The following is a 49,135-nucleotide window of genomic DNA, read 5'->3' as shown; positions in this document are numbered from 1 at the left end:
CCACGCAGATGAAGTGCACGTCACCGAAGTCGGCGGTCTCGGCGATGTCGGTGCTGAACCGCAGCCGGCCGGCGGCGAGGTTGCGCCGTAGCAGTTCGTCGAGGCCGGGCTCGTGGATCGGCACCTCACCGGCGTTCAGCTTGGCGAGCTTGGTGACGTCGACGTCGTACCCGAGCACCTCGTAGCCGAGTTCGGCGTAGCAGATGGCGTACGTCGCGCCGAGATAACCGGTGCCGAGGAAGGTCACCCGAGGGCGTGGAGCAGTGGTCATCGTCGACATCTGCATCTCCAACAAATGCGAAAGCGATTCGGTGCACGGCGGCGCCGCGACTTACTTATATCTGCAAAATCTAAGATTATTTGGCATATTCAATTTCATCCTTGCGTACCCGGTGGCCTGGTCGTACCTGAACAGCCTTGTGCTAGACGCAGCCGCGTTCGCTGAACGATCACGCCGGACGGCGTAACCCACGGATCAGGCCTTCCCGCCATTCCCTGGCCCGGGGACCCGGCGCGGTCAGTGCGTGTTGATCGACGCGGGCCGACGTCTCAGGCGATCGCCTGCCACCAGCCGTCGACCGAGGGCGGGTCGTCGACCGTCACCCGCTCACCCGGGCGCGGCACGGCCAGCCGGACGTCGCGCGCCTTGGCCTCGGCCCAGAGCCGGTCCACCGGCTCCGACCAGTCGTGCAGCGCCAGGTTGAAGGTCGCCCAGTGCACCGGTACGAGCAGTCCGCCGCGCAGGTCGACGTGGGCGGCGACCGCCTCCTCCGGGAACATGTGGATGCTCGCCCAGGCGTGGTCGTACGCGCCGATCTGGATGAGCGTCACGTCGAACGGGCCGTACGCCGCGCCGATCTCGGCGTAGCCGGCGAAGTAGCCGGAGTCTCCGGTGTAGTAGACGCGGCGCTGCCGCCCGGCCACCACCCAGGAACTCCAGAGGGTGCCGTTGCGGCGCAGCCCGCGCCCCGAGAAGTGCTGGGCGGCGGCGCAGGTGATCTCCAGTTCGGCCACCCGGTGGGTCTGCGTCCAGTCCAGTTCGATGATCCGGTCGGCCGGCACGCCCCACCGGTCGAGGTGAGCGCCGACGCCCAGCGGCACCAGGAACGGCGCCGACTGCCGGGCCGTCAACTCCCGGACCGTGGCCATGTCGAGGTGGTCGTAGTGGTCGTGGGAGATCAGGATGGCGTCGAGGTGGGGCAGTTCGTCGAGGCGTACCGGCGGCTCGTGCAGCCGGCGCGGGCCGAGCGTGGCCGACGGTGAGCACCGCTCGCTCCACACCGGGTCGAGCAGCACCCGCCGTCCCTCGATCTCGACAAGCGTGGTGGCGTGGCCGTACCAGATGACGTTCAGTTCGCGGGCCGGGTCGACCGGTGTCGCCGCGACCGGGCGGACCAGCGGCACCGGAGCGCTCGGACGGCGTTTCTGCTTACCGAAGAGCAACTCTCGGAGCAGGTTGCGGTCCGGGGCCGGGGCGGTGATCGGGGTGCCCGGTCGGTTGTGGAAGACGCCGTCGCGGAACTGCGGCGACCGGGCCGCCCGGTCCGCCCGGGCCCCGGCGAGCCGACCACCGAGCGCGGCCGGGACGTCCCGGGCCGCCCAGGCCAGACCGGCCAACCCGGCCAGGGCCGCGAGCCCCGCCATCGAGCCGCTGATCCGTCGCCCGGTCACCTTCTTCGACGCACGCATGGTTCCCCCTCCGTCGCGGCCCGGAGTCCACGTTAACCGCCGTCGGCTAGGTCAGCCGCCGTTGCTGGGTCGGTGCGGGTGGGCGCGGTGTCGGGTCCCGCTGCCGCCGACCCGGTCGGTGGCGTCCAGGAACCGCCGCCCCAGCCTGGCCCGGGCCGCCACGGCGGGGTGGGTGGCGCCGTAGTCGTCCGCGCCCGGCTGGCCGTCGGCGAAGAGCGCGTACGTCAGCACCGGCGCCCCGGCGGCGTCGAAGATCACCCCTGCCTCGTGCCGGGCGTCGGCGAACCAGCCCGCCTTGGTGGCGATGCGGGCCCGCTGCGCCGAGGACATCTCGCGACGGATGCCGTCGGTGAACGCCACCGGTGCGCGCAGCAGCCGCAACACGACATCGGTCGAGGACGGTGTGAGCAGGGTGCCGCCGACCAGGGCCCGGAGCAGGTTGTGGGTTTCCCGGGGGGTGCTGGTGCCGAGGAAGAACCGGTTCGGGTTGGCCACCGGCTGCACCTGGGTGTTGGGGAAGCCCTTGGCCTGCAGGATCTGGTTGAGCTCGGCGGCCGGGCAGACCAGCCCGCAGAGCCGTACCGCGGTGTCGTCGGAGACGGTCAGCAGGTTGGCCAGCACGTGTCCCAGGGTCACCTGGCTGGGGTAGGCACCGTCGAGGCTGAAGATGCCATCGCCGCCGGGCACCACGATGGCGGCGCTCACCTCGACCCGCTGGTCGAGGGTGAGCAGACCCCGGTCGACCTTGTCCAGCACGGCGACCGCCACAGCGATCTTGTTGACGCTGTACGCCTCGATCCGGCGGTCCGCCGACTCGGTCACCGCGACCAGCGGGTCACCGCCGGTCGGGCTGGTGAGGCTGACGTACGCCTGCCAGTTCCCACCGGCCCGGCCGGTCTCCCGCCGGTACGCGGCAGCGACGCGCGCCACGGCACTCCTGCGCTCGGCGCTGCCGGTGCCCCCGGCCGGGCCCGGCTGCGCGGCGGTCGTCCCAGCCTGGCCCGGCTCTGCGGAGGTCGTCGCGGCCGGGCCAGGCTCAGCGGCGGCCGGCACGCTGGGGCCGAACACGGTGCCGGCCGTGGCCACGGTGCCCAGGCCGAGCGCGGTCCTGCGGTTCACTCGGATGGTCAATCGTCTCTCCCGTCGGTGCCCGATCGTGTCCTCGGGACACCTTAGGCCGACGCATCGACGCGTGTGTGCCCGTCGATGCGCTCACGGGGCGAGCACGACCTTGACGCAGCCGTCCTCCTTGCGCTGGAACATCTCGTACGCCTGCGGGGCCTGCGCCAGCGGCATCCGGTGGGTACGCAGGTCCGTCACGCCGAGCGGGTCGCTGTCGTCGGCGAGCAGCGGGATGATCTCGTCGGTCCAGCGGCGGACGTGACACTGGCCCATCCGCATCTGGATGCCCCGGTCGAACATCTCCATCAGCGGCAGCGGATCGACCTCGCCGCCGTACACGCCGGAGATGGAGACGGTGCCGCCGCGCCGTACGGCCTTCAACGCGGCCTTGAGCACGACGAGCCGGTCCACCCCGGCCTTGTCGATCATCTGCCCGGCCAGCTTGTCGGGGAGCAGCCCGGCGGCGGTCTGAGCGATCTTGCCCAGTGGCGCGCCGTGCGCCTCCATGCCGACCGCGTCGATCACCGCGTCCGGTCCACGCCCGTCCACCAGGTCGATCAACGTGCCGGGCACGTCGTCGATCTGGCTGACGTCGAGGACCTCGACGCCGTGCCGGCGAGCCATCTCCAGCCGCTCCGGCACCACGTCGAGGCCGATCACCCGTTCCGCGCCGAGGTGCCGACCGACCCGGGCGCAGAACTGACCCACCGGGCCGAGGCCGAAGACGGCCAGGGTGCCGCCGCGCGGGGTGTCGGCGTACTTCACCGCCTGCCAGGCCGTCGGCAGGATGTCGGAGAGGTAGAGCCACTGCTCGTCCGGACCGGTCTCCGGTACCTTGATCGGCCCGAACTCGGCGTGCGGCACCCGCAGGTACTCGGCCTGACCGCCGGGCACCGAGCCGTACAGGGAGGTGTAGCCGAACAGGGCCGCGCCCTTGCCCTCGGAGGTGACCTGGGTGGTCTCGCACTGCGCGTACAACTGGCGGGAGCACATCCAGCAGGAGCCGCAGGCGATGTTGAACGGCACCACCACCCGGTCGCCGGGCTTGAGCCGGGTCACCCCCGCGCCGACCTCCTCGACGATCCCCATCGGCTCGTGCCCGAGCACATCGCCCGGCTTGAGGTACGGCCCGAGAACCTCGTACAGATGCAGGTCCGACCCGCAGATCGCGGTGGAGGTGATCCGTACGATCGCGTCGGTCGGCTCCTCGATCCGCGGGTCCGGCACCTCTTCGACCCGTACGTCCCGCTTGCCCTGCCACGTCAACGCCCGCATACCCGCCTCCTAGTCGTCGATGTAGCTGGCCTGCTACCCGACAAGGCGCCCTTCAACCAACCCCTCTGTGCACGTTGATCAAGAGGTTTGCGTCAGGATTCCGGCGATCGCCGACGCAAACCTCTTGATCAACATCGAAAGGGTGGGGTGGGGGTGCGGAGTTAGGGGGTGTCGGGGCGTTTGGTGGTGGTGGCGGCGAGGTAGTCGCGGTTGAGGCGGCCGATGGTGGTCAGCGGGATGCCCTTGGGGCAGACGGCGGTGCACTCGCCGGCGTTGGTGCAGCCACCGAAGCCGGCCTCGTCGTGGGCGTCGAGCATGCCGATGACCCGGGTGTACCGCTCCGGCTGGCCCTGGGGCAGCAGGCCCAGCTGGGTGACCTTGGCGGCGGTGAACAGCATGCCGGAGCCGTTCGGGCAGGCCGCCACGCAGGCGCCGCAGCCGATGCAGGCGGCCGACTCGAAGGCGGCGTCGGCGTTGGCCTTGGCCACCGGCACCGAGTGCGCCTCCGGCGCGCTGCCGGTCGGCGCGGTGATGTACCCACCAGCCGCGATGATCTTGTCGAACGCGTTGCGGTTGACCACCAGGTCCTTGATGACCGGGAAGGCGCGGGCCCGCCACGGCTCGATGTCGATGGTGTCGCCGTCTTTGAACTGTCGCATGTGCAGCTGGCAGGCGGTGGTGCCGCGCTGCGGCCCGTGTGCGTTGCCGTTGATCATCAGACCGCACATGCCGCAGATGCCCTCACGGCAGTCGTGGTCGAAGGCGACCGGTTCCTCGCCGGCGAGGATGAGCCGCTCGTTGAGCACGTCGAGCATCTCCAGGAACGACATGTCCGGGGAGACGTCCTCGACCTGGTAGGTCACCATCCGACCCTTGTCCGCGGGGCCGGATTGGCGCCAGATGCGCAGGGTCAGGTTCACTTGTAGCTCCGCTGCGTGGGGTGGACGTATTCGAACTTCAGGTCTTCCTTGTGCAGCACCGAGGGCTCACCGGTGGCGGTGAACTCCCAGGCGGCGACGTAGGCGAAGTTGTCGTCGTCGCGCTGCGCCTCGCCGTCGGGGGTCTGGTGCTCGGCCCGGAAGTGGCCGCCGCAGGACTCCTCCCGGTGCAGGGCGTCGATGCACATCAGCTCGGCCAGCTCGAAGAAGTCGGCCACCCGGCCGGCCTTCTCCAACGACTGGTTGAGCCCGTCGGCGTCACCGACGATGCGGACCCGCTGCCAGAACTCCTCGCGCAGCGCGCGGATCTCGTCGATCGCCTTGCGCAGCCCGGCCTCGGACCGCTCCATGCCGCAGTGTTCCCACATGATCTGGCCGAGTTCCCGGTGGAACGAGTCCACCGTGCGGTCGCCGTTGACGGCGAGCAGCCGCTGCAGGCGATCCTCCACGTTGCGGCGGGCCTCGATCGCGGCCGGGTGGCTGCCGTCGATCTTCTCGAACGGGCCGGCGGCCAGGTAGTTGGCGATCGTGTTGGGCAGGACGAAGTAGCCGTCGGCCAACCCCTGCATCAGCGCCGAGGCGCCGAGCCGGTTCGCGCCGTGGTCGGAGAAGTTCGCCTCGCCGATCACGAACAGGCCGGGGATGGTGGACTGCAGGTCGTAGTCGACCCAGAGGCCACCCATCGTGTAGTGCACGGCCGGGTAGATCCGCATCGGGACCTCGTACGGGTCCTCGCCGGTGATCCGCTCGTACATCTCGAACAGGTTGCCGTACTTGGCCTCGATGGCCTTGCGGCCGAGCCGGTCGATGGCGTCGGCGAAGTCCAGGTAGACGCCGAGCTTGGTCGGGCCCACCCCTCGGCCCTCGTCGCAGACGTTCTTCGCGGCCCGGGAGGCGATGTCCCGGGGCACCAGGTTGCCGAAGGACGGGTAGATCCGCTCCAGGTAGTAGTCCCGCTCGTCCTCGGGGATGTCGCGGGGGGCCCGGTCGTCGCCCTTGGCCTTGGGCACCCACACCCGGCCGTCGTTGCGCAGCGACTCGCTCATCAGGGTCAGCTTCGACTGGTGGTCGCCGGAGACCGGGATGCAGGTCGGGTGGATCTGGGTGTAGCAGGGGTTGGCGAAGTACGCGCCCTTGCGGTGGGCCCGCCAGGTGGCGGTGACGTTGCAGCCCTTGGCGTTCGTCGACAGGTAGAACACGTTGCCGTAGCCGCCGGAGGCGAGCACCACCGCGTCGGCGAACTCGCTGGTGATCTCACCGGTGACCAGGTCCCGGACCACGATGCCCCGGGCCTTGCCGTCGACGACGATCAGCTCCAGCATCTCGTGCCGGGCGTTCATCTCCACGTTGCCCAGGCCGATCTGCCGCTCCAGCGCCTGGTACGCCCCGAGCAGCAGCTGCTGGCCCGTCTGGCCCCGGGCGTAGAAGGTGCGCTGCACCTGGGCGCCACCGAACGAGCGGGTGTCGAGCAGGCCGCCGTACTCGCGGGCGAACGGCACACCCTGGGCGACGCACTGGTCGATGATGTTGACCGAGACCTCGGCCAGCCGGTGCACGTTGGACTCGCGGGAGCGGAAGTCGCCACCCTTGACGGTGTCGTAGAAGAGGCGGTGCACCGAGTCGCCGTCGTTGCGGTAGTTCTTGGCGGCGTTGATGCCGCCCTGCGCGGCGATCGAGTGTGCCCGGCGCGGGCTGTCCTGGTAGCAGTACGACTTGACCTGGTAGCCCTGCTCGGCCAGCGTGGCCGCGGCCGAGCCGCCGGCCAGGCCGGTGCCGACCACGATCACCGTCATCTTGCGTCGGTTGGCCGGGTTGACCAGCTTGGCCTCGAACCGGCGGCGTTCCCAGCGGCTCTCGATCGGGCCGTCGGGGGCCCGGGTGTCGGCGACCGGGTCGCCCTCGATGTACAGATCCATGGTCAGGACACCAATCCGGTGAGTACGGCGAACGGGACCACGAGGTAGCCGGCGACGAGCGCGGCGGAGAAAACCAGCGCCACCGCCTTGGCCCGCTGCTCGCCGCGCGGGGTCTGCTGGCCCAGGCTGCGCAGTGCGCTGAAGACACCGTGGCGCAGGTGGAAGCCGAGCGTGACCACCGCCAGGGTGTAGAAGAGCGTGACGTACCACCGTTGCGGCGCGAAGGTGGCGACGACGTTGGCGTACGGCCGGGACGGGTCGCCGACCGGGTTCAGGTGCCCGGTGGTCAGGTCGAGCAGGTGATAGATCACGAAGAACAGGATGATCACGCCGCCCCAGCGCATGGTGCGGGCGGCGTAGCTGCCCTGGACCTTCTTGCGGTGGGCGTAGCGCACCGGGCGGGCGGCACGGGCGCGCAGGGCCAGCACGGTGGCGGCCCAGATGTGCCCGACGGCCGCGACGACGAGGCCGATGCGCATGAACCAGAGGAACCAGACGCCCGGCAGCAGCGGCTTGCCGACCTCGCGCAGCCAGTGCGCGTACCCGTTGAACGAGGAGTCGCCCGAGAAGACCTTCAGGTTGCCCAGCATGTGTGCGATGAGGAAGAACACCAGGAAGATGCCCGTCACCGCCATGACGGCCTTGAGGCCGACGTTGGAGCGGATGGGCGACCGAGTTCGAGTCGTGACTACCACGTGCCCGACGCTAGGAGCACTTCGATCAGTCGTCCAATGCATCGACACCGCAGTCTGGATAGCCATAGGCTATCCAGATGCAGCTCCATCAGCTCAAGTACTTCATTGCAGTAGCCGAAGTACGACATTTCACCCAGGCGGCCGATGTCGTCGGGATAACCCAGCCGTCGCTGAGTAAGCAAATTCACGCCTTGGAGGACACCCTCGGCGCCCCGTTGTTCGAGCGGGTAAGGGGCAACATCACCCTGACCGCGGCCGGTGAGGTGCTGCTGCCCCTGGCCAAGCGGATCCTCGCCGACGTGGAGACCGCCACCCGCGAGGTGCAGGAACTGGTCGGTCTGCGGCGCGGGCGGGTCCGCCTCGGTGCCACCCCGAGCCTGGCCACCTCCCTCGCGCCGCCGGTGCTGCGCCGCTTCCGCGACGTCCACCCCACCGTCGACCTGCGGGTGGAGGAGGGCGGCTCACAGGACCTGGTCCGCCACCTGCTCCGCGGCGACCTCGACCTAGCCTTGATCATCATGCCGGCGCAGGGCATCGACCCGGGGCTGCGCGCCGATCCGATCCTGACCGAGAGCCTGGTGGTCGCCTCGGTCGATCCGCTGCCGACCGCGTACCCCGGAGCCGACCTGCAGATCACCGACCTGCGCGACCAGCCGTTGGTGATGTTCCGCGAGGGCTACGACCTGCGCGACGCCACCCTGCAGGCATGCCGGGCCGCCGGCTTCGAACCGACCCTGTCGGTCGACGGCGGCGAGATGGACGCGGTGCTCAGCTTCGTCGAGGCCGGCCTGGGCATCGCCCTGGTCCCCGGCATCGTGGTGGCCCGCCGGCCCGGCATCCGGGTCACCCGACTGGCCCCGCCCGGGGTACGCCGCACGATCGCGGTGGCCCGCCGCCGCGACGTGGTGCCCACCCACGCCGGCCGCGAACTGCGCCGCATCCTGCTCGACTACGTGCACACCGCCACCGCCGACGACGAGCTTCCGCCCGGGGTCGAGCCGCTGACCTGAGACCGCACGGCATCGAGCACGATCGAAGCAGCCAGGGGTCGTGGCGCGCGCATAGGCTGCCCCGCATGGCAGCCTCCGGTCGCGCCGTCGTCATCGGAGCCAGTCTGGGCGGACTGCTCGCCGCCCGGGCGTTGGCGGAGAGCTTCGCCGAGGTGATCCTGCTGGACCGGGACACCCCGCCGGACGAGCCGGTGCACCGCCGGGGCGTACCGCAGGGCCGTCACGTCCACGTCCTGCTCGACCGGGGCCGCCAAGCCCTGGAGAGTCTCTTCCCCGAACTCGGCGCCGAGCTGTACCGCCTCGGCGCCACTCCGGTCGACCTGCACGGTCAGGTGCACTGGTACAACGACGGGCACCGGATGCTGCCGGCCCGCTCCGACCTGACCGCCTTCGGCATGAGCCGACCGTTGCTCGAACAGGTGGTCAGGCAGCGCACCGTCGCGCTTCCCGGGGTGACCGTGGTGCCCGACTGCGAGGTGACCGGCCTGCTCGCGACCGACGACCACCGCCGGGTCACCGGAGTACGACTCGCTCCGCGCGACGGCCGACCGTCGACCCTGACCGCCGATCTCGTGGTCGACGCCGGTGGCCGGGCCAGCCGCAGCCCGATCTGGCTGACCGAGCTCGGCTACCCGACGGTGGAACAGGAACGGGTCGAGGTCGGGGTCACCTACGTGACCCGCCGATACCGGCGCGAGGCCGGCCAACTGGAGGACAAGCTCGGCGTCCTGTCCAACGCGATGCCGGGCTGTCCCCGCTACGGCGTCGTCGCACCGCAGGAGGGTGGGCGGTTCGCGGTCACCATGGCGGGCATCCTGGGCGAGGAACCCCCGGTCGACGAGGCCGGATTCGTCAGGTACGCGACCTCACTGGCCGCCCCGCAGGTCGGCGAACTGGTCCGGCACGCCCAACCGCTGGACGAGCCGGTGCTGATGCGCTTCCCGGCCAGCGTCCGACGTCGCTACGAACGGCTGCCCCGCTTCCCGGACGGCCACCTGGTCTTCGCCGACGCGCTGTGCAGCCTCAACCCGGTCTACGGGCAGGGCATCACCGTCGCCGCCGTACAGGCGTTGCTGCTACGCCGGCTACTCGCCCGCGGCGGGCGTCACCGGCTGGCCCGGCGCTTCTTCCGGCGGGCGGCGCGTGTGATCGACGCGCCCTGGTCCATCGCCGTCGGCACCGACCTGCGCTTTCCGGGAGTCACCGGGCACCGTACCCGCAAGGTCCGGTTCGTCAACGCCTACCTGGCCCGACTGCACGCGGCGGCCGCGCACGACGTGGCGCTCGGCGCCGCCTTCCTGCGGGTGATAAACCTGATCGATCCGCCGGCCCGGTTGCTCGGCCCGGGGGTGATGCTCCGGGTACTCCTCGGCGCACGTCAGCGCCCTTCGGCGTCGTCCATGGCCCGGTAGATGCGTTGCTCCGAGATCGGGTACGGAGTGCCGAGGGCCTGGGCGAAGACGCTCACCCGCAGTTCCTCGATCATCCAGCGGATCTGCCGTACGGCGACGGAGTCACGTCGGGCCGGCGGGAGTGCGGCGAGCATCTCGTCGTACTCCCGCTGGACCACCGCGATCCGGTCCTGCAACTGCTTGTCCCGGGGCGGATTGCCGGGCAGCCGGTCCAGCCGCCGCTCGATGGCGGTCAGGTAGCGCAGCAGATCGGACAGCCGGGCGTAGCCGACCTCGGTGATGAAACCGGCGTGCACCAGCCCGGTGAGCTGGTTACGGATGTCGGCCAGGGCGGCCACCACGGCCAGGTTCCTCGTCGCGCCGAGCCGCTGCTGCACCGCGTACGCGGCGGCGAGCACCGCCCGGACCCGCTCCATCACCTCCACCACGGTGTCCACCAGATCGGCGCGAACCTTGTCCCGCAGCGCGGTGAAACCCTCGGCGTCCCAGACCGGGCCGCCGGCGTCGCCGATCAGCTTGTCGATCGCCGCGCCGGTGGCGTCCTCGATCAGCGCCTGCACCCCGCCGTGCGGATTGCGCGACAACGCCAGCTTCGCCTCGTTGGAGAGCCGGCCCTGGAGGAACTTGGCCGGTGACGGCACGGTCAGCCGCAGCAGCCGACGGGTACCCGCCCAGTGCGCGGCCTCCTGCTCGCCCGACGAGTCGAAGACCCGTACCCCGACCGTGGCGCCCTCGTCCACCAGCGCCGGGTACGCGGTCACCGCGTACCCCGCCCGGATCTGCTCGATGGTGCGCGGCAGGGTGCCGATCTCCCAGCCGGTCAGCCCGGTACGCGCCACGTCCGGCGCGGCGGCGGCCACCACCTGGCGTACCTCGGCCTTGAGCTGGCGTTGCAGGGCCGGCAGATCCTTGCCCTCGGCGACCGGCTTGTCGTCGTCGCCGAGCACCCGGAAGGTGACCCGCAGGTGTGCCGGCAGCTTGCCGAGATCCCAGGCCTCGCGGGGCACGGTCACCCCGGTCATCCGGCGCAGCTGCCGGGTCAGCGCGTCCAGCAGCGGCTCCTCGCCGGGGGTGATCGCGGTCAGCGCGGCGCGGGCGAAGTCCGGCACCGGTACGAAGTTGCGCCGCACCGGCTTGGGCAGCGAACGGATCAACGCGATGACCAGTTCCTCCCGCAGCCCCGGCACCTGCCAGTCGAAGCTCTCCGCCGGCACCTGGTTGAGCAGCGGCAGCGGGATGTCGACGGTCACCCCGTCGGCCGGGGACCCGGGCTCGAAGGTGTACGTCAACGGCAGCTCGACACCCTCGGTGCGCCACCGGTCGGGGAAGTCCGCCTCGTCCACCCCGCCCCGGCCGGCGTTGACCAGCAGCTCACGGGTGAAGGTGAGCAGGTCGGGCTGCTCCCGGCGGGTCTTCTTCCACCAGGTGTCGAAGTGCCGCCCGGAGACCACGTCGGCGGGGATCCGCTCGTCGTAGAACTGGAAGATCGTCTCGTCGTCGACCAGGATGTCGCGCCGCCGGGCCCGGCTCTCCAGCTCCTCCAACTCGGTACGCAGTCGCTCGTTGTCCCGCCAGAACTGGTGGTGGGTGGACCAGTCGCCCTCGACCAGCGCGTGCCGGATGAACAACTCCCGGCTCAGCACCGGATCGATCCGACCGAAGTTGACCTTGCGAGAGGTGACGAGCGGTACGCCGTACAGCGTCACCTTCTCGTACGCCATCACCGCCGCCTGCTTCTTCTCCCAGTGCGGCTCGCTGTAGCTGCGTTTGACCAGGTGCTGGGCCAGCGGTTCGACCCACTCGGGTTCGATCCGCCCGTTCACCCGACCCCACAACCGGGAGGTCTCCACCAACTCGGCGGCCATCACCCAGCGCGGTGGCTTGCGGAACAGCGCCGAGCCGGGGAACAGCCCGAACTTCGCCCCCCGGGCCCCCAGGTACTCGTTCTTCTGGGCGTCCTTGAGCCCGACGTGCGACAGCAGGCCGGGCAGCAGCGACTGGTGCACCTTCGGGGTGTCGATCTCCTCCGGCAGGTCCGCGCCGGACTGGCGTCGCCCGCCTCCGCGCGGGGCGTCGTCGTCGGCGCCTCGCCGTCCGCGCCCCCGGCCCTCCGAATCGGCGGTACGCAGCACCTGGCGCAACTGGCTGACGATGTCCTGCCACTCGCGTACCCGCAGGTAGTTGAGGTACTCGGCCTTGCACATCCGGCGGAACGCGCTGGAGGACAGGTCCTTCTGCTGCTCGCGCAGATACCGCCACAGGTTCAGAAACGCCACGAAGTCCGACTCTTTGTCGGTGAACCGGGCGTGCGCCTGGTCGGCCTGTGCCTGCTTGTCGGCCGGCCGCTCACGCGGATCCTGGATCGACAACGCCGCGGCGATCACCATCACCTCGGTGGCGCAGCCGTTGCGCTCCCCTTCGAGCACCATCCGCGCGAGCCGGGGATCGACCGGCAGTTGAGCCAGCCGCCGCCCGAGCGCGGTGAGTCGCCGATCCAGGTCGGTCTCGGTCGGGTCCAGGGCACCCAACTCGTGCAGCAGGTTGACCCCGTCGGCGATGTTGCGTCGATCCGGCGGGTCGATGAACGGGAAGGCGGCGATGTCGCCCAGACCGATGGCGGTCATCTGCAGGATGACCGAGGCCAGGTTGGTCCGCAGGATCTCCGGGTCGGTGAACTCGGGCCGCGACAGGAAGTCCTGCTCGTCGTAGAGCCGGATGCAGATACCGTCCGAGGTACGCCCACAGCGGCCCTTACGCTGGTTGGCGCTGGCCTGCGAGACCGGCTCAATGGGCAGCCGCTGCACCTTCAGCCGCTGCGAATAGCGGGAGATCCGGGCGGTACCCGGGTCCACCACGTACTTGATGCCGGGCACGGTCAGCGAGGTCTCCGCGACATTCGTCGCCAGCACCACCCGCCGTCCGCTGTGCGGGGCGAAGACCCGGTGCTGCTCGGCGACGCTCAGCCGGGCGTACAGCGGCAGGATCTCGGTGCCGAGCAGCGACCGCTTGTTCTGCACCAGCTTGCCCAGCGCGTCCGCGGTGTCCCGGATCTCCCGCTCCCCGCTGAGGAAGACCAGGATGTCACCGGGCCCCTCAGCGGCCAGCTCCTCGACCGCATCACCGATGGCCTGGATCTGATCGCGGACGTTCTCCTCGTCCGCCTCCTCCTCGTCGGTGTCCGCCACCTCGACCAGCGGCCGGTAGCGCACCTCGACCGGGTACGTCCTCCCGGACACCTCGACCACCGGCGCCGGTACGCCCTCGGGATGCTCCTCGGTCGGCGGCCCCGCGAAGTGCCGGGCGAACCGGTCGGTCTCGATCGTCGCCGAGGTGATGATCACCTTGAGGTCGGGTCGACGGGGAAGCAGCTGCTTGAGATAGCCCAGAATGAAATCGATGTTGAGACTGCGCTCGTGCGCCTCGTCGATGATCAGCGTGTCGTACTGGCGCAGCATCCGGTCGTTCTGCAACTCGGCCAGCAGAATGCCGTCGGTCATCAACTTGACCAGGCTCTGCTCACTGACCTGGTCGGTGAAGCGCACCTTGTAACCGACCACGTCACCCAGCTCGGTGCCCAACTCCTCGGCGATCCGATCAGCCACCGTACGCGCAGCCAGCCGACGAGGCTGCGTGTGCCCGATCAGCCCGCTGATCCCACGCCCCAACTCCAGGCAGATCTTCGGAAGCTGGGTGGTCTTCCCCGACCCGGTCTCACCGGCCACGATCACCACCTGGTGATCCCGGATGGCGGCGGCGATATCGTCCTTGCGCTCGCTGACCGGCAGCGCCGCCGGATAAGTGATCCTCGGCAGCGCGGCCCGGCGCCGTTCCAGCCGCACCTCCGCCGCAGCCACCTCGGCCGCGATCTCAGCCAGCGCCGACTCCCGCCGCTGCGGGTCGCGCAGCCTGCGTACCCCGTCCAGCCGCCGGCGCAGCTGACGCTGGTCACGGAACATCAACGGGGGAAGGCGACGCTGCAACGCGCGGATCGGATCGGTCGCGGCAGGTGAGACTGGATTCTGCATGTCGTGCCCAAGGATAGGCAGCCCGCCGCCGCCCCGCCTCCGGGTTACCCCCGCGCCTGACCGTCCCGAGCCTGGCCGTCCCGGAGTCGGTCGTCCCGGGCCCAATCGACCCCGGACCTGGCCGCCCGAGCGGTGGCAGGTAGACCGCAGCACCCCTTTGCTCTGCTTCAACCGGCGCAACGGATGTCGTCGCCAATCGGTGCGTGGGGTGAAGCAGAGCAAAGGGCGCTGACGTGACACGGCCTCGTCCACCAACCGCAGTGCACTGTTGGGTGCGGGGGTACGGGGGTGCGGGGGTGCGGGGCTGGCGGGGGTGGCGGGGGTGGCGGGGGTGGCGGTCTATCGTTGTGCGTCGAGCGGGGGACGGAACACGGGGAAGCCGATGACGATGCGTGACACCGATCGGGCCTTGGTGCAGGCCGCCAGCGCGGTGGCGAAGCTGCGCTGCCGCAGCGCAGCCCACACTCTCGCCACGGCGGCCCGTACCGCCGATGGTCGGGTCGTCTCCGCCGTGAACGTGGTGCACGCGACCGGCGGAGCCTGCCCCGAGGTCGTTGCGATCGGTACCGCAGTGACCCAGGGCGTGGGCGAACTGGAAACCATCGTCACGGTCGGCGACCGCGGCCGGTCCCTGGTCACCCCATGCGACGCCTGCCGCCAACTCCTGGGCGACCTCTTCCCATCGCTGCGCGTGATCATCGGCCCCCTCGACACCCCCCGGGTCGTACCGATCACCGACCTCCCCCCAACCACCCCCCACTGACCTTCCGACGACCCCACTGCACCCCACCACCCGGCCCCGCCGCCTGCCCGCCGCAGTCAAGGTGGTGTGCAACTTCGGGGAAGATGTCGCCTCGGCGCGTGCGGAGGCAGCATTTTCCCCGAAGTTGCGGGTGCGGGTGCGGGTGCAGGTGCGGGTGCGGGTGCGGGGCGGTCGCGCAGGTGCAGGGCGGTGGAGGCGGGCGGGGAGGTGATGGGCCGGTGCAGGAGCAGGGGGGTGGGGCGGGTGGGTTAGCGGGTGCGGGTGTGGATTGCTTGGCGGAGTTCGGTGAGGAAGCCGTCGAAGTCTTCGCGGAGGCGTCGGGCTGTCACGTGCAAGACGATCCAGTCCTCGCCGAGCAGGCGGTTGAGACGGCGGCGGTCGCGGTGCAACTGCTCCGGGTCGTCGTGCCAGAGGCCGTCGTATTCGACCGCGATCCGCAGGTGCGGCCAGGCGAGGTCGACTCGGGCGATGAATCGACCGTCTCGCTGTACTACGAACTGAGTGACCGGCTGTGGGACGCCGGCCAGCACGATCCGCACCCGAAGCCGTGACTCCTGTGCCGACTCCGCGCCGGCATCGGCCAGCTCCGCTACCCGCAGCATGCGTTTCCAGCCTCGGGCGCCGCGACGGTTGTGCGCCAGGTCCCGCAGCTGTTCGCAGCGCACCAGCCGACGGTTGAGCAGTCGGTCCACCACGACCACGGCTTCTTCCAGATCGAGCCACTGGGCCAGATCCCAGCAGGTCCGCAGCGGTGTGGTGACCGACATCCCGTCGTGCGACAGCACCTCGAACCGGTCGACCTCAGCTGTGTGCACGGCGAGACCGGCCACCGGCCCGAAGCGTTGCCCGGCGGGCAGCAGCACGTCGAGCGGCTCGGCGTCAGCGACGATTCCGGCACCGAACAGTGCCGCGGCGCTGCGCCCGGCGATCGCCGCACCGGGTGGAAGCAACCACCGCGCCGCGGCCCGACAACGGGTGCGGTGCGAGACCGTGAGCTGAGCGTCGGCGTACACGTCTCGGAAGATCGCCCGCCATGCCTTGCTGCGCAGCTCACCCCGGGTCAGCAACCCCCGGGCCACGGCACGGGACCCTCGGAAGACGCGCCCGCGCAACTGCGGCGGACGCCGAGCGGATATGGCCATGAAATCCACTCTGGACGAGTAAACCCACTCTCGACACCCCCTGTGGATAACCCCTGACCCGCAACGCCGACGCCGACAAGGCGCAGTGGGTGCAACTTCGGGGAAAGAGTCGCCTCGGCGCGTGTGGAGGCAGCATTTTCCCCGAAGTTGCACGTCGGAGGTGCGGCGGGCATGGAGGAGGGCGGGCAGCGGGGGTGCGGCGGGGAGGTGCGGGGCGGGGGTGTGGGTGGGGTTATGCGGCGGCGGACCAGATGGCGCGGAAGGCGGCGGCTTCGCCGGCGAGCCAGCGTTCGATCTCGTCGGACTTGGCGCTCTCGGGCATCCGGTGGGTTACGCCCCGGCGTACGTCGACCAGGATCGGCTCGGCGTGCGGCAGGACGGCATCCATGTGCCGGGCCATCAGGTGCAGGGTGGCGAGCGCGGCCTCCTCGCTGGGCGGGGTCTCGTCGAAGTACAGCCGGACGGCTTCGGCGCGGCCGTCGCAATGGCGTACGCCGAAATGGGGGTTGATCTTGACGGGTAGGTCGCCGAGCAGGGCGAGGGCGTCACGGGTCTGGGCCAGGTCCACCTCGCGCGGCTCGCCCAGGGAGTGCAGCCAGGCCGTGGCGCCCGGCACCAGTGCCTGGTAGAGGGGGCGCCACCGGGGCTTGACCACGTCGACCACCTGCGCCAGGTGGGTGCCGCCGGTGTGGAAGGCGATGTCGGCCTTGAGCGCCTTGACGAACTGGCCGTGCGGGTTGAAACCCGAGCGGCTGGCCCGCTGTCGACGCAGGCCGCCGACGAAGCTGGCTTTGGTCGGCCCGGTGCGGTCGACGTAGCGGGTGAAGCCGAGGAGGGTGGCGTACGGCGTGAGGGGGGCGGAGATGGGCGCGGTCACGAGCATCCTCCCAGGTCAGGAACTCGATTAGTACGTACATTCTAATCGACGGGTCTGACATCGCCCAGGGGAGAAAACGGGCCGGCCGATGCCGGTACGAGCCCTGCCGGACGGGACAGCGCGCCGCTCGAAGATCGATTACAGTCCGGGCTTTCCTCATTCCTCTTTCGGAGCACACATGACATCCCTTACGGCCCGTTGGCCCCGCCTTGCCGTCGGCGCGGCGGTGCTGGCGACGACGGCGCTTCTCGGTCCCGTCCCCGTGGCACACGCCGCGGACGCGCTTCCCGACCTGTCCGTCTCGTTCACCCGAGAGCCGGTCGCGGAGGTCGACAACAGCGGCACCACCGTCGGCATGTACGTGTACAACTACGGCGAGGCGGACGCGAACGCGGTGACCGTCACCATCGACCTGAGCAAGCTCTCCGACGCGGTCGTCGCGACCGTGCCGGACTGGGTCGACAACTGCAAGCTCGCCGACAAGAAGATCACCTGCGACGTCGGCGTGCTCGTCGCTGGGCAGGTCGACACCCTCTACCCGGTGTCGTTGGCCAGCCGTCAGGGTGCCAAGCCCGGCGATGCCGGCTCGGTCACGGTGACCATCGCCAGCACGGAGGGCGACGCGAATCCCGACGACGACATCACGACCTTCCCGGTCACGGTGGTCGCTTCCGGGCCCGATCTGGTGGCCGCCGCCGCGGACCTCAACGACAAGTCCGACCGGGTCGGCCCCGGTGACACGGTGCCGCTCTACAGTGGCGTGTTCAACGAGGGCGACACTGCCGCCACGGACTTCACGTTCACCGTCAGCCTGACCACCGGCGCCACCTTCGTCGAGCGCTACAGCGACTGCACGTACGCCGACTACTACCCCGACGATGTCGGGGCGCCCTATGTGTACGGACCCAGCGAGGTCACCTGCGTCCTGCCGCTGACCCTCGAACCGGGTGAGGGGCTGCTGCTGTTCGACGACGAGACCGGCGAGTCGGTCTTCAACATCACCTTCGGTCGCAACCTGCCCGGTCCCGGCGAGCACTACGGTTTCGTCAGCGTCGCCCTGGCGGGGGAGTCGCGAGCGGCGAAGAAGGTCGCGGGCAGCAAGGGTACGGGCCCGTCCTTCGCCGACGCCGTCAAGGCCCTGCAGGTCAAGGCTGCGGATGCCACGGTCGCCCGCCAGTCCAGCACCAAGTGGGAGCTCGACGAGTCGGACAACTACGCGGACTTCCGGTTCTGGAGCAAGAAGAACACCATCGACGTCGCTGTCACCGCCCCGGCCGTCAAGGGCGCCGTGGGTGAGACGGTCGACCTCACCTACGAGGTCGTCAACCACGGTCCCTCCGACGGGGGTGGCCCGGGCGTGCTCATCACCGCGCCGAGCGGCACGGTGCTGCTGCCCGCCGAGTGGTGCTACACCGACGGCGAGCCGGGCGGGACGCTGCCCGAGTCGAAGAAGCTGCGCTGCAACTTCGAGAGCGAGTTCCCGAGCACCGCGTCCGGCTATGGTCGGATCAAGGCGACCGTCCAGCTGAAGATCAAGTCAACGCCGGGTACGGACGGCACGATCGTGGTCGACGGTGCCGGGTACTCCACCGAGTCGAAGCCGGAGAACAACACCGCCCGCATCGTCATCGACACCGGTGACGGCGACGGCGGTTCCGGCGGTGGCCTGCCGGTGACCGGCGCTCCGGCCGCCGCCGTGGCCGGCGTGGGTGCCGCCGTGGTGGCGCTCGGCGTGGTCCTCTTCGTGATGTTCCGTCGTCGCCGCCTGGCATTCCAGGCCCCACGCGACTGACCGACGCCTGTCGACCGCAGGGGTGGGCCGGTCCTCCGCTCCCACCCCTGCGGCATCGGTGACGCACGGTTGATCAAGAGGTTTGCGTCGGCGATCGCCGGATCCTGACGCAAACCTCTTGGTCAACAAGCCGTGCCGGCCGAGACACGCGGCCGGTTGCTTGGGTGGGTCAGAGTTGGCCGACGTTGGTGATGCGGATGATCGCCGTGCCGGCTTCGTCGGAGGCGGCGAGGTCGACCTCGGCGCTGATGCCCCAGTCGTGGTCGCCGTCGGGGTCGTCGAGGATCTGCCGTACGGTCCAGCGTTCGCGACCTTGTTCGATCATGAGCAGCGCCGGGCCGCGGGCGTTCGGGCCGGTGCCGATCTCGTCGTACGTGTCGAAGTAGGGCTCCAGCGCGTCGGCCCAGGCGTCGGCGTCCCAGCCGGCGGAGGCGTCCAGTTCGCCGAGGGCGTCCCAGTGGCGTAGCGCCGCCAGCTCGACCCGGCGGAACAGGGCGTTGCGGACGAGGACCCGGAAGGCGCGGGCGTTGCGGGTGACCGCCGTGGGGCGGTCGTCCAGGGCGGCGGCGACGTCCGGCAGGTCGGTGGGGTTGCGCAGCCGCTCCCACTCGTCGATGAGGCTGGAGTCGACCTGGCGGACCAGTTCGCCGAGCCACTCGATCAGGTCGATCAGCTCGTCGGTCTTGGCTTCCTCGGGCACGGTCTGCCGCAGCGTCTTGTACGCGTCGGCCAGGTAGCGCAGCACCAGGCCCTCCGAGCGGGACAGCCCGTAGAACTGCACGAACTCGGTGAAGGTCATCGCCCGCTCGTACATGTCGCGGACCACCGACTTGGGGGAGAGCTGGTGGTCGGCGACCCACGGGTGGCCCTGCCGGTACATCTCGTACGCGTTGTCCAGCAGGTCGGCCAGCGGCTTGGGCCAGGTCACCTCGTCGAGCAGTTCGAGGCGGGCCTCGTACTCGATGCCCTCGGCCTTCATCGCGGCGACCGCCTCGCCGCGCGCCTTGAACTGTTGCGCGGAGAGCACCTGGCGGGGGTCGTCGAGGATCGACTCGATCACGCTCAGCACGTCGAGGGCGTACGAGGGGGACTCGCTGTCCAGCAGTTCGATCGTGGCCAGGGCCAGCGGTGACAGCGGCTGGTTGAGCGCGAAGTCGAGTTGCAGGTCGACGGTGAGCCGGACCCGTCGGCCGGTCTCGTCCGGCTCGGGCAGTTCCTCGACCACCCCACCGGCTTTCAGCGCCCGGTAGATGGCGATGGCTCGGCGGATGTGCCGGCGCTGGGCGGCGGGATCCTCGTGGTTGTCGGTGAGCAGGTGCCGCATGGCGGCGAAGGCGTCACCGGGGCGGCCGATGACGTTGAGCAGCATCGAGTGGCTGACCTGGAAGCTGGAGGTCAGCGGCTCCGGCTCGGCCTCGACCAGCCGCTGGAACGTCGGCTCGCCCCAACCGATCGAGCCCTCCGGCGGCTTCTTCTTCACCACCTTGCGGCGCTTCTTCGGATCGTCACCGGCCTTGGCCAGCGCCTTGACGTTCTCGATGACGTGTTCGGGGGCCTGCACCACGACCCGGCCGAGGGTGTCGAAGCCGGCCCGGCCGGCCCGCCCGGCGATCTGGTGGAACTCGCGGGCCTTGAGCAGCCGGGTACGCACCCCGTCGTACTTGGACAGGCCGGTGAACAACACCGTACGGATCGGCACGTTGATGCCGACGCCGAGGGTGTCCGTACCGCAGATGACCTTGAGTAGTCCGGCCTGGGCGAGGGTCTCCACCAGCCGGCGGTACTTGGGCAGCATGCCGGCGTGGTGCACGCCGATGCCGTGGCGGACCAGCCGGGACAGCGTCTTGCCGAAGCCGGAGGTGAACCGGAAGCTGCCGATCGCCTGGGCGATCATGTCCTTCTCGGCGCGGGTGCAGACGTTGACGCTCATCAGCGCCTGGGCGCGTTCCAGGGCGGCGGCCTGGGTGAAGTGCACGACGTAGATCGGGGCCTGCTTGGTCTCCAGCAGCTCCTCGAGCGTCTCGTGCAGCGGCGTCATCGCGTACGTGAAGATCAGCGGGACCGGCCGCTCGGCCGAGCGGACGACGGCGGTGGAGCGGCCGGTACGCCGGGTCAGATCGTCGACGAACCGGGTGGTGTCGCCCAGCGTGGCGGACATCAGGACGAACTGCGCCTGGGGCAGTTCGATAAGCGGTACCTGCCAGGCCCAGCCTCGGTCCGGTTCGGCGTAGAAGTGGAACTCGTCCATGATCACCTGGCCGACGTCGGCCCGGGCGCCCTCCCGCAGCGCCAGGTTGGCCAGGATCTCCGCCGTGCAGCAGATGATCGGCGCATCGGCGTTGACGCTCGCGTCGCCGGTGAGCATGCCGACGTTCTCCGCGCCGAAGACCTCGCAGAGCGCGAAGAACTTCTCCGACACCAGGGCCTTGATCGGCGCGGTGTAGAAGGTCGTCCGGTCGTCGGCCAGCGCGGCGAAGTGCGCCGCGATCGCGACCAGGCTCTTGCCCGAGCCGGTCGGCGTATTCATGATCACGTTGGCGCCGGAGACGATCTCGATGACCGCCTCCTCCTGGTGGGGATAGAGGTCGAGGCCGCGCGCGGAGGCCCAGCCGGCGAACGCGTCGTAGAGAGTGTCGGGGTCGGCGGTCTTGGGCAGCGCGGCGGTGAGAGTCATGGCCGGTCCATGGTGCCTGGATCATGCCCTCCGACGCCAACCGGGTGACCGGTTTCGCCGGGCCGGCTGTTAACAAGGGCCCCCTTTACCGCGCGAGGCGTTAAAAAGGGGCCCTTCCTTACCTCTCAGCGGCGGCGGTAGATCAGGTCGGCGATCGGGCGGCCGGCGCGCAGCGCCCGCCGTTCGAACCGGGTCACCGGCCGGTGGGCGGGCCGCGGCGCGTACCCGTCGTGCAGGTTGACCAGGCCCGGGTCGGCGTCCAGGGTGACCCGCATCGCCTCGGCGTACTCCGCCCAGTCGGTGGCGCAGTGCAGCGTGCCGCCGACGGCCAGCCGGGAGCGCAGCAACGCCACGTGTGTCGGCTGGATCAGCCGCCGCTTGTGGTGCCGGGACTTGGGCCACGGGTCCGGGAAGAAGACGTGCACCGCGTCCAGCGAGTCCGCCGGCATCGCCCGCAGCAACTCCACCGCGTCGCCCTCGGCGACGCGGACATTGCGCAGCTCACGCCGGTGTACCAGGTCCAGCAGGTTGGCAATTCCGGGCGTGTGCACCTCGACCGCCAGATAGTCTCGATCCGGGTCGGCGGCGGCCATCTCGACCGTCGTGTCACCCATGCCGGACCCGATCTCCACCACCAGCGGAGCCCGGCGGCCGAAGAGCCCGGCAGCATCGAACGGCACGGCAGCATCGAACGGCACGGCAGGATCGGACGACACGGCATCGCCAACGCGCAGGCCGTACACCGGCCAGAGCTGTTGCAGCGCCGTCGTCTGCCGGTCGCTCATGCGGCCGCGCCGCGGGTGGAAGGTGCGGATCGCCCGCGCCGGATGCGGCGCGGCGCCTGCGGAGATCGGTTCGGTGGAGGTCACAGCGAACCGAGCTTACGCGAGCACGGTGCCGGATCGGATGTGATGTACGACCGGGGGTGAGACCATCATCCCGTACGGCAGACCGGGTGTCCGGCGGCGCCCGGCGACTGCTCCGTCGCGCCGGGAGGGGGCATCGTGTCAGTGACCCGTACTCGCCCAGCGTTGTCGGCCGCCACCTTCGCGGCCCCGGTGCTCACCCTCATCACCGTCGCCCCACTGCTCGCCATGGCCCTGGTCGGGGCCCCGACGCCCGCCCGGGCCGCCGGTCCGGCCGCCGCCCACGTCGTGGGGCAGCCGGTCGCCGCCCCGCAGCCGCCGGGCCCGAACGTGTTCATCGAGGTCAGCCCGAGCACCGTGGAACCGGGACATCTGGTCGGCCTGCGGGCCAGTTGCCAGGACAACTCCGTCGGCGCCATCGCGGTGTCGGACGCCTTCGGCCGGGTCGCCGTGCAGCCGCAACGCGGGCTGCTGACCGGCACCGCCCAGGTGAAGGACCGGGTGCTGCCCGGCAACTACCGGGTCAAGCTGGAGTGCCGGGGCGGGGAGAGCGCCTCGACGATGCTCCAGGTGGTCCGCGCCGTCAAACCCAGCCGGGGACCGGCCACCGGATTCGGTGGCGGGGCCGGGGGCACCTCCGGTCTGCTGCTGCCCGGCGGGCTCGCGTTGACCGTCAGCGGCACGATCCTCTGGGTCGTGGCCGCCCGGCGTCGCCAGACCGGCCGGTGACCCGCCATGGCCGCCGCACGGGCATCCCGCCCCACCAACTCCGCCCGTGGCTCACGGCCGCTGGGCGCGGTGCGAGGCACCGGGAGCGTACGCACCGGCCGCGCGCCGGGTAGCCGGCCGAGCCCCGTACCCCGACCCGAGATGTTCGTGCCGCCCGCCGGCGATCCGGCGCGGCGGTCGACCGGCACCCACCCCGACCTCTTCGTGCCGCAGCCACCGACCCCCGAGCGCCCGGCACCACCGACCCCCGAGCGCCCGGCACCACCGACCCCCGAGCGTCCGGCGCCGGCCGGTCACCCGGCGCGTGGCTCCGCCAGACCGCCCCGGCTGACCGGTTACGCCGGAAAGCCCGCGACCACCAAGCCGGCCCGACGGGACACCCGATCAGGCCGTAGCCCCTGGTCACTGCCGCTGGCCGTGGTGCTCGTCCTGCTCGGTGTCTTCGCCACCGGCGCCGGGCTGGGGCGCAGCGTGGGCGATCCACTGCAGTGGGCGACCGCCGCCGGTGGCGAGACGTCGACCCGGGGCGTGCCCGCCGCGCCCACCGCACCCCGACCGGTGAGCCTCACCGTCGCGGCGGTCGACATCTCCGCCGCGGTGAAGCCGGTCGGCGACGCTCCGGACGGCACCATCGACGTGCCGCCGTTGAGCCGGCACGAGGAGACCGGCTGGTACGACCGGGGACCGGTGCCCGGCGAGCCAGGTCCCGCCGTCATCGTCGGCCACGTCGACACCAAGACCGGCCCGTCGGTCTTCTACGACCTGCACAAGCTGCGCGTCGGCGACACGATCGAGGTGAAGCGGGAGGACGGCTCGGTGGCGGTGTTCACCGTCAACTCCGTCGAACGCTTCCCCAAGGACGAACTGCCGGCCGACCGGATCTACGGCCACGACGGCCCGCCGAGCCTGCGGCTGATCACCTGCGGCGGTCAGTGGGTCGGTGGCCCGACCGGATACGCCGACAACGTCATCGCCTTCGCCACCCACACCACGACCCGCCCCGCCTAGCGTCCGTCTCGGCTCAAGGGACCTGCTGGACGACCTCGAATTCGAGCAGGTTGGCGCCGGTGGCCACCGGCGGGCGCTGCTCGGCGCCGGGCGGGGCGGCGTGCGCGGCCCGAGCGGGCCCGGCGGCCCAGTCCTGATAGGCCTGCTCGCTCTCCCAGCGGGTGTACACGAAGTAGCGGCTCTCCCCGGCGACCGGGCGCAGCAGCTCGAAACCGAGGAAGCCGGGCGAATTCTGCACGGCGTGCGCCCGCGCGGCGAACCGCTTCTCCAACTCCTCGCCGGCCCCCGGCGGTACGTCGATTGCGTTGATCTTCACGACTGCCATGCCCTCACCCTAGACGCGCTCCGCGCCTGCCACTGCGCAGAGCCGTCCTTCGCCCCGGTCAGAACGTCTCGACGCTCGGGGTGGGGCTGGCGTCGACGACGATCGGGGCATGGTCGGAGGGCGACCTGCCCTTGCGGGCCTCCCGGTCCACGTACGCCGAGCTGACCGTACGGGCGAACGGCGCCGAGGCGTACACCAGGTCGATGCGCATGCCCTTGTTCTGGTGGAACATCCCGGCCCGGTAGTCCCAGTAGGTGAACGGGTGCGGCCCCTTCATCGGGGTGGGCACCACGTCGACGAGGCCGAGGTCACGCAACGCCGCCAGGGCGGCCCGTTCGGCCGGCGTGACGTGGGTCGACGTGGCGAACAGCGCCGGGTCCCACACGTCGTCGTCGGTCGGGGCCACGTTGAAGTCGCCGCAGACCGCCAGGGCTCTACCGTCGGTCAGTTCGGCGTCCAGCGCGTCCCGCAGCGCCGCCAGCCAGGCCAGCTTGTAGGCGTAGTGCGGGTCGTCGGGGGTGCGCCCGTTCGGCACGTACACCGACCAGACGCGTACCCCGTCGCAGGTGGCGGCGATGGCTCGGGCCTCGGGCTCGGGGAAGCCGGGCTCGCCGGGAAAGCCGACCGTGACGTCGGACAGGCCGATCCGGGACAGGATGGCCACCCCGTTCCACCGGCCGTCGCTGTGGCTGGCCACGGTGTAGCCCAGGTCGCCCACCTCGGCGACCGGGAAGGCGCCGTCGGGGCACTTGGTCTCCTGAAGGCAGACCACGTCCGGCTCGGTGCCGGCGAGCCAGTCCAGCAGCCGGGGCAGGCGGGCCTTCACCGAGTTCACGTTCCAGGTCGCCAGACGCATAATGCCAGCCTGCCGTATCGGGGGCGGCTCCGCGCGCCGCCACCCTGAGGTTGTTAACAGGGGGCCCCTGCTCTGCACCAGGCGTTAACAAGGGGCCCTTCCTTACACCTCATTCGTTGTTGGGGCGGGTCTGCTCGGCGAGGAAACGCTCCAGTTCGGCGCCGAGCTCCTCCGCGGTGGGCAGGGGACCGTTCTCCGCCGCCAGCAGGTTCTTACCTTCCCGACCCCGGGCGTACGCGTCGTACTGCTCCTCCAGCGCCTGGACCAGGGTGGCCGCCTCCTCGCTCTGTGCCACCTGGCGGTCGATCTCCACCCGGACCGCCTCGGCGGCCGAGCGCAGCCCGTCGCGGGGCAGCAGCAGCCCGGTGCTGCGGGACACCGAGGCGAGCAGCACCTCGGCGGCGGCCGGGTATTCGGCCTGCGCCACGTAGTGCGGCACGTGCGCGGCGAAGCCCAGCGCGTCCCGACCGGCCTCACCGAGGCGGAACTCCAGCAGGTGGCCCACGCTGCCGGGCACCTGGACCCGCTGCAGCCACGGCTCGTAACCGACGATCAGCTCGCGGCGGGTGGCGTGCGCGGTCACTCCGGCGGGCCGGGTGTGCGGCACCGCCATCGGGATCGCGTTGAGCCCGACGGTGAGGCGTACGTCCAGCCGGGTGGCGAGCCCGGCGACGGCGGCCACGAACCGCTCCCACTGCAGGTCCGGCTCCGGCCCGGTGAGCAGCAGGAACGGGGTCTCGTCGTCGTCGTGCAGCAGGTGCAGCTCCAACTCCGGCGTGTCGTAGCTCTCCCAGTGATCCTCCACGAAGGTCATCACCGGGCGGCGGGAACGGTAGTCGAAGAGCTGGTCCAGGTCGAAGCGGGCGATCGGACGGGACTCCAGCGAGGTCAGCAACTGCTCGCGGGCCAGCCGGCTGGCATTGCCGGCGTCGACGAAACCGGTGAGTGCCTGGATCAGGACCGGTTGCCCGAGGTCGGGCAGATCGTCGGTGAGTTCGTAGAGCTCGTGTGGATCGAGCACCGGTGCGGCCTCCCTGGTTGCGCGTAACGGGTCACCTTCGTTCACGGCTCCCCGATCGCCAGAACGTACCCGCCATCCTGGCGCATTCCTGCCGCGCCGGTCCGCGCGGCCCGGATTCGACCCGACCCTGCCCGAATAAGGCGTTGCGGGGCCGGGGTACATATGAGTCGGCACCACGGAAGGGAGAGTCGATGAGCGACCCGGCTGCGGCCGACGGACAGCCCGGTACCCCGGCAACTTCGGGACCCCGGCCCGCCGGCGACGCCCCCGAGACGCCACCGGTCACCCTCTGGGACCGGATGCGCCAGGACCCGCAGTACGCCCCGGAGCATCTCGCGTTGGAGGCGGTGCGCCGGCTCGGCCCGGAGGCCGCCGGTTGGGTCCGGCAGGCCCGTGCCCAGCGGCCCGAGGTCACCGCCGAAGCCCTCGCCGAGCAGGCGGTACGTCGGTTCGTCAACCAGGCCCGGCTCTCCGGTGCCGTCTCGGGCGCCGCCGGGCTGCCCGGCGCGGTGCTCGACGTCGGCGTGCTCGCCTGGACGCAGGCCCGCATGGTGCTGCACATCGCCGCCGCGTACGGCGCCGACCCGGCGCACCCGGACCGTGCCGCCGACCTGCTGGTCCTGCAGAAGGTGCACAAGGTGGCGTCGAGTGCCCGGCTGGCCCTGGGGGTGGCGGCGGGCCGGGAACGGGCCGGGGCGCTGTTCGGCGGTGGCGGCCAGACGACACTCGGCCGGGCGATGCTGCGGCTGGGCGTCCGGCTGGCCCAGATGGCCGGGGTGCGGGCCGCGAAACGGGTCTTCGCCAAGATCGTGCCGGGTGCCGCCATCATCCTGGGCACCTGGGCGAACTCCTCGGCCACCAAGAACCTCGCCGAACGCTCGCGTGTCCACTACCGCCGGCACGGTAACCCGCACATTCCCCAGCCCCGCCGTTCTCCCGAGGACGACGATCAGTCGGCGTAGCCGGAGGACCGCCAGGTCACCTCGGCCAGCCGGGACTGGCCGGCCGTGTTCGGGTGGAAGTAGTCCAACGGGTTGACCAGGTCCAGGTCGAACTTGACCCGGTGCACCGCGCCGCCGTCGTACCGGCAGCGGGAGCCGTAGGCACGGCAGGCGGCCGACAGTTGCCTGTTGTAGGCGGCGACCCGCTCCTTGAACGCCGCCCGGCGGGCCCGGTCGGCCGGTGCCGTCGACGTCGGATCGGCCAGCAGCGCCGGACAGACGCCGCGTCGCCAGGCCCGGGCCGCCCGGGAGTCGTCGTGCCCGACCTCCCAGAGTCGGTACAGGTTGGGGATGCTGACCACCAGCACCCGCGCCTTGGGGCGGCCGTCGCGCAGCACCCGCAGGCCCCGGTCCACCTCGGCCCGGAACTCGGCCACCGGGGTCATCGCCTCGATCGTGCCCCGGCAGGCGTCGTTGGCGCCGATCAGCACCGTCACGTAGTCGGCCCGGTCGCGTACCGCCGCCTCCGCCTGGCCGGCCAGCGCGGCGGCCCGGGCGCCCGGCCGGGCGTGGTTGTACGCCTTGTCACGCAGGCCCGGGTTGCGGTCGAGCAGCCGCCGGTAGTGGCTGTCGACCCGCAGCCCCGAGCCGGTCGACCAGGAGTTGCGTTCGCAGGAGGTGAGCACGAGGCAGGAGCCGAAACCGGTGGTGATGGAGTCACCGAGGGCGGCGACCACCTTGGGGGAGCCGGGCGGGGCGCTGCCGGTCGGCCTTGGTGTCACCTCTGAACCGGCCTCGCAGGCCAAAGCGACCAACGCGAGCAGGCAGACGGCGGCCGTTGTCCAGCGTCCCGGCATGACTTCCCCAGCCTCGTAGCGCGCAGCAATGGCATGGTGACTGTACGCGTGGGGCGGGTGGTGTTCGTGCCGCCTTGTCGGAGATGTGGCAGAGCCCTGTCGCCGGGGCGGTGAGCGTGTTAAGTGGCACCGGATCCGGTGCCGACGGTTAGTTCGGGCGCTGTCGGGTAGGTGGGAGTGATGACGAGATCACAGCCACGGCGTGCCCGCGGCACGGTCGGCCACGCGAACAGTGCGCTCAACCTGCGGCTCGTGCTGGCCAGCTTCGGGCTCGTCACCATGGTCGTCTTCGCGGTGCTGGCGTTCCGCGCCGAACTGGCCTGGCTCGGCGTCGCCTGCGTGATCTTCGCGGTGGTCGCGGTCGTCGACCTGGCCGTCATCCAACGCCGCCGTGCCGCCCGCCGCCGTGAGGAGCCCGGCGCACGGCACTCGCTCTTCGAGTGACGGGAGAAATGCCCTGATGACCATCGCCACCACGAACCCCCTCACCGGCCAGGTGCTCAAGACGTACGAGCCGATGTCGGACGAGCAGCTGCGCGGTGCGATCGAACGGGCCGACCTGGCGTACCAGCAGTTGCGTGGCACCACCATCGAGCAACGCGGGCAGTGGTTGACCGCGGCAGCGGACCTGATGGAGGCGGAACGCGACGACATCGGCCGGCTGATGACCACCGAGATGGGCAAGACGTACGCCGCCGCCAAGGCCGAGGTCAGCAAGTGCGCCGCCGCCTGCCGCTTCTACGCCGCCCGCGCCGCCGAGTTCCTCGCCGACGTCCCGGCCGACGCGGCGGCGGTCTCCGCCACCCGGGCGTTCGTCCGCTACCAGCCGATCGGGCCGGTGCTCGCGGTGATGCCCTGGAACTTTCCGCTCTGGCAGGTGGTGCGCTTCGCCGCGCCGGCGCTGATGGCCGGCAACACCGGGCTGCTCAAGCACGCCTCCAACGTGCCGCAGACCGCGCTGCTGCTGGAGGACATGATCCGCCGCGCCGGCTTCCCCGAGGGCGCCTTCACCACCCTGCTTGTCGGCTCCGACGCGGTCGAGCAGATCCTGGCCGACCCACGGGTACGCGCCGCCACCCTCACCGGAAGCGAGCCCGCCGGCCGCTCCATCGCCCAGATCGCCGGCCGCGAGCTGAAGAAGACGGTGCTGGAACTGGGCGGCAGCGACCCGTTCGTGGTGATGCCCTCGGCCGACGTGGAACTGGCCGCCGAGGTGGCCACCACCGCGCGGTGCCAGAACAACGGCCAGTCCTGCATCGCGGCCAAGCGGTTCATCGTGCACACCGACGTGTACGAGGCCTTCGCCGAGGCGTTCGCGCACCGGATGTCGGCGCTGCGCGTCGGCGACCCGATGGACGCCGACACCGACGTCGGGCCGTTGGCCAGCGAGCGGGGCCGCGACGAGGTCGACGCCCAGGTCCGCGACGCGGTCGACAAGGGCGCCACCGTGCTCTGCGGTGGAGAGAAGCCCACCGGGGAGGGCTGGTTCTACCCGCCGACGGTCGTCACCGACCTGGACCAAAGCATGCGGATGTGGGACGAGGAGGTGTTCGGGCCGGTCGCCGGGTTGTACCGGGTGTCGTCGTACGACGAGGCGATCGAGGTGGCCAACGGCACCGCCTTCGGGCTCGGCGCGAACGCGTGGACCCGGGACCCGCAGGAGCAGGAGCGTTTCGCCACCGATCTGGTGGCCGGGGCCGTCTTCATCAACGGCATGACCACGTCGTACCCCGAACTGCCCTTCGGTGGGGTGAAGAACTCCGGGTACGGCCGGGAGTTGTCCGCTCAGGGCATGCACGAGTTCTGCAACGTCAAGACGGTGTGGATCGGGGAGGGAACAGCCGGCGTCGGTGCCGGTGCCCACGCCGAGTAGCCCGGCTTACTTTCGTGCCTGCCTGGGTAGGGAGGCCGGCATGACGGCGATCGCGTTCCACGCTTCCCACGAGCAGATCCATCCGCGTGCCCTGCTGGAGGCGGTGTGCCACGCCGAGCAGGTCGGCTTCGACGCCGCCATGTGCTCCGACCACTTCGCACCGTGGAGCGAGCGGCAGGGGCACTCGGGGTTCGCCTGGTCGTGGCTCGGTGCCGCGCTACAGGCCACCGGGCTGTCGTTCGGTGTGGTCAACGCGCCGGGCCAGCGGTACCACCCGGCGATCATCGCGCAGGCGATCGGCACCCTGGCCGCGATGTACCCGGGCCGGTTCTGGGCCGCGCTGGGCTCCGGCGAGGCCGCGAACGAGCACGTCACGGGCGATGCCTGGCCGCGCAAGGACGTGCGTAACGCTCGCCTGCGCGAGTGCGTCGAGATCATCCGGGCGCTGCTGGCCGGTGACGAGGTCAGCCACGACGGCCTGGTCCGGGTCGACCGGGCCCGGCTCTGGACCCGCCCCGAGCAGCCGCCGGCGCTGGTCGGGGCCGCGGTCAGCGTCGAGACCGCCCGCTGGTGCGCCGAGTGGGCGGACGGGCTGATCACGGTGAACGCCCCGACCGAACACCTCCGGCGCATGATCGACGCCTACCGGGAGGCCGGCGGTCGCGGCCCGGTGCACCTCCAGGTGCATCTGAGCTGGGCGGGCACGCAGGTCGAGGCCGAGGCCATCGCGTACGACCAGTGGCGCAGCAACGTCTTCGCCCCACCGGTCTGCTGGGACCTGGCCACCCCCGAACACTTCGACGTGGTCTCCGCGCAGGTGCCGATGGCCCGGCTGGCCGAGGTCGTGAACATCTCCGCCGACCTCGGTCGGCACACCGGCTGGCTGGAGGACTACATCGAGCTGGGCTTCGACCAGATCGCCCTGCACCACGTGGGCCAGGACCAACGCCCCTTCCTGGACGCCTTCGGCACCCAGGTCCTCCCCAAACTCGCCCACCCCTGACCCTGGGGTCAGAGGCGGCGGGTGAGGAGTTGGCCGGGCCAGGGGGGTCGGCCGGGACGTTCCACGGTGAAGCCGGTCGTGCGGGTGAAGCCCTGACGTTCGTACCAGCGCACCAGGGCGCCGTCGTCACCGGCGTAACAGTCCACACGGAGCAGCTCGACGCCGCGCTCCCGAGCCAGGTCGGCGGCGTGCGCCAGCAGTCGACCGCCGATGCCGGCACCGGTGTACGCGCGGTCGGTGACCAGCAGGTTCACGTACAGCTCCGGTTCGGTGGCCGGTGGCACGTAGTCATAGGCGCTACCCACCACCAGCGCCCCGACCGGCTGTTCCCCCACCTGCGCCAACCACAGACCGCCCCCCTTGGCCCACCCATCAGCCTGCGCCACACGACGCGGGTCGGCAGAAGCCGGCTCCGTACCCCACTGCCCCGTACGCCCCTGCTCCACCAACCACGCCGTAGCGCCATCAAGCAGCCGCAGCACCGCCTGTGCATCCCCCGGCCCGCCCGCCCGCACCACCGCATCCACCATCCCCCCATCCTCCACCCCACCCCCACCACCCACGAGGGCCCGGTGATCAAGAGGTTCTGGTCGCCTGGATGCGGAATCCAGACCAAAACCTCTTGATCAACCGGGCCCTGGTGGGGTGGTGGTGGGGGAAGACGGGGGTGGGGCCGGGTGGGGTGCCGGTCGCCGACGGCACCCCACCCGGGGATCAGGAGACGGTGCAGGGAGCGCCGTTGACCGTGATCAGGTTGGGGGCGGGGTTGGCGCCCTTGCCGGTGGTGGCGTTGAAGCCGAACATCGCCGTGCCGCCGGGGGCGATCTTGCCGTTGTACGACTCGTTCTTCGCGGTCACCGTGGCACCGGACTGCTTCACGTCGGCCATCCACGCCTCGCGCACCTTGGCGTCACCGGTGAAGGCGAACTTGGCGGTCCAGCCGTTCAGCGTGGTGCTGCCGGTGTTGCGGATGGTCAGCTGGCCGGTGAAGCCGGTGCCGCCCTGCCAGGAGCCGTAGTTGGTGTACGTCACCGAGCAGCTCGGTGCCGGCATCGCCGCCGAGTCGCCCTGGTCGGCGAGGAACGAGGCGATCCAGGACAGCGCCGAGTTCCAGTTGATCGCCACCTCGTTCGTCGAGTAGGAGGCGATGTCGTCGACGTAGCAGAACATCGGGGCGCAGCCGGCGAGCAGTTGCTCCACGAACGGGTCCTGCAGGTCGGCGTTGGGACCACCGGCCAGCGAGCCGGCGGGCGGCTTCGGCATGCTCGGGTCGAGCTGGTAGCCGAAGATGCGGCTGTGCTGGTTCTCCGCGGCGTGCTCGCCCCAACCGGTCACGTACGAGATGTTCAGGGCGTTGCGTCCGAAGATGTAGTCCATCGTCTGCACCGCGCCGTCGCGGTACTTCGCCTGCCCGGTCAGGTCGAAGGCGGTGGCCAGCACGATCGCGTTGTTGATCACGTTGCTGTTGCCGCCCCAGAAGTAGCTGCTGGCCTCACCGGGCATCGGCAGCCCGTACGCCTGCCGGGCGATCTCGGCGAGGTAGCGGTCGGCGGCGTCGGTGACCGACGCCCGGATGCGGGTCACCTCGGCGGTCGGCAGCCCACTGGGCACGGTGGCCAGGTCGAGGCGGCCCAGCGCAGCCACGCTCTGCCAGCCGAAGCCACGGGCGTCGAACACGTCGCCGGTGTGGTGCGGCGAGGCGGTCAGGTCGGCCAGGTAGCTGGTCTCACCGGTGGTCAGGTACAGCTCGGCCGCCGCCCAGTAGAACTCGTCGGTGACGTTGCTGTCGTCGTACGCGCCACCGCCGTTGCCGTCGGTCGGGCTGGCGTACCGGGTCGGGTTGGCCTTCGCCGCGGCGTAGGCGGTCTTCGCCGCGGTGCCGCAGCGCTGCGCGAACGCCGCGTCGTACGGGGCGAACAGTCGGGCGCACTGGGCCGCGACGGCGGCCAGGTTCAGCGTGGCGGCGGTCGACGGCGGGTGCAGCTCGCGCAGCTCCGGGTCGTCCTCGGGCTGCAACGGCAGGCCGGTCCAGTTCTCGTCGTGGATCTTGTGGTGGGCCATCCCGGCCAGCGGCTTTCCGGCCGGCACCTGCATGCGCAGCAGGAACTCCAGCTCCCAGCGGGCCTCGTCGAGGATGTCCGGTACCCCGTTGTCCCGCTCGGGCAGTCGCAGCGTGCCGTCGCCGAGGGCGGCGCCGAATCCGGCGGTGGCCGCGTTCTTGGTCCGCTCGAAGGCGCTCAGCAGCTGGTAGGTGGCGATGCCGCCGTTGACCACGTACTTGCCGTGGTCGCCCGCGTCGTACCAGCCGCCGCGCACGTCGAGCCGGTAGTCGCAGACGCCGGGCTGGCAGGGCACGTCGGTGTCACCCTGGTTGGGGGCGACGCCCAGGTGGCCGGCCGGGCGGGCGTACTCCTCGCCGACCAGGTCACCGTCGATGGCGATGCCGCTGCGCTGGATGTAGAAGAACTGCAGTGCGTCCGAGCGCAGTTGCTCGTAGATCGTGCCGGAGATGTCGAACGGGTGGCTGACCTCGCCGTCCACGGTCAGCGTCACGTCCTGCCCGGGGGTGCGGTACGACGAGAAGTCGACCGAGTGGACGTTCTGGGCCGACGCCGGGTCGACACCGCGCGGGGTGGTGGTGCCGCTGGCCAGCACCGCGCCGGAGGCGGACTTCAGCTGCCAGGGCAGCGCCTCGGTGGCGTCGGTGACCACTGTCGCGTTCTTCGGCCCGTGCGGCAGGTAGCCGACCTGGTTGACGCGGACCCGGGGGCCGGTGTCCGGCTCGTACGGCTCGGGCGGGTTGCCGCCGCGCAGCGAGACGTTGTCCAGGCAGACGGTCTGCTCCTGGGCGGCGCCGCCGACCTGGAAGATCAGCTGGGCGCGGCTGTCGTCGGTCGAGGCGACGAAGGTCCGCTCGACACGCTGCAGGGTGGGCGTGGCGGCCGCGGTGACCGAGTAGTAGCCGGTGTAGGGCGCGCTGCCGAGTTGCAGCACGGCGGTCACCGAGGTGCCCGGGGTGGCGTGCACGTCGAAGCCGAGGGTGTATTCGGCGCCGGCGATCAGCGGGACGCCGTCGTGGCCGATGCCGGCGTCCCAGGTGTTGGCCAGGCCGCCGGCGACGGTGGTGCACAGTTCGCCGTCGACCACGCCGAGCGGGCCGGTGCCATAGGAGAACCAGGGCGACGATCCGTTGCTGAAGTCGCCGTTGTTGATCTGTTCGGGGGCGTCTGCCGGGGGGTCGGCGTACGCGGTGCCGGCGGTGGTGCCGGCCAGCGCCACGGCGGTTGCCGCGGCGAGTACCGCGAGACGACGTCGGGGTGGCGTCACGGGGGATCCTTCCGACGAACGGGGGACGGGCGAATGGTGGCGAAGAAGAAGCTGGGAGCGCTCCCAGGTATCGGGCATGTTTCCAGGCACAGCCGACCGTGTCAATCGATCGCACCCGATCTTCTTCAGGGGCGCTCGCCAGTGAGATTCGCCGCGCCACGCCCGGTCGTCCCGATCTCCTAGAGACAACCGCGCCCTTCGCCTGGCAGGCTGCGTCCCATGACCCTGAAGCTACGTTCTGCCGGAACGAGCGACTGTGGGCTGATCCGCAGCGGTAACCAGGACGCCCTGCACGCCGGTGCCTGGCTGGTCGCGGTCGCCGACGGCATGGGCGGCATGGCCGCTGGCGACCTGGCCAGTTCGATCGCCATCGAGGCGATGGCACCGCTGGACGTGGAGACTCCCGAGCACGCGTTGGTCGCCGCGTTGCAGAGCGGCATCCAGTTGGCCACCAACCGGATCCGCCAGGCGGTCGCCGAGGATCCGCAGCGGCAGGGGATGGGCACCACACTGACCGCGCTGCTGTTCGCGCGTACCGGCAGCTGCCTGGCGTTGGCGCACGTGGGCGACTCCCGGGCCTACCTGTTCCGCGAGGGCGTGCTCAAGCAGATCACCCGGGACGACACCTTCGTGCAGATGCTCGTCGACCAGGGCCTGATCACCCCCGACCAGGCCGGCAGCCACCCCCGCCGGGCCGTGGTCACCCAGGCGTTGCAGGGCGAGGAGGTCTCACCGACGTACGCGACCATGCTGCCCTGGGCCGGCGACCGCTGGCTGCTGTGCAGCGACGGGTTGTCAAACGTCGTGAGCGCCGAGACCCTGGCCGAGGTGCTGGCCGAATATCCGGACCGTCAGCAGTGCGCGCGCCGGCTGATCGACCTCGCGTTGCGGGCCGGTGGACCGGACAACGTCACTGTCGTCGTCGCGGACGTGATCGACGAGGGCTGAGCCGGCCACAGGGCGGTACCGCTTGCGGCATCCCGCCGAACACCGTGAGCGGGCACGGACGGGACGTTGCTCCGAGGGCGCTCGCCGTCACGGCGGTGAGACCTAGTGTTGGGCTGAGGCGGTCTGGTTCTCGACAACCGGCCTGGCCGAGACAGCCGCCGTCTGCGGGATGCGCGCCGGCGAAGGGCGACGGTCGGCGATCCCACCTGCGTGATCCTGATCGACGGGGGACAGGAGGCCTGCATGGCTGTCAAGATCGAAGCGCCGGTACGCACCGAGCAGATCCGGCCGTTCACGGTGCAGATTCCCGAGGCGGAGCTCGACGCGTTGCGCAGGCGCATCGCGGCCACCCGCTGGCCGGAGAAGGAGACCGTCGACGACCAGTCGCAGGGCGTGCCGCTGGCCACCATCCAGGCACTCGCGCGTTACTGGGAGAACGAGTACGACTGGCGCAAGGTCGAGGCGAGACTGAACGACCTGCCGCAGTTCCTGACCGAGATCGACGGCCTGGACATCCACTTCATCCACGTCCGGTCCCGGCACGAGGATGCGCTACCGCTGATCGTCACGCACGGCTGGCCCGGGTCCGTGATCGAGCAGCTGAAGATCATCGGGCCGCTCACCGATCCGACGGCGTACGGCGCATCCGAGTCCGACGCCTTCCACCTGGTGATCCCGTCGTTGCCCGGCCACGGCTTCTCCGGCAAGCCGTCGGTGCCGGGGTGGGGACCCGAGCATGTCGCCCGCGCCTGGACGGAACTGATGAGGCGGCTCGGCTACACCCGGTTCGTCGCCCAGGGCGGCGACTGGGGCGCGATCATCACCGACCTGATGGGGGTGCAGGCGCCGGCGGAGCTGCTCGGCATCCACACCAACATGCCCGGCGCGGTGCCACCGGACCTCGACGCGTTGTTCCAGTCCGACATCTCCGGGGCGACCAACGCGCTCGGCTCTCTGCCGGCCGGTCTCAGTGCCGAGGAGAGGCACGCCAGCGAGCAGTTGGACTTCGTGTGGAAGCACGTCGCGTACGCCCTGATGATGGCGACCCGGCCGCAGACGCTCACCGCGCTGGCGGATTCACCTGTGGGCCTGGCGGCGTTCCTGCTCGACCACGACGCCCGTAGCCTGGATCTGATCTCGCAGGCGTTCGCCGGGCGTCAGGTCGGCCTCACCCGCGACGACGTCCTGGACAACATCACGCTCTACTGGCTGACGAACACGGCGGTCTCCGCGTCGCGCCTGTACGCGGAGAACCCGCTCTCCTTCTTCGCCACCAAGGGGGTCTCCGTACCGGCTGCGGTGAGCGCCTTCCCCGACGAGCTGTACCAGGCCCCGCGCAGCTGGGTCGAGCGTGCGTATCCGAATCTCGTCTACTACCACCGGCTGGACAAGGGCGGGCACTTCGCCGCCTGGGAGCAGCCGGAGGTCTTCGCCGAGGAACTGCGCGCCGGTTTCCGGTCGCTGCGCTAGTGATGTCCTGAGTGTCGGCGGCATCGCGGCGAGAGATCCGTGCGCCGCCCGAGTGAAACGCCGTCGACGTGGCTCACGGTCGACGTCGGACAGCGGCAGTACCCCTCGGTGAGGGCTGCCGCTGTCCGACGTCGGTGTGCGTCTCTCGGCGCGGGCCGGGTCAGCGGCCGTCGGCGTCGTGGAGGCCGCCGACGAAGGCGGTCCAGGCCGACGGTGGGAACGTCAGCACCGGTCCGCCGCGGTCCTTGCTGTCCCGCACCGCGACATGACCGTCGAGTGTGGCGACCTCCACGCAGTTGCCGTTGCCCACACTGCGGGTGCTGGTGCGCCACTTCGCTCGGGACAGGTCGAGCGCGGTCATCGCGATCCCTTCATCGATACTCAGGGTGATCGCGGCGACGCGATCACGTAAAGTAGCGAGAGGCCTCTTTGAGGCGGACCAGGGATGCCGCCGGATCCAGCGCCAGTTGGCGCAGCCTCTCGTGCACAAGGCTATACGAGCGCACCTGCGCAGCCTCCTCCAGTGCCAGGCCTGTCGTGAGATTTTCCAGGTAGACCACGGCGGCGTCGGCGGCGTCGGGGAACGTGAGGATCACGTACGGGGAGTTCAGCGCGGGATGACCACCGGCCTCGAACGGCAGTACCTGGATAGTGACGTTCGGTAACTGAGCGACATCCTCCAAATGAGACAGTTGCCCCGCCATCACGCCTCGATCGCTAACCGGGCGTAACAACACGGACTCGTTCAACACCACCGACAGGTCGACCGGCTGATCGCCGCGCAGCACGTTCTGTCGGCGTAGTCGGGCGGCGACCTTGCGGTCGAGGTCCTCCTCGCCGGCGGTCAGGCGATAGACCTCCCGGGCGTACGCCTCGGTCTGCAGCAGGCCGGGCACCGCCTCGGCCTCGTACGTGCGCAGGGTGGCGGCCTCGGCCTCCAGGCCGACGTAGAACTCGAACCACTCCGGCAGTACGTCGCTGTAGTGCTGCCACCAGCCGCGTTGCTGGGCACCACGGGCGATCTCGATGAGTGCCTCGGCGTCGCTTCCGGTCACCTGGTACAGCGCCAGCGCGGCACGGACGTCGCGCGGCTTGATGCCGATCTGGGCGTTCTCGATGCGGGACAGGTTGCTCTTGGACATGTCCAGTTGCCGGGCGGCGACATCCAGGGTCATTCCCGCGCGTTCGCGCAATTGACGTAGTTCCCGGGCGATGCGGCGGCGTCGGACAGTGGGGCTCGCAGTCACCCTCCGAGTCTGTCACGGGAAAACCTGCAGGTCGCATCAGCACGGAGTGCAACTGTCGAAAACGGGAGTTGCATTGAATGGGTCCGACGTGCATGCTTGCCCCCGAGCTAGCGATCACAATGGACGGCGATTCGGGGGAGGACCGGTGCTCATCGCCGACGAGTTCTTCCTGATCGCGCACAACGACATCCGGGGCAGGGCGAAGCTGCATCCGGCGGCCACCGGCCTCGGTCTGGCCGGTGGCCTGCTCGGTGAGCTGATCCTCTACGGACACATCACCGTCGCCAACGGCCAGGTCGGCGTGATCGACCGCCGTCCACCCGCCGACGCGTTGGCGCACACCGTGCTCGACCAGCTGATCGGTGAGGCCCAGCACCAGTCGGTGCGCACCTGGCTCAGCTTCCTCGCCCAGACCGCGGTGACCGCGGTGGGGGAGCGGCTCGCCCGAGCCGGCGCGCTACGCCGGCAGGAGAGCCGCCGGCTGCTGCGCACCACCGTCAGCTACGTACCGATCGACCCCAATGTGGCCGCCTGGCCGGCCACCCGGCTGCGCGCGGTGCTGGAACGCCCCGATCCGCCAAGCGTGCCCGACGCGCTGCTGCTCGGCCTCGTCGCCTCCGCCGGGTTGACCCGGGAGGTGCTGTGGAGCGCCGGCCCCCGCGCACACCACCGGCTCAATCTGATCATCCCCGCGTTGCCGGCGCCGCTGAAGGAACTCGTGGCGCACACCGAGGCCGCTGTGGGCGCGGCCGTGCTGCGCGGCATTCCCTGAGCCGGCACCCCCTACCCCTCACTCTCACACCGGAGCTCCCATGTCCTCCACAGTGACATCGCAGCGACCAAGCAACGTCTCCGAGGCGTTGGCCCGTGGCCGCCTCGGCGTACCCTCCGTGGTCTTCTTCGTCCTGTCCGCGGCGGCGCCGCTGACCGTGGTCGCCGGGGTGGTCACCACCGGCTACGGGGTCATCGGCGTGCTCGGCATCCCGCTGGCCTTCCTGGCGGTCGCCGCCGTGCTGGCCATCTTCTCCGCCGGCTACGTGGCGATGGCCCGTCGGATGGCCAACGCCGGCGCCTTCTACGCCTACGTCGCGCGTGGCCTGGGCCGCCCCGCCGGGGTGGGTACGGCCTGGGTCGCGCTGTTGGCCTACAACGCGTTGCAGGTCGGGCTCTACGGCACCATCGGCGCGGCGGCCACGCCGGTGCTGGACCGGCTCTTCGGCATCACCCCGCAGTGGTGGATCGTGGCGCTGATGGCCTGGGCGCTGGTGGGGGTCCTCGGCCTGCTCCGGGTGGACATCAACGGCATGGTGCTGGCCGCGCTGCTCTGCGCCGAGATCGCCATCATCGTGCTGTTCGACCTGGGCCAGCTGAGCAACCCGGCCGCCGGGGGCGCGACCTTTGCGGCCTTCTCGCCTGACAACTTCTTCGTGCCGGGGGTCGGCGCGGTCCTGGTGCTGGCGATCCTGGGTTTCGTCGGCTTCGAGGCCGCGGTGGTGTTCAGCGAGGAGAGCAAGGACCCGAAGCGGACCGTGCCGATGGCGACCTACCTGTCCGTGGCGATCATCGGCGTGGTCTACGCGCTCTCCTCGTGGAGCATGACGGTCGCCGTGGGGCCGGACCGCGTCGTCGAGGAGGCCGGTGCCCAGAGCATCGACCTGATCTTCAACCTTGCCGGGGCGCACCTGGGCGACACCGTGCTCACCATCGGCCAGGCGCTCTTCCTGACCTCGGTGCTGGCCGCCATGATCTCGTTCCACAACACGACCGCCCGGTACGCCTTCGCGCTGGGCCGGGAGCGGGTGTTGCCGGCGGCGTTCGGGCGGACCTCGCCGGTCACCGGCGCGCCCCGGGCCGCCTCGCTGGCGCAGAGCACGCTCGGCCTGGCGGTGATCCTGCTGTACGCCGTCAACGGCTGGGACCCGGTGCTCCAACTGTTCTTCTGGCTGGGCACCAGTGGCGGCTTCGGTGTGCTGCTGTTGATCGCGACGACCGCCATCGCGATCATCGTGTACTTCGCGCGCAGCGGTGAGCAGGAGACCCTGTGGCGGCGGCTGATCGCGCCCGGCATCGCCGCGATCGCGCTGTTCGCGATCATCGTGCTGGCGGTGCAGAACTTCGCCAACCTGCTCGGCGTGGAGCCCGACTCGCCGCTGCGCTGGCTCTTCCCGGCGGCGTACCCGGTCGCCGCCGCGCTCGGTGTGCTGTGGGGCGTGGTGCTGCGGCGCACCCGACCCGACACGTACGCCCGGATCGGGCTGGGCGCGGAAAGCACCGCCGCGGTAGTCGGGCTGCCGCCGGCGGGCACCGATCCGGTGCAGCCCACGACGGGGGTGCGGTGATGACACAGGCGGACATCGATCGTCTCGGCCCCGCTGACGCCCGGTGGGTGGCCGAACGGATCGCCGAGGCATTCCTGGTGCTGGACGCGACCCGGTGGCTGGTGCCGGACGAGGCCAAGCGGGAAGCGGTGCTGGCCGCCCAGTTCGAGATCGTCGTGTCGCACGCGCTGCGGCACGGGCTGGTCTTCGGCACCGCGGACCGGGTCGGCGTGGCCGTCTGGCTGCCGTCGGTCGGCGATCCGCTGCCCGAGCCGGAGGACTACGACGCCCGGCTGGCCGCCGCGTGCGGGGAGTGGACGCCCCGCTTCGCCCACCTCGACGAGTTGTTCGCGGCGAACCACCCGCATGCCGACCACCACCATCTGGCGATGCTGGCCGTGCGGCCGGACCGGCAGGGCACGGGTGTCGGGAGTGCGTTGCTGCGGCACCACCATGCCTGGCTGGACGCCAACGGCGTACCGGCCTATCTGGAGGCGAGCAGCGAGACCAGCCGGGATCTGTACGCCCGGCACGGTTACCGGGTCGCCGAGCCGTTCCGGCTGCCGGACGGCACGCCGTTCTGGCCGATGTGGCGGGAACCGGGCAGCCAGCCGGCCTGATCGTGAACACGACGATGGCCGGGCCCGCCGGCCCGGCCATCGTCGCCACCCCCTCCTAGTACGTACCGTCGAGCTGCCCCCGCAGCTTCGTCAGCGCCCGAGCCAGCAGCCGGGACACGTGCATCTGCGAGACGCCGATCTGCTCGGCGATCTGCGACTGCGTCAGGTTTCCGTAGAAGCGCAGCGTCAGGATCTTCTGCTCGCGCTCGTCAAGCGTGGCCAGCGCCGGTCCCAACGCCACCCGCAGCTCGGCCAGCTCGAACTCGCTGTCCTCGCCGCCGAGCATGTCGCCGAGCTCGGTCGCCCGGTCGCCGTCGCCGGTGGGCGTGGACAGCGACACCGCGTTGTAGGCGCGGGCACCCTCCAGGCCCTCCAGCACCTCTTCCTCGGTGAGCTTGAGGTGGGCGGCGATGTCCGCCACCGTCGGCGAGCGGCCCAGGGTCTGCAGCAGCGAGCTGTTCGCGTCCGAGATGGCCAGGCGCAGCTCCTGCAGCCGCCGGGGGACCCGGATGTCCCAGGTGCGGTCGCGGAAGTGGCGCTTGAGCTCGCCGATGATGGTGGGGATCGCGTAGCCGGCGAAGTCGACGCCGCGCGTGGGGTCGAACTTGTCGATGGCCTTGATCAGGCCGACCGCCGCCGTCTGGGCCAGGTCGTCGGTCGGCTCGCCCCGGCCGCTGTAGCGGTGGGCGAGGTGGTTCGCCAGCGGCAGCCATGCCTCGATGGCCCGGTCGCGCAGCGCGGCACGGGACGGGTGCCCGGCGGGTAGCGCGGCCATCGCGTTGAGCAGGTCGGTGGCGCTGTCGGTGAGCGCTCGCGGGTCGAGCTTCGTCGCGGTCGTCGGCGCGGTCGCCGGCTCGGTGATCGTTGGCGCGGTCATGGTGGTCCTCCCTGCACCTCGTCCGCGGATAAAGACGTGACGCTTCGGTTAGGCGCTGTTCGTACGTTCGGGAGTCACCATAGCCTGATAGGGCAGCGAAAATCTAGCCGAACGGACGATGTCTTTAAGTGATTTTAGGTCGCTTAACGACATGAATTGGACACGGGTTGGTGGTTTGGATGGCGAAAGATGGTGACTGTCGAGTTTTCGCCCTTGTCCCGTCCACGGGACTAGCCGTAGCGTCGCGGTACATCCCCTGTCCGGAGGCACCGTGCTCGATCCTGCCGTTCCCCACCTCGTGGTCAACAGCCGCGCGCTCTACTTCAGCTGGCTGCCGGCGGATCCCGACGCGGTGGCCGCGCTCGTTCCGGCCGGCCTGCGACCGCATCCGGACCGGCAGGTGTTCATGAACCAGTACGTGGTGGACGACCCCGTCCAGACCTCCGGGTTCGGCTCGTACTCACTTGCCTATCTCGGCGTGACCCTGGCCGACGTGCCCGCTCCGGACGGGGTGACCCCGGGCGGCTGGTGGACCCATTACGTGGCCTCCAGCGACCAGGTCCGCGACTACGCCCTCGCCCGCGGCGCTCCCGCCCTGGCCGGCAGCACCACCATCAGGTCGGACCACGACAAGGTGGTGGCCGAGACGGAGATCGGCGGGGTACCGGTGATCCGGGCCCAGGCCCGCGTCGGCGAAACGGGCACCACCACACACAACGGCCACCACCGCTACCTCACCGCCCTGGACGGGCAGGTGGTCAGCAGCACCTATCCGGTGATCTCCGAACCGGTAGGCGGGTTCGAGATCGAGTCGGTGGAGTTCCTCGAACCGGAGCATCCGGTCTACGCGCTGCGTCCGGAGAATCCGCTCACCATCGCCTGGGGCTATTACGCCCCCCGGTCGTCGTTCGCCTACCCGGGCGGGCTGACGGTGTGGGGCGAACTGGAGCTGTCCAGTGGCGCGACGGGGGTTTCCGCAGGCCCATTCGGGTAACCCAGGGGCTGGATCGGCATTCACCCCTACCTCGAGGAGGCCGCACCATGCCCGGCGAGACGACAAGCGCTGTGACCGAGCACCGTGAGCAGGCGGTGGAGGGGGAGCGGGGAGCGCTGTTGGCCGTACTGGTGATGGTGGTGCTCGGCGTGGCCGGGATATTCGCCGTTTCCTGACCAGCGGGGGCGCCCCGGTCGCATCGGGCGCCCCCATCTGTCGTCACAGTCGGGTCAGGGCCGCGAACGCCCTGCATGCCGCCAGCGAGGAGTGACCCGGCACCGGCCGTGGAAGGTCGTCGGGACTGCAGTCCGGGCGCTGTTCAGGCCGGGTGCGGCGAGAACCGCAGCGCGTGCAGCGCCTGGTAGAACGGCCGGTGGTACGCCTCCAGCGCGGCCAGCCAGGGGTCGTTGTCGGGGCGTACCTCGTGGCGGGTGGTCCGGGTGGTGAAGCCGCTGCTCGCCTCCACGTCCCGGTGCCACGCCCGGGTGCGCGCGAAGGCCTGCTGCTCGCCGGGCTGCCAGCGCAGCGCCTCCGGGCGGTACGGGAGCCCGGTCACCTGGCAGAACCGCTCGGTGGCCGCCTCCGGTATGGCGGCCACCTCGTCGCCGTCGAGCACCAGCGGGACCTCCCCGGTGACCGCGCGGACCGCCTCGACCATGCCGTGCAGTCGCTCGAAGCCGATCTCGTCGCGTTCGACCGACTGGTTCATCGCGTAGTGCGAGGCGACCACGGCGGCCGGGTCCCGGATCATGAAGGTGTTGGTGACGTCGGTGTAGAGCCGCCGGTCGCGCAGGATCTCGTCGTAGGGGTAGTCGGTGGTCTCCTTGAGGAAGACCCGCTGTCCGCTGCGCCGGCCGAGGGCGAGCAGCAGGTCGAAGAGTTCACCGATGCTGGCGGCGCGCTCGCCGTCGATGTCGAAGTGCCCCACGGCCGCCAGGTTGGAGAAGGGTTCGTGCACGACGGCCAGGTCACCGCGCTCGATCAGCATCCGCAGGAACGCCGTGGAGCGGGAGCGCGGCACCGCCCAGAGGGCGATCACCGGGGTGCCGCTCACTGGGACCAGGCGGTGGGTTGGCGGTCCCAGCGGTGCTCGCGCAGCCGGGCCAGTACCGACTCCTCCAGCGGGGGCGCGTCACTGGTGGCCAGGTTCGCCTGCACATGATGGATCTTGCGCATGCCGGGGATGACCGTGCTGACCGTCGGGTGCGCGAGGATGAACCGCAGCGCCAGCTCCGGCATGGTCATCCCGTCCGGTACGTCCTTGGCCAGCGCCTCGGCCCGCGCCACGCTGGCGGCGAGGTTCTCCGGCACGAAGTAGCTGTTGCGCCAGTCACCCTCGGGCCAGGTGCTCTCCATGGTCAGGGTGCCGGTCAGCGTCCCCTCGTCGAAGGGCACCCGGGCGATCACCGCCACGTCCAGCTCCTGGCAGAGACCGAAGAGTTCGTCCTCCGGGGCCTGGTCGAAGATGTTGTAGATCACCTGGACGGCGTCCACCAGGCCGGTACGCATCGCGGCCATGCCGTTCCACGGTTCCCAGCGGTTGAGGCTGAGCCCGATCCCGGTGACCAACCCCGACTCGCGCAGCTCCCGCACCATGTGCTGCCAGCGTGGATCCTCGGCCCAGGAGTCCTCCCAGACGTGGAACTGCAACAGGTCGATCCGCTCGACGCCGAGGTTCTCCAGGCTCTTGTGCAGGTACTCCCGGACGTGGTCGGCCGGGAAGACGTCCTCGAGCCTCGACTCCCGGGTGGACGGCCAGTTACGGTCCTTCGGCGGGATCTTGGTGGCCACGTAGAGCCGGCGGTCCGGATGCCGGCGCAGCAGCTCACCGAGGAGCACCTCGCTGTGGCCGCGGCCGTAGATCCAGGCGGTGTCGAAGAAGTTGCAACCCCCCTCGACCGCCGCGTCGAGGGCGGCGTGGCCGGTGGCGTCGTCGGCGCCGCTCCAACCCCCCTCGCCACCGGCGATGCCCCACATGCCGTAACCGACGTCACTGACCGACCAGCCCAACCGACCGAACCTGCGGTACTGCACGGACCTCTCCTGTCCTGTCGCTGCCTTCGATGGTGGTGCGGGACCGGGCCGAGGCGCCGGTGACGTGCCGTCAGCGCAGGCCGACGATCGGCTCGCGCCACCGGTTGCCGCCGGTGCCGAAGCGGGTCTGCTGGTCGTGGCCGACCCCGGGGGCGTCGATGCCGGCGACCCGGGCGGTGCCCCGGTGCAGGACCAGCCGAACCGTGGCGGTGGCCGGGCGGACCAGCTCGTCGATCGCCGCGCGGGCGGCCGCCGCGACCGGACTGGCGTAGCGGGCCTCGTAGACCGCCGCGCCGAGCACCGGCCCGAGCGACTGGTAGAGCCCTCGGGCGTGCGGATCGAGGCAGACCTCCAGCACCCGCTGCCAGGCGGTGTCGAGGATCTCCAGCCCGGGTGCCTCGTAGACGCCCCGGCACCGGGTGCCGATGATCCGGCGTTCCACCACGTCGCGCAACCAGACGCCGTGCCGGGCGCCGAGATCCCGGGCGGTACGCAGCACGTCGACCGGGTCGGGACCGCTGCCGTCGACATCGGTGACCCGGCCGGCGTCGAAGCTGACCGCGACCGTCTCGGCCTGTGCCGGTGCCTCGCTCGGATAGACGCTCCAGCGGGGTGTCAGGCTGCCGGCGTCGACCGGGGTGGCCAGATCCTCCAGGGCGGAGGACTCGTGCGACGCGCCGGCGAGGCAGGCGTCGGTGGAGCGGTCGGCGTCGCTGCCCCGGTCGAGGAAGAAGCCGGCGTCTTTGACCGCGTTGAGCATGGCGCCCCGGCCGGCGGCGAAGCGCTCGAGGGCGTCCGGGTCGGTCCAGGGGGCGTAGACCCGAAGGTCGGGGGCGAACTCCCGAGCGTACGCGGCGAAGCGACGCTGGTCGTTGCCGCCGCCCACGCAGCCGTGCGCGAGCACCGTGCAGCCGTCGGCCCGCAGCACCGGGGTCAGTTGCTCGACGAGGACGAGCCGGGCCGCACCGGTGGTGTTCCAGTAACCGCCGTCATGTCGCGCCTGGTAACGCAGCAGGTCGAGACCGATCTCGGCCATCCGGGGGCGCAGGTCGACGACGCTGGCCGGCAGGCCGGCGTCGCGCAGCGAGGCGACCAGGTCGGCGATCTCGTCCGGGTTGCTCTGTCCCAGGTCGGCGACGTAGTGGTGACTGGCCACGCCCTGCTCCCGCAGCCACACACCGAGGGCCAGACTGGAGAGGCCACCGGCCTGGAAGACGCCGACGCGTTGGTCGGCGAGGTCCCCGTGTCGCATGTGTTCGGTGCCTCTCGTCATGGGGCAGCACTGCCCGAAAGGGCTCCTGGCAGGGCCGGCACACCCTAGCAACCTGATCCGTCACTCATCAAGGACTGTCGCGACAAGCGGGTCTATGTTAAAACGTAACTCGATTTGCGTAAATCGAATCCTCGCCGACGATCGGCAACCATTATTTCGGTCATATCACACCAAGATCCACTATGACCTGACGATTCCCAGTGAATCGCCGGTCCTCGACCGTGCGCGCTGGCGACACCTGCCGGCGGCACGGCAGAAGGGACGAGCGTTGGACGCCCGATCATCCGCACCACGACCCGCCGCTACGCTCCGGGCTGGTCTCGGGCCCATCCTGCCGGTGCCGGCCGAAAGCTCGGTCATCGACCTCTTCGAGGCCACGGTGGCACGGACCCCGGACCGGCCGGCCGTCCGCTTCCGCGACCAGACCCTCACGTTTCGCAAGCTCAACCAGCATGCCGAGGCGCTGGCCGAGAGTCTGGTCGAGCGCGGGGTGGGCGTCGGTGACTTCGTCCCGCTGGTCATCGCCGAGGGCGTCGAGTTTCCGATCGGTCTGCTGGCGGCGATGAAGGTCGGTGCCCCCTTCGTGCCGGTCGACCCGGGCTGGCCGGCGTCCCGGTTGGCCGAACTCTTCCGTCAACTCTCGCCCCGGGTCGTCCTCGCCGTGGCCGCCACTGCACCGGCACTGGTCGGCCTCGGCACCGCCGACCATGTTCTGATAATTGACCGCACACAATTGGTGAGCGGAACTCCGACCGGCCCACGCCCCGGCCCGGACGACCTGATTTACGGGTATTTCACCTCCGGCTCCACCGGCACTCCCAAATGCGCACTGAACAGACATCGGGGTCTGGTCAACCGGCTCGCGGCAATGTCACACCACTTCGGTGACGGCGCCGAGCAAATCGTGTTGCAGAACAGCAAGCCGACCTTCGACTCCTCGATGTGGCAACTGCTCTGGCCGTTGACCACCGGCGGCCAGGTGGTCCTGCCCGACCGGCAGGGCATCCTGGACCTGGAGCAGACCTGCCACATCCTCGGCCGGTACGCGGTGACCATCACCGACTTCGTCCCCTCGGTGCTCGGCGCACTGGTCAGCCTCCTCGAACTCCGGGCCGACCTCTGCGCCGAACTGGCCGGTCTGCGCCGGATGCTGATCGGTGGCGAGGAAGCCAACGGTGCGGTGCTCGACCGCCTCTGGAAGCTCCTGCCCGACCTGAGGGTGACCAACACCTTCGGCCCGACCGAGTGCTCGATCGGCTCCGTCTTCCACGAGATCACCGAGGTCACCGGCCGAATCCCCCTCGGCACCGCCATCGGCAACACCGCCGCCGTGGTGCTCGACGACGCACGTCGCCCAGTGCCCCCGGAGACCGTCGGCGAGATCTACATCGGTGGCCTCTGCGTCGGCGCCGGCTATCTCGGTGATCCGGAGCGCACGGCCCGGGCCTTCGTGCCCAACCCGTTCCCCGAGATCGCCGGTGACCTGCTCTACCGCACCGGGGACCTGGGTCACCACACCCCGGACGGGCTGCTGATGTTCGACGGCCGCCGCGACGACCAGGTCAAGGTCGGCGGGGTCCGCATCGAACTGGCCGAGGTGGAGCGGGTCCTCGCCGCGCACCCGGCGGTACGTGGCGCCGCGGTGATCGTCCGGGGCGAGGGCGACGCCCGGTCCCTGGCAGCCTTCGTGAGTCTGCGGTCCGACGAGTCCCACACCGTCACCCCGGCCACCCTGGTCGACTGGCTGCGGGCGTCGCTGCCCCCGGAGACCGTGCCCCGGGCGGTGACCGTGGTGGACGAGATTCCGCTGACCCCACACGGCAAACTCGACCGGCGCGCCCTGGAGCAGGTGGCCCGGACGGCCGCCGGCAGTGCTCCGGTGGAGGCGCCCGGCAGCCCGGCGGAGGAGCTGGTCGCCTCGGCCTGGTGTGAGGTGCTCGGCCGCGCCGAGGTCTCGGTCAGCGTGCCCTTCGCCGACTACGGCGGCACCTCGCTGCTCACCCACCAGCTCGCCGCACTGCTCGGCCTGCGCCAGGCCGGTCCGGTGTCCCTGGCCCACCTGCTGGCGGCCGACACCGTACGGGCCCAGGCCCGGCTGCTGGGTAGCGGGCAGAGCGACACCGGCGCAGCGGTGGATCTCGGGCTGCTGGCCCGCGACGCCGACCCGAGCGACCTGGTCGGTGCCGGCGTGCCGCCGGCACCGACGGTGGCCCGACAGCTGCTGCTGACCGGGGTCACCGGTTTCGTCGGCGCGCACGTACTGGCCGAGTTGGTGACCCGGCCGGAGGTCGAGCTGCACTGCCTGGTCCGGGCGGCCGATCCGGCTGCCGGAGCGGCCCGGCTGGTGGCGGTGCTGCGGGCGTACGGGCTGACCGACGCGCTCACCGCCCTGGAGCACGCCCTGGTGCAGGGGCGGGTCCGGGTGGTCACCGGTGACCTGGGCGCACCGCTGCTCGGCCTCGACGACACTGCCTTCCGGGCCCTGGCCGGCGCGGTGGACGCGGTGGTGCATGCCGGTGCACTGGTCAACTTTCTGCGCGACTACGGCGCCCACCGGCGCCCCAACGTGTTCGGCACCGGTGAGCTGGTCCGGCTCGCCGCCGCCGGATCCGGCTGCCGGCTGCACGTGCTCTCCACGTTCAGCGTCTTGTCCGCCGCGGCGCGCGGCACGTCCGGGACACCGATCGGCCCGGACCGGTTGCCCGGACTGGACGAGCCGCTCCCGCCGGGCGGGTACGACCAGTCCAAGCTGGTCGCCGAGCACCTGCTGGAGCGGGCCCGCGGCTTCGGGGTCGACGCGGTGGTCTACCGGCTCGGCGAGATCTGGCCGCACCGTCGGATCGGGCTGCCGAACCGGGCGTCACTGGCGCACTCGGTGGTCTACGCGGCGGCGCGTACCGGGGTGGTCTTTCCGACCGGGGCGCGCACCGACCACCTGCCGGTGGATCTGCTGGCCGGCTGTCTGGCCGACGCGGTCCTCGGTGCGGCACCTGCGGCCGGCGGCACGGTGCACCTGCTCCGACCCGGTGGTCTCGGGTACGCGGAGATCTTTGCCCGGCTGGCCGAGGCCGGCGCCGAACACCTCGGCTACGCCGAGTTCCGGTCCCGGCTGAGCGCGCTGGCGGCGTCCGGCGACGCGGACGAGCGGCTGGTCCGGGTGGCGATGCTGTTGCCGGCACCGCAGGGCGCCGACCCGGTCGCCCCGGCCAGCTTCGACC

At 70.8% G+C, this 49,135-nt stretch carries 41 protein-coding genes and 1 pseudogene (1 of these 42 running past the window's edge); 18 read left to right on the top strand and 24 right to left on the bottom strand.

All coding sequences use genetic code 11. The features are described from left to right. From EG812_RS21860 to EG812_RS21830, 7 genes and pseudogenes are all read right to left on the bottom strand, one after another. Positions 1–280, bottom strand: a pseudogene (locus tag EG812_RS21860) (UDP-glucose 6-dehydrogenase); the annotation flags it as partial. Between the two features lie 269 nt (positions 281–549). Beyond that, positions 550–1,689 carry an MBL fold metallo-hydrolase gene (locus tag EG812_RS21855; RefSeq protein WP_013732583.1) on the bottom strand — a complete coding sequence of 380 codons (1,140 nt, stop codon included), beginning with the start codon at positions 1,687–1,689 and terminating at the stop codon, positions 550–552. A 51-nt stretch (positions 1,690–1,740) separates the two neighbouring features. After that, complete coding sequence (locus tag EG812_RS21850) at positions 1,741–2,820, bottom strand: serine hydrolase (RefSeq protein ID WP_233579564.1); 1,080 nt, start codon at positions 2,818–2,820, stop codon at positions 1,741–1,743. A gap of 81 nt (positions 2,821–2,901) precedes the next feature. Beyond that, positions 2,902–4,086, bottom strand: a complete 1,185-nt coding sequence (locus EG812_RS21845) for a zinc-dependent alcohol dehydrogenase (RefSeq protein WP_013732585.1) — start codon at positions 4,084–4,086, stop codon at positions 2,902–2,904. A 161-nt stretch (positions 4,087–4,247) separates the two neighbouring features. Beyond that, on the bottom strand, positions 4,248–5,006 hold the full coding sequence (locus EG812_RS21840; RefSeq protein ID WP_013732586.1) for a succinate dehydrogenase/fumarate reductase iron-sulfur subunit: 759 nt from the start codon (positions 5,004–5,006) through the stop codon (positions 4,248–4,250). After that, on the bottom strand, positions 5,003–6,940 hold the full coding sequence (locus EG812_RS21835; protein WP_013732587.1) for a fumarate reductase/succinate dehydrogenase flavoprotein subunit: 1,938 nt from the start codon (positions 6,938–6,940) through the stop codon (positions 5,003–5,005). Before EG812_RS21835 ends, EG812_RS21840 begins: the two co-directional genes overlap by 4 nt. Positions 6,941–6,942: 2 nt before the next feature. Next, positions 6,943–7,635: a succinate dehydrogenase cytochrome b subunit gene (locus EG812_RS21830; protein WP_269764246.1), complete on the bottom strand. Its 693-nt coding sequence runs from the start codon at positions 7,633–7,635 to the stop codon at positions 6,943–6,945. Between the two features lie 71 nt (positions 7,636–7,706). Between EG812_RS21830 and EG812_RS21825 the strand changes: the two genes are divergently transcribed. Beyond that, on the top strand, positions 7,707–8,645 hold the full coding sequence (locus EG812_RS21825; protein ID WP_043720212.1) for a LysR family transcriptional regulator: 939 nt from the start codon (positions 7,707–7,709) through the stop codon (positions 8,643–8,645). Positions 8,646–8,710: 65 nt separating this feature from the next. Beyond that, positions 8,711–10,057, top strand: coding sequence for an FAD-dependent oxidoreductase (locus EG812_RS21820; protein ID WP_013732590.1), 1,347 nt, complete (start codon positions 8,711–8,713; stop codon positions 10,055–10,057). Here EG812_RS21820 and hrpA read toward each other — a convergent pair. Then, positions 10,024–14,082: an ATP-dependent RNA helicase HrpA gene (gene hrpA, locus EG812_RS21815; protein ID WP_126712610.1), complete on the bottom strand. Its 4,059-nt coding sequence runs from the start codon at positions 14,080–14,082 to the stop codon at positions 10,024–10,026. The genes EG812_RS21820 and hrpA overlap by 34 nt on opposite strands. A 382-nt stretch (positions 14,083–14,464) precedes the next feature. Here hrpA and EG812_RS21810 point away from each other — a divergent pair, with 382 nt between their 5' ends. Further along, positions 14,465–14,845 (top strand): cytidine/deoxycytidylate deaminase family protein, encoded by a 381-nt coding sequence (locus EG812_RS21810; protein WP_126712609.1) that lies wholly within the window; start codon positions 14,465–14,467, stop codon positions 14,843–14,845. Positions 14,846–15,093: 248 nt separating this feature from the next. Here EG812_RS21810 and EG812_RS21805 read toward each other — a convergent pair whose 3' ends face one another. After that, positions 15,094–15,987: a putative endonuclease domain-containing protein gene (locus tag EG812_RS21805; RefSeq protein ID WP_126712608.1), complete on the bottom strand. Its 894-nt coding sequence runs from the start codon at positions 15,985–15,987 to the stop codon at positions 15,094–15,096. 232 nt (positions 15,988–16,219) lie between these two features. Further along, the gene (locus EG812_RS21800) at positions 16,220–16,864 is read right to left on the bottom strand and encodes a hypothetical protein (protein ID WP_013732594.1); all 645 of its coding nucleotides are present in this window, start codon (positions 16,862–16,864) and stop codon (positions 16,220–16,222) included. 178 nt (positions 16,865–17,042) lie between these two features. On the opposite strand from EG812_RS21800, the gene EG812_RS21795 reads away from it, so the two are divergent. Next, on the top strand, positions 17,043–18,656 hold the full coding sequence (locus tag EG812_RS21795; RefSeq protein ID WP_126712607.1) for a COG1361 family protein: 1,614 nt from the start codon (positions 17,043–17,045) through the stop codon (positions 18,654–18,656). A 169-nt stretch (positions 18,657–18,825) separates the two neighbouring features. Here the strand turns inward: EG812_RS21795 and EG812_RS21790 are convergent, their stop codons facing one another. Next, positions 18,826–21,330, bottom strand: coding sequence for a DEAD/DEAH box helicase (locus EG812_RS21790; protein ID WP_126712606.1), 2,505 nt, complete (start codon positions 21,328–21,330; stop codon positions 18,826–18,828). A gap of 125 nt (positions 21,331–21,455) precedes the next feature. After that, positions 21,456–22,115 (bottom strand): tRNA (guanosine(46)-N7)-methyltransferase TrmB, encoded by a 660-nt coding sequence (gene trmB / locus EG812_RS21785; protein ID WP_233579572.1) that lies wholly within the window; start codon positions 22,113–22,115, stop codon positions 21,456–21,458. Positions 22,116–22,331: 216 nt separating this feature from the next. Between trmB and EG812_RS21780 the strand changes: the two genes are divergently transcribed. Further along, positions 22,332–22,925, top strand: coding sequence for a hypothetical protein (locus tag EG812_RS21780; RefSeq protein ID WP_126712605.1), 594 nt, complete (start codon positions 22,332–22,334; stop codon positions 22,923–22,925). Positions 22,926–23,252: 327 nt separating this feature from the next. Then, positions 23,253–23,933, top strand: coding sequence for a class F sortase (locus EG812_RS21775; protein WP_126712622.1), 681 nt, complete (start codon positions 23,253–23,255; stop codon positions 23,931–23,933). Positions 23,934–23,946: 13 nt separating this feature from the next. On the opposite strand, the gene EG812_RS21770 is transcribed toward EG812_RS21775, so the two are convergent. The 3 genes from EG812_RS21770 to EG812_RS21760 form a co-directional block, all read right to left on the bottom strand. Further along, entirely contained in the window at positions 23,947–24,258 is a 312-nt protein-coding gene (locus tag EG812_RS21770; protein WP_126712604.1) for an antibiotic biosynthesis monooxygenase family protein, read from the bottom strand. A gap of 58 nt (positions 24,259–24,316) precedes the next feature. After that, entirely contained in the window at positions 24,317–25,114 is a 798-nt protein-coding gene (locus EG812_RS21765) for an exodeoxyribonuclease III (protein ID WP_013732601.1), read from the bottom strand. A gap of 109 nt (positions 25,115–25,223) precedes the next feature. Continuing rightward, a complete protein-coding gene (locus EG812_RS21760) occupies positions 25,224–26,135 on the bottom strand; it encodes a proteasome assembly chaperone family protein (RefSeq protein ID WP_013732602.1) in 912 nt (303 codons plus the stop codon). 191 nt (positions 26,136–26,326) lie between these two features. Between EG812_RS21760 and EG812_RS21755 the strand changes: the two genes are divergently transcribed. Further along, positions 26,327–27,097: an EcsC family protein gene (locus tag EG812_RS21755; protein ID WP_126712603.1), complete on the top strand. Its 771-nt coding sequence runs from the start codon at positions 26,327–26,329 to the stop codon at positions 27,095–27,097. Here EG812_RS21755 and EG812_RS21750 read toward each other — a convergent pair. After that, positions 27,085–27,933 (bottom strand): GDSL-type esterase/lipase family protein, encoded by an 849-nt coding sequence (locus EG812_RS21750; protein ID WP_126712602.1) that lies wholly within the window; start codon positions 27,931–27,933, stop codon positions 27,085–27,087. The two genes, EG812_RS21755 and EG812_RS21750, sit on opposite strands and share 13 nt — an antisense overlap. 180 nt (positions 27,934–28,113) lie before the next feature. Between EG812_RS21750 and EG812_RS21745 the strand changes: the two genes are divergently transcribed. Genes EG812_RS21745 through EG812_RS21735 form a run of 3 tightly spaced genes read left to right on the top strand, consistent with a single transcriptional unit; the run spans position 28,114 to position 30,809 of the window. Next, the gene (locus tag EG812_RS21745; protein ID WP_013732605.1) at positions 28,114–28,377 is read left to right on the top strand and encodes a DUF6343 family protein; all 264 of its coding nucleotides are present in this window, start codon (positions 28,114–28,116) and stop codon (positions 28,375–28,377) included. A 16-nt stretch (positions 28,378–28,393) separates the two neighbouring features. After that, positions 28,394–29,806, top strand: coding sequence for an NADP-dependent succinic semialdehyde dehydrogenase (locus EG812_RS21740; RefSeq protein ID WP_126712601.1), 1,413 nt, complete (start codon positions 28,394–28,396; stop codon positions 29,804–29,806). Between the two features lie 40 nt (positions 29,807–29,846). Beyond that, on the top strand, positions 29,847–30,809 hold the full coding sequence (locus EG812_RS21735; protein ID WP_126712600.1) for a TIGR03885 family FMN-dependent LLM class oxidoreductase: 963 nt from the start codon (positions 29,847–29,849) through the stop codon (positions 30,807–30,809). An 8-nt stretch (positions 30,810–30,817) separates the two neighbouring features. On the opposite strand, the gene EG812_RS21730 is transcribed toward EG812_RS21735, so the two are convergent. Together EG812_RS21730 and EG812_RS21725 are read right to left on the bottom strand one after the other, a co-directional pair. Then, positions 30,818–31,339 carry a GNAT family N-acetyltransferase gene (locus EG812_RS21730; RefSeq protein ID WP_126712599.1) on the bottom strand — a complete coding sequence of 174 codons (522 nt, stop codon included), beginning with the start codon at positions 31,337–31,339 and terminating at the stop codon, positions 30,818–30,820. Positions 31,340–31,523: 184 nt separating this feature from the next. Continuing rightward, complete coding sequence (locus EG812_RS21725) at positions 31,524–34,136, bottom strand: glycoside hydrolase family 9 protein (protein WP_126712598.1); 2,613 nt, start codon at positions 34,134–34,136, stop codon at positions 31,524–31,526. A 219-nt stretch (positions 34,137–34,355) separates the two neighbouring features. Here EG812_RS21725 and EG812_RS21720 point away from each other — a divergent pair, with 219 nt between their 5' ends. Together EG812_RS21720 and EG812_RS21715 are read left to right on the top strand one after the other, a co-directional pair. Further along, a complete protein-coding gene (locus tag EG812_RS21720) occupies positions 34,356–35,084 on the top strand; it encodes a PP2C family protein-serine/threonine phosphatase (protein ID WP_013732610.1) in 729 nt (242 codons plus the stop codon). A gap of 243 nt (positions 35,085–35,327) precedes the next feature. Continuing rightward, positions 35,328–36,554, top strand: coding sequence for an epoxide hydrolase family protein (locus tag EG812_RS21715; protein WP_013732611.1), 1,227 nt, complete (start codon positions 35,328–35,330; stop codon positions 36,552–36,554). Between the two features lie 160 nt (positions 36,555–36,714). Here the strand turns inward: EG812_RS21715 and EG812_RS21710 are convergent, their stop codons facing one another. Together EG812_RS21710 and EG812_RS21705 are read right to left on the bottom strand one after the other, a co-directional pair. Continuing rightward, on the bottom strand, positions 36,715–36,915 hold the full coding sequence (locus tag EG812_RS21710; RefSeq protein ID WP_013732612.1) for a DUF397 domain-containing protein: 201 nt from the start codon (positions 36,913–36,915) through the stop codon (positions 36,715–36,717). Positions 36,916–36,958: 43 nt separating this feature from the next. Beyond that, the gene (locus tag EG812_RS21705) at positions 36,959–37,801 is read right to left on the bottom strand and encodes a helix-turn-helix domain-containing protein (RefSeq protein WP_043720230.1); all 843 of its coding nucleotides are present in this window, start codon (positions 37,799–37,801) and stop codon (positions 36,959–36,961) included. A 145-nt stretch (positions 37,802–37,946) separates the two neighbouring features. On the opposite strand from EG812_RS21705, the gene EG812_RS21700 reads away from it, so the two are divergent. Genes EG812_RS21700 through EG812_RS21690 form a run of 3 tightly spaced genes read left to right on the top strand, consistent with a single transcriptional unit; the run spans position 37,947 to position 40,739 of the window. After that, positions 37,947–38,573 carry a GOLPH3/VPS74 family protein gene (locus EG812_RS21700; protein ID WP_013732614.1) on the top strand — a complete coding sequence of 209 codons (627 nt, stop codon included), beginning with the start codon at positions 37,947–37,949 and terminating at the stop codon, positions 38,571–38,573. 40 nt (positions 38,574–38,613) lie between these two features. Then, positions 38,614–40,140, top strand: a complete 1,527-nt coding sequence (locus EG812_RS21695; RefSeq protein WP_126712597.1) for an APC family permease — start codon at positions 38,614–38,616, stop codon at positions 40,138–40,140. Continuing rightward, positions 40,140–40,739 carry a GNAT family N-acetyltransferase gene (locus EG812_RS21690; protein WP_013732616.1) on the top strand — a complete coding sequence of 200 codons (600 nt, stop codon included), beginning with the start codon at positions 40,140–40,142 and terminating at the stop codon, positions 40,737–40,739. The genes EG812_RS21695 and EG812_RS21690 overlap by 1 nt, the downstream gene beginning before the upstream one ends. A 55-nt stretch (positions 40,740–40,794) precedes the next feature. Here the strand turns inward: EG812_RS21690 and EG812_RS21685 are convergent, their stop codons facing one another. Continuing rightward, positions 40,795–41,616 (bottom strand): SigB/SigF/SigG family RNA polymerase sigma factor, encoded by an 822-nt coding sequence (locus tag EG812_RS21685; RefSeq protein WP_013732617.1) that lies wholly within the window; start codon positions 41,614–41,616, stop codon positions 40,795–40,797. Positions 41,617–41,887: 271 nt separating this feature from the next. On the opposite strand from EG812_RS21685, the gene EG812_RS21680 reads away from it, so the two are divergent. Both EG812_RS21680 and EG812_RS29980 read left to right on the top strand, forming a co-directional pair. Further along, positions 41,888–42,610: an acetoacetate decarboxylase family protein gene (locus EG812_RS21680; protein WP_013732618.1), complete on the top strand. Its 723-nt coding sequence runs from the start codon at positions 41,888–41,890 to the stop codon at positions 42,608–42,610. Between the two features lie 47 nt (positions 42,611–42,657). Then, positions 42,658–42,786 (top strand): hypothetical protein, encoded by a 129-nt coding sequence (locus EG812_RS29980; protein ID WP_013732619.1) that lies wholly within the window; start codon positions 42,658–42,660, stop codon positions 42,784–42,786. Between the two features lie 143 nt (positions 42,787–42,929). On the opposite strand, the gene EG812_RS21675 is transcribed toward EG812_RS29980, so the two are convergent. From EG812_RS21675 to EG812_RS21665, 3 genes are all read right to left on the bottom strand, one after another. Next, on the bottom strand, positions 42,930–43,664 hold the full coding sequence (locus EG812_RS21675; protein ID WP_013732620.1) for a sulfotransferase-like domain-containing protein: 735 nt from the start codon (positions 43,662–43,664) through the stop codon (positions 42,930–42,932). Then, a complete protein-coding gene (locus EG812_RS21670; protein ID WP_126712596.1) occupies positions 43,661–44,644 on the bottom strand; it encodes an aldo/keto reductase in 984 nt (327 codons plus the stop codon). Before EG812_RS21670 ends, EG812_RS21675 begins: the two co-directional genes overlap by 4 nt. 70 nt (positions 44,645–44,714) lie before the next feature. Next, positions 44,715–45,896, bottom strand: a complete 1,182-nt coding sequence (locus tag EG812_RS21665; RefSeq protein WP_158632531.1) for an argininosuccinate synthase domain-containing protein — start codon at positions 45,894–45,896, stop codon at positions 44,715–44,717. A 358-nt stretch (positions 45,897–46,254) separates the two neighbouring features. Between EG812_RS21665 and EG812_RS21660 the strand changes: the two genes are divergently transcribed. Next, on the top strand, positions 46,255–49,135 hold the 5' portion of the coding sequence (locus tag EG812_RS21660; RefSeq protein ID WP_013732623.1) for a non-ribosomal peptide synthetase. The gene runs 122 nt beyond the window's last position; the window shows 2,881 of its 3,003 coding nt (coding positions 1–2,881); the start codon lies at positions 46,255–46,257; its stop codon lies beyond the right edge, outside the window.

This window comes from Verrucosispora sp. FIM060022 (assembly GCF_003977705.1).
GTDB lineage: Bacteria > Actinomycetota > Actinomycetes > Mycobacteriales > Micromonosporaceae > Micromonospora > Micromonospora gifhornensis.
The sequence above is the reverse complement of the archived record's forward strand: the minus strand, read 5'-3'. Positions and strand labels throughout refer to the sequence as shown.

Excerpts from the sequence above, each read along its gene's own strand:
- EG812_RS21855 (WP_013732583.1), bottom strand. The coding sequence starts at position 1,689 with ATGCGTGCGTCGAAGAAGGTGACCGGGCGACGGATCAGCGGCTCGATG.
- EG812_RS21845 (WP_013732585.1), bottom strand. The coding sequence starts at position 4,086 with ATGCGGGCGTTGACGTGGCAGGGCAAGCGGGACGTACGGGTCGAAGAG.
- EG812_RS21835 (WP_013732587.1), bottom strand. The coding sequence starts at position 6,940 with ATGGATCTGTACATCGAGGGCGACCCGGTCGCCGACACCCGGGCCCCC.
- EG812_RS21820 (WP_013732590.1), top strand. The coding sequence starts at position 8,711 with ATGGCAGCCTCCGGTCGCGCCGTCGTCATCGGAGCCAGTCTGGGCGGA.
- hrpA (WP_126712610.1), bottom strand. The coding sequence starts at position 14,082 with ATGCAGAATCCAGTCTCACCTGCCGCGACCGATCCGATCCGCGCGTTG.
- EG812_RS21810 (WP_126712609.1), top strand. The coding sequence starts at position 14,465 with ATGACGATGCGTGACACCGATCGGGCCTTGGTGCAGGCCGCCAGCGCG.
- EG812_RS21805 (WP_126712608.1), bottom strand. The coding sequence starts at position 15,987 with ATGGCCATATCCGCTCGGCGTCCGCCGCAGTTGCGCGGGCGCGTCTTC.
- EG812_RS21795 (WP_126712607.1), top strand. The coding sequence starts at position 17,043 with ATGACATCCCTTACGGCCCGTTGGCCCCGCCTTGCCGTCGGCGCGGCG.
- EG812_RS21790 (WP_126712606.1), bottom strand. The coding sequence starts at position 21,330 with ATGACTCTCACCGCCGCGCTGCCCAAGACCGCCGACCCCGACACTCTC.
- trmB (WP_233579572.1), bottom strand. The coding sequence starts at position 22,115 with ATGAGCGACCGGCAGACGACGGCGCTGCAACAGCTCTGGCCGGTGTAC.
- EG812_RS21770 (WP_126712604.1), bottom strand. The coding sequence starts at position 24,258 with ATGGCAGTCGTGAAGATCAACGCAATCGACGTACCGCCGGGGGCCGGC.
- EG812_RS21765 (WP_013732601.1), bottom strand. The coding sequence starts at position 25,114 with ATGCGTCTGGCGACCTGGAACGTGAACTCGGTGAAGGCCCGCCTGCCC.
- EG812_RS21755 (WP_126712603.1), top strand. The coding sequence starts at position 26,327 with ATGAGCGACCCGGCTGCGGCCGACGGACAGCCCGGTACCCCGGCAACT.
- EG812_RS21750 (WP_126712602.1), bottom strand. The coding sequence starts at position 27,933 with ATGCCGGGACGCTGGACAACGGCCGCCGTCTGCCTGCTCGCGTTGGTC.
- EG812_RS21745 (WP_013732605.1), top strand. The coding sequence starts at position 28,114 with ATGACGAGATCACAGCCACGGCGTGCCCGCGGCACGGTCGGCCACGCG.
- EG812_RS21740 (WP_126712601.1), top strand. The coding sequence starts at position 28,394 with ATGACCATCGCCACCACGAACCCCCTCACCGGCCAGGTGCTCAAGACG.
- EG812_RS21735 (WP_126712600.1), top strand. The coding sequence starts at position 29,847 with ATGACGGCGATCGCGTTCCACGCTTCCCACGAGCAGATCCATCCGCGT.
- EG812_RS21730 (WP_126712599.1), bottom strand. The coding sequence starts at position 31,339 with ATGGTGGATGCGGTGGTGCGGGCGGGCGGGCCGGGGGATGCACAGGCG.
- EG812_RS21720 (WP_013732610.1), top strand. The coding sequence starts at position 34,356 with ATGACCCTGAAGCTACGTTCTGCCGGAACGAGCGACTGTGGGCTGATC.
- EG812_RS21715 (WP_013732611.1), top strand. The coding sequence starts at position 35,328 with ATGGCTGTCAAGATCGAAGCGCCGGTACGCACCGAGCAGATCCGGCCG.
- EG812_RS21710 (WP_013732612.1), bottom strand. The coding sequence starts at position 36,915 with ATGACCGCGCTCGACCTGTCCCGAGCGAAGTGGCGCACCAGCACCCGC.
- EG812_RS21695 (WP_126712597.1), top strand. The coding sequence starts at position 38,614 with ATGTCCTCCACAGTGACATCGCAGCGACCAAGCAACGTCTCCGAGGCG.
- EG812_RS21690 (WP_013732616.1), top strand. The coding sequence starts at position 40,140 with ATGACACAGGCGGACATCGATCGTCTCGGCCCCGCTGACGCCCGGTGG.
- EG812_RS21685 (WP_013732617.1), bottom strand. The coding sequence starts at position 41,616 with ATGACCGCGCCAACGATCACCGAGCCGGCGACCGCGCCGACGACCGCG.
- EG812_RS29980 (WP_013732619.1), top strand. The coding sequence starts at position 42,658 with ATGCCCGGCGAGACGACAAGCGCTGTGACCGAGCACCGTGAGCAGGCG.
- EG812_RS21665 (WP_158632531.1), bottom strand. The coding sequence starts at position 45,896 with ATGCGACACGGGGACCTCGCCGACCAACGCGTCGGCGTCTTCCAGGCC.